Origin of the sequence: Paenibacillus cymbidii, assembly GCF_004764705.1 — a bacterium.
Lineage (GTDB): Bacteria > Bacillota > Bacilli > Paenibacillales > NBRC-103111 > Paenibacillus_AN > Paenibacillus_AN cymbidii.
Genome location: NZ_SHLX01000031.1, coordinates 57,672 through 109,843 on the forward strand (window position 1 = coordinate 57,672; position 52,172 = coordinate 109,843).

At 60.8% G+C, this 52,172-nt stretch carries 41 protein-coding genes and 1 tRNA gene (1 of these 42 only partly in view); 35 read left to right on the forward strand and 7 right to left on the reverse strand.

The features are described 5' to 3' along the window. From EXY20_RS30835 to EXY20_RS30870, 8 genes are all read left to right on the forward strand, one after another. Window positions 1–223, forward strand: partial view of an ROK family glucokinase gene (locus EXY20_RS30835; RefSeq protein WP_135556268.1) — the 3' end only. It extends 728 nt beyond the left edge of the window; only the last 223 of its 951 coding nucleotides appear in the window; its start codon lies beyond the left edge, outside the window; the stop codon is at window positions 221–223. A gap of 74 nt (window positions 224–297) precedes the next feature. Further along, window positions 298–1,185 (forward strand): RNase adapter RapZ, encoded by an 888-nt coding sequence (gene rapZ, locus EXY20_RS30840; RefSeq protein ID WP_135556269.1) that lies wholly within the window; start codon window positions 298–300, stop codon window positions 1,183–1,185. Window positions 1,186–1,207: 22 nt separating this feature from the next. Continuing rightward, on the forward strand, window positions 1,208–2,194 hold the full coding sequence (locus tag EXY20_RS30845; protein WP_135556270.1) for a gluconeogenesis factor YvcK family protein: 987 nt from the start codon (window positions 1,208–1,210) through the stop codon (window positions 2,192–2,194). A gap of 6 nt (window positions 2,195–2,200) precedes the next feature. Beyond that, window positions 2,201–3,136 (forward strand): DNA-binding protein WhiA, encoded by a 936-nt coding sequence (whiA, locus tag EXY20_RS30850; RefSeq protein ID WP_135556271.1) that lies wholly within the window; start codon window positions 2,201–2,203, stop codon window positions 3,134–3,136. Between the two features lie 164 nt (window positions 3,137–3,300). After that, window positions 3,301–3,570 (forward strand): HPr family phosphocarrier protein, encoded by a 270-nt coding sequence (locus EXY20_RS30855; RefSeq protein ID WP_135556272.1) that lies wholly within the window; start codon window positions 3,301–3,303, stop codon window positions 3,568–3,570. Between the two features lie 689 nt (window positions 3,571–4,259). Beyond that, a complete protein-coding gene (locus EXY20_RS30860; RefSeq protein ID WP_135556273.1) occupies window positions 4,260–6,062 on the forward strand; it encodes a copper amine oxidase N-terminal domain-containing protein in 1,803 nt (600 codons plus the stop codon). Window positions 6,063–6,241: 179 nt separating this feature from the next. After that, window positions 6,242–7,375: a response regulator gene (locus EXY20_RS30865; RefSeq protein ID WP_167859648.1), complete on the forward strand. Its 1,134-nt coding sequence runs from the start codon at window positions 6,242–6,244 to the stop codon at window positions 7,373–7,375. A 15-nt stretch (window positions 7,376–7,390) separates the two neighbouring features. Further along, window positions 7,391–10,534 (forward strand): hybrid sensor histidine kinase/response regulator, encoded by a 3,144-nt coding sequence (locus tag EXY20_RS30870; protein WP_135556275.1) that lies wholly within the window; start codon window positions 7,391–7,393, stop codon window positions 10,532–10,534. Between the two features lie 409 nt (window positions 10,535–10,943). Here EXY20_RS30870 and clpP read toward each other — a convergent pair whose 3' ends face one another. After that, window positions 10,944–11,525 carry an ATP-dependent Clp endopeptidase proteolytic subunit ClpP gene (clpP, locus tag EXY20_RS30875; protein ID WP_135556276.1) on the reverse strand — a complete coding sequence of 194 codons (582 nt, stop codon included), beginning with the start codon at window positions 11,523–11,525 and terminating at the stop codon, window positions 10,944–10,946. 585 nt (window positions 11,526–12,110) lie between these two features. Between clpP and EXY20_RS30885 the strand changes: the two genes are divergently transcribed. The 14 genes from EXY20_RS30885 (at window position 12,111) to EXY20_RS30950 (ending at window position 28,644) form a co-directional block, all read left to right on the forward strand. After that, window positions 12,111–12,953 carry a phytanoyl-CoA dioxygenase family protein gene (locus EXY20_RS30885; RefSeq protein WP_135556278.1) on the forward strand — a complete coding sequence of 281 codons (843 nt, stop codon included), beginning with the start codon at window positions 12,111–12,113 and terminating at the stop codon, window positions 12,951–12,953. Window positions 12,954–13,227: 274 nt separating this feature from the next. Beyond that, window positions 13,228–14,973: a type 2 periplasmic-binding domain-containing protein gene (locus tag EXY20_RS30890; RefSeq protein ID WP_135556279.1), complete on the forward strand. Its 1,746-nt coding sequence runs from the start codon at window positions 13,228–13,230 to the stop codon at window positions 14,971–14,973. Window positions 14,974–15,087: 114 nt separating this feature from the next. Next, window positions 15,088–16,026 (forward strand): ABC transporter permease, encoded by a 939-nt coding sequence (locus EXY20_RS30895; RefSeq protein ID WP_135556280.1) that lies wholly within the window; start codon window positions 15,088–15,090, stop codon window positions 16,024–16,026. 18 nt (window positions 16,027–16,044) lie between these two features. Continuing rightward, window positions 16,045–16,920, forward strand: a complete 876-nt coding sequence (locus EXY20_RS30900; protein ID WP_135556281.1) for a carbohydrate ABC transporter permease — start codon at window positions 16,045–16,047, stop codon at window positions 16,918–16,920. A 153-nt stretch (window positions 16,921–17,073) separates the two neighbouring features. Next, on the forward strand, window positions 17,074–18,270 hold the full coding sequence (locus tag EXY20_RS30905; RefSeq protein WP_135556282.1) for a Gfo/Idh/MocA family protein: 1,197 nt from the start codon (window positions 17,074–17,076) through the stop codon (window positions 18,268–18,270). After that, window positions 18,267–19,013 carry an SDR family NAD(P)-dependent oxidoreductase gene (locus EXY20_RS30910; protein WP_135556283.1) on the forward strand — a complete coding sequence of 249 codons (747 nt, stop codon included), beginning with the start codon at window positions 18,267–18,269 and terminating at the stop codon, window positions 19,011–19,013. The genes EXY20_RS30905 and EXY20_RS30910 overlap by 4 nt, the downstream gene beginning before the upstream one ends. 287 nt (window positions 19,014–19,300) lie before the next feature. Further along, window positions 19,301–19,966, forward strand: a complete 666-nt coding sequence (locus tag EXY20_RS30915; RefSeq protein ID WP_135556284.1) for an RraA family protein — start codon at window positions 19,301–19,303, stop codon at window positions 19,964–19,966. Window positions 19,967–19,997: 31 nt separating this feature from the next. Continuing rightward, the gene (locus EXY20_RS30920; protein ID WP_135556285.1) at window positions 19,998–21,329 is read left to right on the forward strand and encodes an MmgE/PrpD family protein; all 1,332 of its coding nucleotides are present in this window, start codon (window positions 19,998–20,000) and stop codon (window positions 21,327–21,329) included. Next, window positions 21,326–22,474: a galactonate dehydratase gene (dgoD, locus tag EXY20_RS30925; protein WP_135556286.1), complete on the forward strand. Its 1,149-nt coding sequence runs from the start codon at window positions 21,326–21,328 to the stop codon at window positions 22,472–22,474. Before EXY20_RS30920 ends, dgoD begins: the two co-directional genes overlap by 4 nt. A 6-nt stretch (window positions 22,475–22,480) precedes the next feature. After that, the gene (locus EXY20_RS30930) at window positions 22,481–23,974 is read left to right on the forward strand and encodes a neutral/alkaline non-lysosomal ceramidase N-terminal domain-containing protein (protein ID WP_135556287.1); all 1,494 of its coding nucleotides are present in this window, start codon (window positions 22,481–22,483) and stop codon (window positions 23,972–23,974) included. A gap of 19 nt (window positions 23,975–23,993) precedes the next feature. Further along, window positions 23,994–24,884: an alpha/beta hydrolase gene (locus EXY20_RS30935; protein ID WP_135556288.1), complete on the forward strand. Its 891-nt coding sequence runs from the start codon at window positions 23,994–23,996 to the stop codon at window positions 24,882–24,884. Between the two features lie 38 nt (window positions 24,885–24,922). Further along, complete coding sequence (locus tag EXY20_RS30940; protein WP_135556289.1) at window positions 24,923–25,798, forward strand: DUF6282 family protein; 876 nt, start codon at window positions 24,923–24,925, stop codon at window positions 25,796–25,798. A gap of 7 nt (window positions 25,799–25,805) precedes the next feature. After that, window positions 25,806–27,227, forward strand: a complete 1,422-nt coding sequence (locus tag EXY20_RS30945; RefSeq protein ID WP_135556290.1) for an FAD-binding oxidoreductase — start codon at window positions 25,806–25,808, stop codon at window positions 27,225–27,227. Further along, window positions 27,214–28,644, forward strand: coding sequence for a (Fe-S)-binding protein (locus EXY20_RS30950; RefSeq protein WP_135556291.1), 1,431 nt, complete (start codon window positions 27,214–27,216; stop codon window positions 28,642–28,644). The genes EXY20_RS30945 and EXY20_RS30950 overlap by 14 nt, the downstream gene beginning before the upstream one ends. Before the next feature lie 230 nt (window positions 28,645–28,874). Here EXY20_RS30950 and EXY20_RS30955 read toward each other — a convergent pair whose 3' ends face one another. Further along, the gene (locus tag EXY20_RS30955; protein ID WP_235886281.1) at window positions 28,875–29,780 is read right to left on the reverse strand and encodes a MurR/RpiR family transcriptional regulator; all 906 of its coding nucleotides are present in this window, start codon (window positions 29,778–29,780) and stop codon (window positions 28,875–28,877) included. 125 nt (window positions 29,781–29,905) lie between these two features. On the opposite strand from EXY20_RS30955, the gene EXY20_RS30960 reads away from it, so the two are divergent. Together EXY20_RS30960 and EXY20_RS30965 are read left to right on the forward strand one after the other, a co-directional pair. Continuing rightward, the gene (locus EXY20_RS30960) at window positions 29,906–31,996 is read left to right on the forward strand and encodes a prenyltransferase/squalene oxidase repeat-containing protein (protein WP_135556293.1); all 2,091 of its coding nucleotides are present in this window, start codon (window positions 29,906–29,908) and stop codon (window positions 31,994–31,996) included. Then, window positions 31,993–32,766 carry an SDR family NAD(P)-dependent oxidoreductase gene (locus EXY20_RS30965; RefSeq protein WP_135556294.1) on the forward strand — a complete coding sequence of 258 codons (774 nt, stop codon included), beginning with the start codon at window positions 31,993–31,995 and terminating at the stop codon, window positions 32,764–32,766. The genes EXY20_RS30960 and EXY20_RS30965 overlap by 4 nt, the downstream gene beginning before the upstream one ends. 842 nt (window positions 32,767–33,608) lie before the next feature. Here the strand turns inward: EXY20_RS30965 and EXY20_RS30970 are convergent. Next, a tRNA-Arg gene (locus EXY20_RS30970) sits at window positions 33,609–33,683 on the reverse strand. Between the two features lie 259 nt (window positions 33,684–33,942). Between EXY20_RS30970 and EXY20_RS30975 the strand changes: the two genes are divergently transcribed. From EXY20_RS30975 to EXY20_RS31010, 8 genes are all read left to right on the forward strand, one after another. Next, on the forward strand, window positions 33,943–34,974 hold the full coding sequence (locus tag EXY20_RS30975) for a sugar-binding transcriptional regulator (protein WP_135556295.1): 1,032 nt from the start codon (window positions 33,943–33,945) through the stop codon (window positions 34,972–34,974). Window positions 34,975–35,081: 107 nt separating this feature from the next. Then, window positions 35,082–36,086 (forward strand): type I glyceraldehyde-3-phosphate dehydrogenase, encoded by a 1,005-nt coding sequence (gene gap, locus EXY20_RS30980; RefSeq protein ID WP_135556296.1) that lies wholly within the window; start codon window positions 35,082–35,084, stop codon window positions 36,084–36,086. Between the two features lie 106 nt (window positions 36,087–36,192). Further along, on the forward strand, window positions 36,193–37,377 hold the full coding sequence (locus tag EXY20_RS30985; protein WP_135556297.1) for a phosphoglycerate kinase: 1,185 nt from the start codon (window positions 36,193–36,195) through the stop codon (window positions 37,375–37,377). A 442-nt stretch (window positions 37,378–37,819) separates the two neighbouring features. Then, window positions 37,820–38,563 (forward strand): triose-phosphate isomerase, encoded by a 744-nt coding sequence (gene tpiA, locus EXY20_RS30990; protein WP_135556298.1) that lies wholly within the window; start codon window positions 37,820–37,822, stop codon window positions 38,561–38,563. Window position 38,564: 1 nt separating this feature from the next. Beyond that, window positions 38,565–40,106 carry a 2,3-bisphosphoglycerate-independent phosphoglycerate mutase gene (gpmI, locus tag EXY20_RS30995; protein ID WP_135556299.1) on the forward strand — a complete coding sequence of 514 codons (1,542 nt, stop codon included), beginning with the start codon at window positions 38,565–38,567 and terminating at the stop codon, window positions 40,104–40,106. Between the two features lie 16 nt (window positions 40,107–40,122). Beyond that, complete coding sequence (gene eno / locus EXY20_RS31000; RefSeq protein WP_135556300.1) at window positions 40,123–41,415, forward strand: phosphopyruvate hydratase; 1,293 nt, start codon at window positions 40,123–40,125, stop codon at window positions 41,413–41,415. 106 nt (window positions 41,416–41,521) lie between these two features. Then, a complete protein-coding gene (locus EXY20_RS31005; protein ID WP_135556301.1) occupies window positions 41,522–42,223 on the forward strand; it encodes a M50 family metallopeptidase in 702 nt (233 codons plus the stop codon). 46 nt (window positions 42,224–42,269) lie between these two features. Next, window positions 42,270–43,031, forward strand: coding sequence for a sugar phosphate isomerase/epimerase family protein (locus tag EXY20_RS31010; protein ID WP_135556302.1), 762 nt, complete (start codon window positions 42,270–42,272; stop codon window positions 43,029–43,031). Between the two features lie 504 nt (window positions 43,032–43,535). Here EXY20_RS31010 and EXY20_RS31015 read toward each other — a convergent pair. Continuing rightward, complete coding sequence (locus EXY20_RS31015) at window positions 43,536–44,549, reverse strand: zinc-binding alcohol dehydrogenase family protein (protein WP_135556311.1); 1,014 nt, start codon at window positions 44,547–44,549, stop codon at window positions 43,536–43,538. Between the two features lie 143 nt (window positions 44,550–44,692). On the opposite strand from EXY20_RS31015, the gene EXY20_RS31020 reads away from it, so the two are divergent. Continuing rightward, window positions 44,693–45,568 (forward strand): helix-turn-helix transcriptional regulator, encoded by an 876-nt coding sequence (locus tag EXY20_RS31020; RefSeq protein WP_235886279.1) that lies wholly within the window; start codon window positions 44,693–44,695, stop codon window positions 45,566–45,568. Between the two features lie 3 nt (window positions 45,569–45,571). Here EXY20_RS31020 and EXY20_RS31025 read toward each other — a convergent pair whose 3' ends face one another. The 3 genes from EXY20_RS31025 to EXY20_RS31035 all read right to left on the reverse strand — a co-directional run bounded on the left by EXY20_RS31025 (window position 45,572) and on the right by EXY20_RS31035 (window position 48,877). After that, window positions 45,572–47,281, reverse strand: coding sequence for a sensor histidine kinase (locus EXY20_RS31025; RefSeq protein ID WP_235886280.1), 1,710 nt, complete (start codon window positions 47,279–47,281; stop codon window positions 45,572–45,574). Next, a complete protein-coding gene (locus tag EXY20_RS31030; RefSeq protein WP_135556303.1) occupies window positions 47,278–47,976 on the reverse strand; it encodes a response regulator transcription factor in 699 nt (232 codons plus the stop codon). The genes EXY20_RS31025 and EXY20_RS31030 overlap by 4 nt, the downstream gene beginning before the upstream one ends. 79 nt (window positions 47,977–48,055) lie before the next feature. Continuing rightward, entirely contained in the window at window positions 48,056–48,877 is an 822-nt protein-coding gene (locus tag EXY20_RS31035; RefSeq protein WP_135556304.1) for a hypothetical protein, read from the reverse strand. A gap of 210 nt (window positions 48,878–49,087) precedes the next feature. Between EXY20_RS31035 and EXY20_RS31040 the strand changes: the two genes are divergently transcribed. Together EXY20_RS31040 and EXY20_RS31045 are read left to right on the forward strand one after the other, a co-directional pair. Beyond that, window positions 49,088–50,896 carry a cache domain-containing sensor histidine kinase gene (locus EXY20_RS31040; RefSeq protein WP_135556305.1) on the forward strand — a complete coding sequence of 603 codons (1,809 nt, stop codon included), beginning with the start codon at window positions 49,088–49,090 and terminating at the stop codon, window positions 50,894–50,896. Beyond that, window positions 50,889–51,938, forward strand: coding sequence for a response regulator transcription factor (locus EXY20_RS31045; RefSeq protein WP_135556306.1), 1,050 nt, complete (start codon window positions 50,889–50,891; stop codon window positions 51,936–51,938). Before EXY20_RS31040 ends, EXY20_RS31045 begins: the two co-directional genes overlap by 8 nt. Window positions 51,939–52,172: the final 234 nt, after the last annotated feature.

The following is a 52,172-nucleotide window of genomic DNA, read 5'->3' on the forward strand; positions in this document are numbered from 1 at the left end:
TTACCTCGGCCGCTCGATGGCGATGCTGGCGGTAATCGTGAACCCGCAGCGGTTCATCCTCGGCGGCGGCGTGTCCAAGGCGGGCGAAATCCTGTTCCAGCCGATTCGCGAGAACTTCAAGAAATATGCGCCGGAAGCCGCGCAGGAAGGCGTCGAGATCGTTCCCGCGGTGCTGGGCAACGATGCCGGCGTCGTCGGTGCGGCCGGCTTGAATTTGCATTAGGGCGTGACCGTGACCGTGCGATACCCGGAATAAGCTTCGCAAGATGAGGCGTCACTTTGTGGGGTGAACGAAGAATGGAAGAGCGCCATACGATCGCGAAAGTGGTTATCATTACGGGAATGTCGGGAGCGGGGAAAACGATTGCCGTGCAGAGCCTGGAAGATTTGGGGTTCTTCTGCGTCGACAACCTCCCCCCTGTGCTCATCCCCAAGTTCGCCGAGCTGATCGCCCAGTCGAACGGCAAAATAGGCAAAGTTGCGCTCGTCATCGACTTGCGCGGTCGCGAGTTTTTCACCGCATTTTCGGAATCGCTGCGCTACATCCAGGACAACTACTCGCTTTCCTACGAAATCTTATTCCTCGATGCGACCGATTCCGTGCTGGTGCAGCGCTACAAGGAAAGCCGGCGGCGCCATCCGCTCGCTCCGGACGGCGCGCCGCTCGAAGGCATCCTGCAGGAACGCAAGCTGCTGGAGGAGCTGAAAGGACTGGCGACGCAGGAAATCGACACCAGCCACCTGAAGCCGGCCCAGCTGAAGGAGAAAATTATCGCACGGTTCCATCACTTGCAGGAAGGGACCTTGTCGCTTAATGTCATCTCCTTCGGCTTCAAATACGGCATTCCAATCGACGCCGATCTTATTTTCGACGTACGGTTTTTGCCGAATCCGCACTATGTCGACAGCTTGCGGCCGAACACTGGCCAAGATCCCGACGTATATGATTATGTGATGAAGTGGAGCGAAACGCAGGAGTTTCTGGCGAAGCTGCTCGATATGCTGCATTTTTTGATTCCGCAGTACATCAAGGAAGGCAAAAGCCAAGTCGTGCTGGGCATCGGCTGCACCGGGGGCAAACACCGCTCCGTGGCGATCGCCGAATATTTGGGGAGGGCGATGGGCGACAGCGAAACCGAATCGGTCCGCGTCACCCACCGCGACGCCGAACGCGACCGCAGATGACAAGCCGCGAAGACGGGAGAGGATGAGCTTGGAACTGCAGGAACGCGATTTGCCGCGCATTGTCGTCATCGGCGGCGGTACGGGTCTTTCGGTCATGCTCCGCGGGTTGAAGGAGAAGCCTGTCGATATTACCGCGATTGTGACCGTTGCCGACGACGGGGGCAGTTCCGGCATTTTGCGATCGGAGCTGCAGATTCCGCCGCCGGGCGACATCCGCAATGTGCTGATTGCGCTGGCCGACGTCGAACCGATGCTGTCGCGCATGCTGCAGCACCGGTTTCAGACGGGCAACGGTTTGGCCGGCCACAGTCTGGGTAACCTGATTCTGGCGGCGATGAAGGAGATTACCGGCGACTTTGTGCTCGGAATCCGCGAGCTGAGCCGGGTGTTGGCCGTGCGCGGCAGCGTATTGCCGGCGACGAACCATTCCATCGTCCTCAAGGCGCTGATGGAAGACGGCACGATGGTGGAAGGCGAGTCGAAAATTCCGCAGGCCGGAGGCAAAATCAAGCGGGTGTTCATCGAACCCGCCCATGCCGAGCCGCTGCCGGAAGCGATTGAAGCGATTCGCCAGGCGGATGCGATCCTGGTCGGTCCGGGCAGCCTGTACACGAGCATCATTCCGAACCTGCTCGTCGGCGGCGTGGCCGAGGCGGTGACCGAATCGGATGCGGTGAAAATTTTTATTTGCAACGTGATGACCCAGCCGGGCGAAACCGACAACTATTCGGTCAGCGACCATCTGCAGGCGGTGTACGACCATGTCGGCAGCCATCTGTTCGACTACGTCATCGTCAACGACGGCGAAATTCCGCCGCAGGTGCAGCTGAAATATGCGGAGAAAGGCGCCAAAGCGGTGCACCTCGATCTGGAGGAAGTGACCCGCCGCGGCTATCGCGTCATTGCCGACAAGCTGGTGCTGTTCCGCACCTATCTCCGGCACGATGCGGCCAAGCTCAGCGAACATATTTACCGGTTGGTGGAAAGCTGGATGTCGAAGAAGAGGTGATTCGCCATGTCCTTTGCGGCGCAGACCAAAAAGGAATTGACGCAGGTGGAGGCGGAGAGCTGCTGCGAAAAAGCGGAATTGTCCGCCATGATCCGGATGAACGGCGCGGTTCAGGTGTCGAGCCAACGCGTTGTGCTGGATATTTCCACGGAGAATGCGGCGATCGCCAGACGCATCTACACGCTCGTCAAGAAGATGTTCCGCGTGCACGCCGAGCTGCTCGTCCGCAAAAAAATGCGGCTCAAAAAAAACAACGTCTACATCGTTCGCGTCCCGAACCAGGTGCAGGCGATCCTGGCCGAACTGAAGATTGTGTCCGAAGGCTTCATGTTTACGCCCGGCATCGATCGCAGCATCGTCAAAAGTCCCTGCTGCAAACGCGCTTATTTGCGCGGCGCCTTTATGGCCGGCGGGTCGGTCAACAATCCGGAAGGCTCGTCCTATCATCTGGAGATCGCCTCGATGTACGAGGAGCACTGCCATGCGCTGGTGCAGCTGGTCAACAAGTTCGAGCTTAACGCACGCTGCATCGAGCGGAAGAAAGGCTTTATCCTGTACATGAAGGAAGGCGAGAAGATTATCGAGTTCCTCAGCATCATCGGCGCGCATCAGGCGCTGCTGCGCTTCGAGGACGTGCGCATCATGAAGGATATGCGCAACTCGGTGAACCGCATCGTCAATTGCGAGACGGCGAATTTGAACAAGACGATCGGCGCCGCGGTGCGGCAGATCGACAACATCCGGCTGCTGCAAAAGGAGCTGGGGCTGGATCAGCTGCCCGACAAGCTGCGCGAGGTAGCGGAAATTCGGCTCAAGCATCCGGACATGAACCTGAAGGAAGTCGGCGACATGCTGAAAGGCAGCGTCAGCAAGTCCGGCGTCAACCACCGGCTGCGCAAAATCGACGAAATGGCCGAGAAACTGCGAAATTCCTCGTTTTGATGCGGACAACCATCATTTCTGCACTTCTTACTAGTGCAGCGCGCGTAAAAATGTTATAATAAACGGAAAATGGATTATCGCCCGGCAGCTTTTCTCGGGAAGGCGTGTCGCGGCTGATTGTAACGGAGCTTATTTGGAATTCAGTATTAGGGGGTATTGTGTTCATGTCGAAACGACCCGTAGTCGTCAAGTTGAGAACAGGTTTGCACGCGCGGCCGGCTGCGTTATTCGTTCAGGAAGCCAACAAATTCTCATCCGAGATCTTCGTCGAGAAAGAAGAGAAGAAAGTGAACGCCAAGAGCATCATGGGCATTATGAGCCTGGCGATCAGCTCGGGAACGGAAGTATACATCAGCGCAGAGGGTGCTGACGCCGAGCAGGCTGTAAACGCTTTAGTCGTGCTCGTCAGCAAGGAAGAGCTGGAGAACCAATAAGAGCGACCAGGGGCTTCCGGCAGCGGAAGCTTTTTTCACATAAAGAAACGTTCGGAGGCAGCCCGCCGCCGGCGCACTTTCGTAAGGAAAGTGGCCGGTCGGCGGGTTGTTTGGCGTTCCGGGGCCTTCTGTAAAGTACCTGAGTAACTTTAAGTGCATTATTACACTTAAATTCGCCCCAACGGCTGATGGGGACAACTTAACTGCAAAAATACATTTTATCTTCTCTGGTTTTCCAACATTAGGTCCACTCAGCCGAATTTAAGCGCGCTTTTACATTTAAATGAATCAAACGAGTCGAAAAGGCAGCATTTAAATGTATTTATGCATTTAAACGCGACCAGCCCGCCAAGGCGTCCGTTTTCGTATCGAAAGCAGCTCCCGACACATTCCGCGCTCAAAAGTACTTTTTATAGATATTTTTCCTAAAAATATAAATTTCTAATTGAGGGAGCCAGGGTGAGGTTGTTATATCTGGCGGAGCCGGGTTCGTAGCGTTATGCATATATGCATAACGCTACGAAAATGCGCCGCGGCGAAAGAAGCGCTGCCGGGTCTGAGCGGGAAGAATGGTCGTAGCTGCGAGAGCGGCGTGTCGAAACCTTTTCCCCGCCGCCCGCGTCTAATGGACATGGACGCAAAAGGAAAAGAGTCCACCACTAGCGGAGAGAAGGAGCAGAGAACCGAACATGAAGACGCACAAAAGAGGATTGGCCTTGCTGCTGGCGGCGCTGATCGCCATCGTCTGGGCCGTTCCTTACGCGGGAGCCGTATCGACGACAACGCTGCAAATTTCGATGTTGACCAATCCAGCCGTTCCGACGGTGAACGACACGGTGTACAAGCCCGAAGCTACCGTCAACGGCACGGTTTATACGCTGGAAGCGGGGGCGTTGCTCGTTGGCGACAAGCCTTACGTGCCGCTTAAGTTTCTGGGCGATACAATGGGCGTGAAAGTACAATGGAACGAAAAAACGAAGCTTGTCGAGATGGTCGCCGGCAAAGCGAAAATCGAATTCGACATCGCGCAGAAGCAGGTGCTCATTAACGGCGTCAGCCGGTCTTCCGATACGATCGCCTACATGTCGGGCGATAAACTGCTCGTGCGTCTCGACTGGTTCGCCGATTATACGGGCGCGAAGCAATATTACGATGCCGCCGCGCGCAAGATCGATATCGTCTACGTGAAACGGCCGGACGAAATCAGCGACTCGTCGGAGGTGTCGCAGCCGGTGGCGAAGTTCACGTTCGCCAAGTCGACGTACAAGGTCGGCGAGCCGATCGAATATGTCGATCTGAGCTACGACCCCGATGCGGAAGGGTTGCCCAAGTATGAGTGGAGCGGCAAACAGGACGCGTTCTTCACTTCCGGCACTTACAGCATCACGCTCAAAGTAACGGACGGCTCGGGGCACGTCAGCAAGCCGTATACGCGTACGATCAAGATCAGCCCGGACGTGTACATTCCGAACGAGCTGGAATACAAGATGCACTTTTTGCCGGTCGGTTCCTTCATCAAGACGGATTGGAGCATGATTTGGGCCAACTTCTGGGATTTGCCGATCCTGCCGACGAAAGTCGTCGAGGACCGCTCGCGCACGCTGATCGTCAGCGACAGCCCCGAGACGATTATGCAGAAAGGCATCCTGTACCAGGAGCGGGTGAACGGCAAAGCGCGGCTGTACGCGGACCATGTCAACGGCACCGAGGATAAAGTGCAGTTCGTCATCATGGCGCGCAATACATCGAACAAGCCGGTTACGATCCGAACGACGAACAAGGGCGAAGTGTACCCGTCGATCTACGCCAACCTGATCGGCCACGAAGCGTCCGTCGACTTCATGCTGCACGACCCGCAGAACATTGCGCCGCTCGTCGTGCCGCCGGGTCAAGGCTACGTGTACGTGCAGATGCCGGACTTCTATCCGGGCCAAGGCGTGAACGTGTTCTACGATGTGGAGACGGACGGCGAAATCGAGTTTTCGTTCGTGGCGATGGACAACTCGATCTCCACGCCGACATCGGCGTCGCTCGGCTTCTACAAGCCGCTCGACTTCAACGGCCATGTGCGCGGCACGTTCCCGGTGGCGGACAAGACGTGGAACGTCGACATGAGCAGCTTCACGAGGCCGCAGCGGCTGACGATCGGCGACGGCAAGGACGATCCGTTCGTGGCCGGCTACGACCAGCAGCGCCGCATGGAAGTGAAGAACGACGGCAACTACGGCATGCTTTATCATATTCATGCGGACAAGCCGCGCAAGATGGCGGTGCTGCTGATGGCCAAGGGCGGCGTCTTTAAAGGGCCGTTCAAAATCAACAACAGCTTCGTCATGGCGCCGGGTTCCGGCGTGCTGCCGGCGTTCGAGAAGGTGCAGGTGCTTGCGCGCACGACGGGCAAAGAAGATTCGTTCGATATCGAGTTCACGCCGCCGGCAGGCTCGGCGTTCCCGATCGACATCATCTTCTGGCCGCTGGACGAACTGGAATAAGCTTCGCCGCCCGGTCAAGGGCAGCGATTAAAGAAGCGACGGACCTTGCGCCCCTATAGGGAGGCGGGGTCCGTTTTTTGCGGCGTTGAGGCTATTTTTTCGCAGATCGGTCGTCATTGTCCAGAGAAATGCCAGAATCGCGTGGTAAAATGATAGGAAAACGAAGAAGGCAGATAGCGATGAGAGCGATGATTGTGGATGACGAGCAGCCGGCGATCGACATGCTGAAGGTGCTGCTCGACGCCGACGGAAGGATAGACGTGACGGGAACGTACCGCAAGCCGCTGGACGCGCTGGCGGCGGTAACGGCGGCGAAGCCGGATGTCGTGTTTCTCGATATTCAGATGCCGCTGATGAACGGGCTGGAGCTGGCCGAGCTGCTGCTTGCGGCTCACGAGGAACTGGAAATCGTGTTCGTCACGGCATACGATCGTTATGCGCTCGACGCCTTCAAGGCAAGCGCGATCGACTACTTGCTGAAGCCGATCGACGAAACCGGGCTGGAGCGGTCCTTGTCGCGGCTGTTCCGGCGCAAGCAAGGAGCGGTGCGGGCCGAGCCGCAACAGCCGCAGGCCGTCAACCTGATCTGTTTCGGCGGATTTGCCATCGCCTGCGATCTGCCGGACAGCCCGTTTGTGAAATGGCGAACGACGAAAGCCCAGGAACTGATGGCCTACCTGTGCATGAAACGAGGGCAGGAGGTCAGCAAGTGGCAGATCATGGACGACCTCTGGCCGAATTCCCTCCAGGAGCAGAGCCACTCCCACCTGCATACGACGATCTACCAGATTCGCAAAACGTTGACCGCGCACCGCGTTCCGGCCCGCCTGCTGTTTCGCAACTCGCATTATAGCCTCGAAGCGGGCGGCTTGGTCAGCGACATGGAGCAGTTTGCCAAAATGTACGAGGCGTGCGCCGATATCGGCGACGCCAACATCGCCGATTGCGAGCGTTGTCTCGATCTGTATGCGGGCGATCTGTTCGGAACGTGGGACTACGTGTGGAGCCTGCAGGCAAGGGAGATGTACCAGCAGCAATTCGCAACGCTTACGAAGCGGGTCAGCCGATACTATTTGCAAACGGAGCGCGCCCAGCCCGCCTTGCAGCGGTTGCTGAGGCTGATCGACCGACAGCCGCTCGACGAAGCGGCTTACGACATTTTACTTCGGATCGATATCGCGATGAACAACAGGGCCGCTTTTATCGGCCATTACCAGAAGCTTGAACAGGCGCTGCGCGCGGAGCTCGGCGTGGAGCCGAACGACGGCATCAGGCAGCTCTGGGAGCAATGGGAAACTACTAACCGGCCGTAATGGGAGGCTCTCGCCATGGCGAAAGAAGGAATGCAACCGGGCAAGGGAGAGCGGAAGCAGCCGCAGCGGTTGCAAACGTTTCTGCTGTGGCTGTCGACGCTTGTCATCGCAATTACGATTGCCGTGCCGGTTTACAAGGAGTTTGCGGAGCCGGGCCCGAAGGCGGTGGCAGGCGTGCTGGATTTGACGTCCTGGGATGCGGACGGTTCGGACATCGTCAAGCTGAACGGCGAGTGGGCGTTCTACTGGAGCAAGCTGCTGGAGCCGGCCGACTTCGCAGGGCCGGACGGCGGCGGGCTCCAGCAGCCGGTATGGACGAACGTGCCGTCCAGTTGGGATAGCGTCGCAATCGACGGCAAGCGGCTGCCCGCCGTCGGTTACGCGACCTATCGGCTGCGCGTGCTGATGCCGGTCGAGCACGGCATCTTCGGGGTCAAGACGAGCAATATTCGCGCGGCGAACCGCATCTTCGTCAATGGCGAGCTCATCGGCCAAAGCGGCAATCCCGCTGCGTCGCCGGACGCGATCGTGCATCGCAACACGCCTTATGCGGGTTATTTTGAGATTAATGCGCCGACGGTCGACATTATCGTCCAGGTCGCCAGCTTCAAGAGCTTCAACAGCGGCATCGTTCAGGCGATTTCCTTCGGCAACCAGCATGCCGTTTCCAGCTTCAACAACTACAACAACGCGCTCGACGGCGGGCTCGCCTGGGGATTTTTGACCATGGCCGTTTATTTTATTGGCATCTATTTCCAGCGGCGGCCGCATCGCGAGCTGCTGTTCTTCGGTCTGTGCTGCCTGGCGACGATGTTGTTCCTCATGACCCATTCCGAGCGGCTGCTGACCCAGCTGTTTCCGCAGCTGTCGATCGAAGTCCAGTTGTACATCGAGGATATCGCCGCCATTCTGATGGCGTACTTCTTCTCCCGTTATGTGTACCATTCGTTCCCCGGCCTGTATCCGAAACGGCTGCTCCGGGGACTCGAAGTAGCCGCCGGCTCCGGCATCGTGCTGGTGCTGTTCACCACGGCCAGCTACAACGGCCCGTTCGTGCTTGCACTATCCCTGTCGATACTGGTCGTCATGCTGACCAACAGCTACTACATGGCCAAAGCGGCCAAACAGGCGGAGGACGGTTCGGCCTATTTGTACATCGGCATTTTGGGGACGCTCGATTTTGTCGTCGTCAACTTTTTGAACAACATCTGGAAGCTGGAGGAGCATTATATATTTCCGGCCGCCTTGCCGATTGTCGTCTTGTCGCAGGCGTTGTACATGTCGAAGCAGTACACGCGGTCGTTCCAAACGATCCAGGACTTGTCCGACCGTTTGTCGGCGCTCGACAAATTGAAGGACGAGTTTCTGGCCAAAACGTCGCACGAACTGAAAACGCCGCTGAACGGCATCATCAACATCTCGCAATCTCTGCTTGCCGGTGCGGGCGGCGGCCTGAACGCCGTCCAGTCGAGCGACCTCAAGCTGGTGGTCGACACCGGCAAACGGCTGTCCACGCTGGTCAACGACATTCTCGACTATTCGAAAATGAAAAACCGCGATTTGCAGCTGCGGTTCACCCATTTCGACTGCTGCATGGTCGTCGACGTGGCGATCGAAATGCTCGGCCATTCGATCCGGAACAAGCCGCTGGCGCTGGTGAACCGGCTGCCCCGCCGCGAATTCGTCGTGTATGCCGACGAGAACCGGTTCATGCAGATCGTGTACAATCTGCTGGACAATGCGATCAAATATACGCCGGCAGGCGAAATCGCCATATCGGCCAAACGGGAGGACGGCTTCGTTCAGGTGACCGTATCCGATACCGGGATCGGGATTCCGGCCGATCAATTCGCCGCCGTCTTCACTTCGTTCGAGCAGCTCGAGCCCAGCTTGACCCGTTCGCACGGCGGCGTCGGCCTCGGGCTGGCGATCACGCAGCAGCTAGTCGAGCTTCATGGCGGCACGATTCGGGTCCGCTCGGAGGTGGGCGTCGGCACGCAGATGACGTTTTCCGTGCCGGCCGGGCGCAGCGACCGGACGAATGGCCGCGAGGCGGACGGCTTGCCGGCGGTCGCCGTCTTCGGCCCCGGGTCGGCCGCGGCGCAAACGGCCGTCGCCGCGCCCGCGTCGCCGGAGCGCGAGCGCCAGGGGGCGTACGCCATTCTCGCCGTGGACGACGACTACAGCAGCCTGAAGGCGATGGCGAACCTGCTGGCCGTGGAAGGGTATGCCGTCACGACGGCGGCCAACGGGGAAGAGGCGCTGCGGGCATTGTCGAGCGGCCGCACGTTCGACTTGTGCATCCTCGATATCATGATGCCGGGGATGTCCGGCTACGAAGTGTGCCGCATCGTGCGCGAGCGGTATTCGCTGCTGGAGCAGCCGATTCTGCTCGTGACGGCCAAGAGCCAGTACAACGATCTTGCCGCCGGCCTGGCCGCGGGGGCCAACGACTTCCTGGAGAAGCCGTACGATCATGCGGAGCTGAAAAGCCGCGTCGGCACGCTCGTCCAGCTCAAGCAATCGGCCGACGAACTGGTGCGCAAGGAGCTGAGTTTCTTGCAGGCGCAGATCAAGCCGCATTTTATTTACAATACGCTGAACGCGATTCTCGCCTACAGTTATTCCGATCATCCGCGCTCGCGCAAGCTGCTGCACAATTTCAGCACTTACTTGCGCAATTGCTTCGATTTCAAGGAGACGACCGCGTTCGTTCCGCTGGAGCAGGAGCTGGCGCTGCTGCAAGCATATGTGGAGATCGAAAAAGCGCGGTTTCTCGACATGCTGGAAGTCAGCATCCAAGTCGATCCGGAGATGATCGGCGCGTTCGTGCCGCCGCTGGTGATCCAGCCGCTGGCGGAAAACGCGATCTATCACGGCATCATGAAAAAAGAAAACGGCGGGCGCCTGACCGTCTCCGTCGGTCGCGAGCACGATATGCTGCGCATCGAAGTGGCGGATGACGGCGTCGGCATGGCGAGCGAAGCGGAGGAGGGCAGGGCGGGGGCGGCCGCCGCGAAGCGCAAAGGGGTGGCGCTGGACAACATCCGCAAGCGGCTGTACCGGTTGTACGGCAGCGAGTTGGTCATTCGCAGCGAAGCGGGGAAAGGCACGGTCGTGTCCATGACGATTCCGCTCGGCGGCGCGGGGGAGTCGTGATGGAAATCGGCCATGTTTTGGGGCGGTCGATTTCTTGCGAGCAACGTCAGATTGACTGCTCGGCAACCCGAATAGCCCATGAAAAATGGCCTATTTGCCCTATATCGCCCGGCCCGCCTGCAATAGCCAGTGATTTCCCTGGTTATTTGCCTCAGATCGCCTACAAATCGGCACTTCAAGCGAAATAGCCAGTGATTTCGCTGGTTATTTTGAAGAGGCTGCCCGATTTTGGCGAAATAGGCAAGAAAATAGGGCCTATTTTGCAGAGGGTTAGTTGTCGGAAGGGGGAAAGGCGCGCATGAAGCAAAGTGTCTGCTCCATGCAACATCGCTCCACGCCAAAAAAAGGCATCTCCGGGCGGCCGTATAGCCGCTTGGGGATGCCTTTTTGCCTTGCAGGTCAGGTGCGTTTACACGCGTTCGATAACCTTGTCGACGAGACCGTACACGCGCGCTTCCTCGGCGCTCATGAAGTAGTCGCGGTCGGTGTCCTTCTCGATGCGGGCCAGATCCTGACCGGTGCGTTCCGCGAGGATCAGGTTCAGCTTGTCGCGCATCTTGATGATTCGCTTCGCGCGAATCTCGATGTCGCTTGCCTGGCCTTCCGCGCCGCCCAGCGGCTGGTGAATCATCACTTCGCTGTTCGGCAAGGCGTAACGCTTGCCCTTGGCGCCCGCGGCGAGCAGGAACGCGCCCATCGACGCGGCCATGCCGACGCAGATCGTGGAGACGTCCGGCTTGATGAACTGCATCGTATCGAAAATCGCCATGCCCGACGTGATCGAGCCGCCCGGACTGTTGATGTAGATGCTGATGTCCTTCTCGGCATCCTGCGCGGCGAGGAACAGCAGCTGCGCGATAATCACATTGGCGACAACATCGTTGACCGGCGTACCGAGAAAAATGATGCGGTCCTTCAGCAGCCGCGAATAAATATCGTAACCGCGCTCGCCGCGTCCGTCCTGTTCGACGACCATTGGGATGAAGCTCATAGGGAATCCTCCTTGGGTAAGTGATGAACTTTCTCCTAACTATAGCGAAAAAAAAGCAAAAGGTCAAGAAAGGTCAAATGGCACGCAGGCCCATTGGCGGATGGGGCCGGACAGCGCGCGGCAACGACCGGCGACAAAACCAGCATTACGGGAAAACCTCCCGTTTTTTTTTCGTTTTTGACTGGAAAAGGGGAAATAGATGGAAAACCTCCTGCTATTTCAGCGCCAAATCGCGAATTCCGGGCAAATGGTGAAAAATAACGGGAGGTTTTCCGGTTATTATGGCAAATGGACGGTTTAAGCGCGAATTAACGGGGGGTTTTCCTGTTATTTGCTTGCAGCGAGCGGTGCTGCACGTTTGGGCGGAACACGCGGCGTTGCTTTACCCTGCCAAACTTGCCCCCGGCACCCCGGGCACGGAAAAAAGGAACGTTTGTCGAATAAAAAGGAATAAATATTTTCAAATTGAAACAAAAAAACATTTAAATTTTCCTTTTCATATGGTACATTGAGGGTGGGCCCGCAAGTTGACTTCGATTGATTGAATTTTATCCGCATGCAACAGACAGGAGGGGGAGATCGCCCATGTCGGTATCGCCTTATCAACGGTTCAAGCAAGAGGGCTACCTCGTTTATCCGCAGCTTTACGAAGGCGGCCAGTTGGCGCTGATCCGGGAGGCGTGCCTGCACGTGCTGGAGCGATATACGGCGGAGCACGACAGCCAGCGTCCGGAGGAAGATTTCCACGTCATCAGACATTTGAACGATCCCAAATGGTTTGCGGGAAGGGAAGATTTATTCCGCGCGCTGCTCGATACCGTCGCCGATCCGCGTTGTCTCGGACCGGTGGAGCACATTTTTCGCGGACCGTCGCTCTTTCGCTGCACGAGCCTGTTCGTCGCCCCCCGCAAAATAAGCAAGGACGGCGACTGGCACCGCGATTCGCAGTTTGCCCACGCCGAGGAAGAAGAGAAACGGATTCTTCGCGACATCCGCGATTCGGATCTCGTCGACGGGCTGCAGATGCAAATTCCGCTCTACGACAACGCCGATATCGAATACGTTCCCTATTCGGCGAACCGGTACGATTCGCCCGAGGAATATTACATCCGCCTGGCGGACGGATGGAGCCACAACCGCGAGGAAGGCATGCCGAACGCGATCCGCATGCACCTGCAAGCCGGCGACGGCTTGATCTTCAACCCGTACGGCTTGCATCGCGGCCGCTACCACACGGATAAGCCGCGGCTGACGCTGATGCTGACGTACACGCCCGAGTCGTGCACGTTCCGCGACACGTTCAGCAACCAGCCGTGGTGTCTGAACGAAGGCTACCTGGACGGCGTTTCCGCGCGGGCCAGGGCGTATTTTCAGGAATTTATCCGCACGTACCGCGACTTCTGGACGGAGTCGCCGGCAACCCCGTAACAGACACCAAATAAGTAAGCGTTTTCATTTATAGAACTTTCGCTCACAGAGTGCTTGAAACAGGACCACTATAAGATCGTGTTCAAAAAGCCAGCTTTTCAGCACCGAGAAGGTTGCGAGAACCCGAAGAAGGAGTAGCGGAGTTTAGTCAAAACCTAAATGAGCAACGGACTTCGAGGGTGAACGCAAGATTCGATGCCGAAAACGCTTCCTGAAAAACTTCGTGATCAAAAGCTGGCTTTTAGAACGACCACTAAAAGGGAGGTACGCGCAAATGGGCAAACGCTTCTCCTTCTTCAAGCTGTCGCTTGTCGCCGTCATGGCGGCAACGACGCTGTACGGCTGCACCAAAAGCAAGGACGAAGGGCAGAACGCTTCGCCGTCGGCCAGTCCGTCCGGCACGGCTGCGGCGTCGGTTTCGGCGTCCGGCTCGCCGGCCCCGGCGAAGAAAGAGCTGTACACGATCAAAGTGCTGCAGGACCAGAAGATGAACGTCAAGACGAGCGACGAAACGGAGGTGGGCAAATACATCAAGGATAAATTCGGCATCGTCTTCGAATTCATTCCGTTCAGCGGCGACTACGTGGCCCAGACGAGCACGATGCTGGCCGGCAACGACTATCCGGAGCTGCTGCGCCTGCAGCGGAACGTGACGTTCCAGAACTATTTGAACGCCGGCGCCTTGCTCCCGCTCGACCCGTATCTGAAGTCGGTGAGCGAGTTCAACACCGCCTACAAGGATTTGATTCCGTACTGGCGCATGCTCTCCCCCGACAACAAGCTGTACAAGTGGGAATACCGCGTGCCGACCGAGCTCGGCGACACCTGGGACATTCTCGTGCGCACCGACGCGCTGGAGAAACAAGGCTGGCCGAAAATCGTCAGCGAAGACGATTACGTCAACTTCCTGAAGAAGGCGCTCGCCGACCAGCCGCAAACGAACGGCAAAAAGACGCTCGGCCTCGTCGCCCCGTTCGGCGAGTCGTGGGGCAGCGCGCTGGCCGCGCTCATGTACGACAAGGGCGGCGACTACGTCTGGGCGGCGACCAACACGGCGCTGTTCAACACGAAGACGGAGCAATACGAAAGCTACATCAAAAACACGTACGTCAAACAATCGTACCAGTTCTTCAACCGCCTTTACCGCGAAGGCCTGCTCGACAAGGACAGCTTCACCGACAAGATGGACAACGTGACGGAAAAGGTGAAAAGCGGCCAGGCGCTGGCGGCCTGGTACGTCGGCTGGCTGGCCGGCGAAGTGAACGCGGCGTTCGAGAAGAGCGGCAACATCAACCAGGAATACGTACACCTGAGCATCCGGCTCAACTCGCAGGTGAAGAACAACGAGAAGCGGCTGATCAAGGTGGAAACGACGCGCGACTTCGACACGATGGTCATTACCAAAAAGGCCAAATACCCCGAACGCATCATGGAGCTGGTCAATTGGGCGGCTTCCGGCGAAGGGCAGACGATTTTGCAATCGGGCATGGAGGGCAAGCATTACACGATTTCCGGCGGGAAACGCGTGCCAACCGACGAGCTGAAAAAAATATGGGCCGACCCGGACAACAAGTCGGGCATCGGCAGCGCCTTCGCTTTCCTCGGCCAGAACCGGTCGCGCGACAAGAACGGCCAGTATTACGACTTGCGCAACGACCCGGACGTCAAGGACTCGATGGTGCTGACGCAGCGGATGCGCGACGCCTTCCAGAAGATGGGCTACAAAAACTCGAGCGGACCGTGGGAGCTCGGCTCGACAAACGTGGTTTACCCGCTCGGCCTGACGAACAGCACGGCGATCGACCCGCAGAGCGACCTCGGGCCGCTGCAGGAGAAGATGGTCGAGCTGCTGACGCGCAGCTCCTCGAAGCTGATTCTGGCCAAGGACGACGCCGATTTCGAGAACGTGTACAAATCGGTTGTCGCCGAATACGACAAGCTGCAGTCCGATAAAGTAGTCGACGAATTCAACCGGCTGTACAAGGAGTCAAAGGCCAAGCTGGATGCGGCCAAAAAGTAGCGGGCGGGAGATCGGGTTTCGGACCGGAGGCGGGGCGCGTCGCGCTGTCGCTTCCGGTCGGCTTGCGCCGGCGGGGGCACAAGCCATCTGCAAGGAATCGAGGGGGGATGCAGGGTGAACGACACGGCAGCAGCAAAAGGCAGACGGTCGCCGCGACGCTGGTATCGGTACCGTTATTTGTACGCCATGGCGCTCCCGGCGGTAGTGCTGGTGTTTCTATTCAACTATGTGGTGCTGGCCGGCTGGATCATCGCGTTCAAAAACTACCGCGCCGGCATGACCCTCTGGTCGGCCAAGTGGGTCGGGCTGAAAAATTTCAACGATTTTTTTCTGCGCAGCGACGATTACATTTTTCTGCTTCGCAACACGCTGGTGATGAACCTGGGGGCGCTGTTCGTCGGGCTGTTTTCCGCTTTCGTGTTCGCCATTCTGCTGAACGAAATCCGCCATCGTTTTTTTGCCAAGCTGGTGCAGACGACGACGTTTTTTCCGTTTTTTATCTCCTGGGTCATCATTTACGCGTTCATGAATTCGCTGTTCGCGCCGTCGACCGGCGCCGTCAACGAGCTGCTCGCCGGCTGGGGCTGGATTTCCGATCCGATCAACCTGCTCGGGGACAAGAAGTTCTCGTGGACGCTGATGATCGGGCTCGAAACCTGGAAGGGACTCGGGTACAACAGCGTCATTTTTCTAGCGGCGATTGCCGGCATTCCGGCGGAGCAGTACGAAGCGGCGGAGGTTGACGGCGCCGGGCGGTTCTGGAAGATCGTTCACGTCACCGTGCCGAACATGATGCCGACGCTGGTGGTGCTGCTCATCCTGAACAGCGGCTGGATCCTGAACTCGAACTTCGACCAGTACTTCCTGTTCACGAACGCAACCAACTGGGAATCGATGCAGGTGCTGGAGATGTACATTTACCGCTACGGCCTGCAGCTGCTCAATTATCCGTTCGCCACGGCGGTCGGCATTATGAAGTCGGTCGTCAGCATCCTGCTCGTCATCGGCGTCAACGCGCTGTCCAAACGGGTCAACGGCCAGTCCATTCTGTAGCGGGGAGGGTTTCGGTTCATGAAAAAACGCAGCTTCGGCGGTTTGTTGTTCGACGGGCTCAACACCCTCTTCATGGTGCTGGTCGTGTTCGTCATGGCGTTTCCGTTCCTGTACGTGCTGAACTATTCGATCAGCGATCCGGCCAAGGTCGGCACCGGGCTGATGCTGGTTCCGGCCGGGATCAATTTCGAAGCGTACCGGATTGTGCTCTCCGATCCGGACATCGTGCGCGGCTTTTTCATTTCGGTCTGCCGCACGATCGTCGGCCCGCTGGCGATGCTGCTGCTGACGTCGATGGCCGCGTACGTGCTGACGCGCAGCGATATGCCGGGCATCAAGGCGCTGCGCCGCTATTTTGTGTTTACGCTCTATTTTTCCGCGGGCATCATTCCGACGTACCTGCTGATCCAGCAACTGCAGCTGATCGGGACGCTGCTGGTGTACATCGTGCCGGGCATGGTTGGCGTGTTCAACATGGTGCTGATCAAGACCTATATGGAAAGCATTCCGAAAAGCCTCGAGGAGGCGGCGCTGATCGACGGGGCGAACGATTTTGTCGTGTATGCCCGCGTCATGCTTCCGGTCAGCATGCCGGTGCTGGCGGCGGTGACGCTGTTCTCCAGCGTCGGCCACTGGAACGCCTACATCGACACGCAGCTCTACAACACGATGTACCCGGAAAATTACACGCTGCAATATTACTTGTACAACCTGCTGGCCAAGTTCAACAATATCGAAAGCTTGAAGGACGCCGCCAACCACGCCCAAACGATTACGCCAAAAAGCTTGCAGATGGCCATGACGATCGTCACCGTCGTGCCGATCATGCTCGTGTATCCGATTTTGCAGCGGTATTTTGTCAAGGGGCTGCTGATCGGCTCGATCAAGGGCTGAGGCCTTGAGGGGGCTTGATCAGGGCATGGAGCAGCGGCAAAAGGGAGCGATAAAGGCGACGGGAGCGACAGGGCGACGGAACAACGGCATACGGGAATCGTCAGGTCGACGGCACAATGGAATACAGGAGCGGCAAGGAAGGAGGCAAAGGAAATGGAGAGGCGCGTCAAGCTGGCGGTGCTCGGCGGCAATCGGGGGCAGGCGTTTAACGCCGCGCTGGGGCTGCTGCGGGAGGAAGTGGAGCTGACCTGCATTTGCGACTTGTCGGGGGAAACGATTGCGTCGTGGCAGGCGCGGTTTCCCGGCATTCGCGGCTATGCCGATTACGCCGACATGCTGGAGACGGGCGATTGCGACGCCGTGTTCATCGCCACGCCGATCGCACAACACGCCGGCCAGGCGATCGCGGCGCTGCGCGCCGGCAAACACGTGCTGTGCGAAGTGTACGCGGCGGACACGATCGACGAAGCCTGGGCGCTGGTGGAGGCGGTCGAACAGTCCGGCCTCGTCTACATGCTGGCGGAAAATTACTGTTACTTGCGCGCCAACATGGCGGTGTTGAACATGGTGCAATCGGGGGTGTTCGGCGACATCACGTTCGCCGAAGGCGCCTACGTGCACGATTGCCGCCGGCTTCGGCTGGATGAGCGCGGGGCGCTTACCTGGAGGGGAGAGCAGCTGCGGCGGTTTCGCGGCAACTCGTACCCGACGCATTCGCTCGGCCCGATTGCGCGGTGGCTTGGCGTCAACCGCACGGACCGGCTCGTTCGTTCCGCCACGTTCGTGTCGCGAACGGGCAGCCTGCTCCATTACATCGCGGACCGCTACGGCGCCGATCACCCGGCGCTGCAGCCGGGCTTCTGGGCGCACGGCGACACCGTGACGACTGTCGTCGAGACGGCGTCCGGCGCGCTGGCGACGCTGCGCTTCGACGGCGATTCGGCGCGGCCGCACAATATGGCCGGTTATTCGCTTCAGGGCACGAAGGGCGCTTACTTGTCCGGCCGGTACGAAGGCGAGGACGGTCTGGTCTGGCTGGAGGGCATCGGCCAAACGGACGAATACGGGCAAGCGGCGGAATGGGACCGGCTGTCCGCGCTGTACGACCGGTTCGAGCATCCCGCCTGGCGACGGTACAAGGAACAGGCGCAACGGACGGGGCATGGGGGCGGCGATTTTTTCGTGCTGCGCGATTTTGTCGCTGCGATCCGCGAAGGTACGCCGCCGCCGATCGACGTGTACGACGCGGCCGCCTGGAGCGCGGTCGTGCCGGTGTCGGCCGAATCGGTGCGGCGAGGCGGCGCGCCGGTGGAGATCCCCGATTTTACGCGAGGGAGATGGCGGGGATGAGACTGAAGGGCAAGGTGGCCGTCATTACCGGCGGCGCGTCGGGCATCGGCAGAAGCGGCGCGCTGGTGTTCGCCCGGGAAGGGGCGAAGGTGGTCGTCGCCGACATCGCCGAGAGCGGCAGGGAAGTGGCCGAAGCGATCGTCGCGCAAGGGGGCGACGCGATGTTCGTGCCGACGGACGTGTCGTCGGCCGAACAGGCGGAGCGGATGGCGGCGGCGGCGCTGGAACGGTACGGCCGGATCGACGTGCTGTTCAACAACGCGATGTGGTACCGGGTAAGGCCGCTGCTCGAGGTGACGCTCGAGGAGTGGCGGCGGACGCTCGACGTGACGCTGACCGGGACGTTCCTGTGCTGCAAGGCGGTACTTCCGGCGATGATCGCCGGCGGTGGCGGGTCGATCATCAATACGTCCTCCACGGGAGGCACGGTCGGCTTCGAGGCGCACTCCGCCTACAGCGCGGCCAAGGCGGGAGTCAACCTGCTCACGCGCAGCATCGCGATCGATTACGGCAAGATGAACATTCGCGCCAACACGATCAGCCCCGGCATCGTCGCGACGCCGAACACGCAGAAGGATGTCGACGATCCGGAGATTCATCCGTACTACATGTTCAAATGTTTGACCGGACGCGTCGGCCGGCCGGAGGACATCGCCTACGCGGCTGTCTATTTGGCCTCCGACGAGGCGGCGTTCGTCACCGGCACGAATCTGTTCGTCGATAACGGCTGGACGGCGCGTTGAGACGGGCGGTGTGACGGGCGAGGCGGCGAAATAGCTCATAAAAAACGGCTTATTCACCGGTTTTGGCCCGCCGCGTCGAAAATAGCCAGTGATAACATGGCCTATTGTGCCTGCACAGCCGCAAATCGAGCATTTCCGCGAAATAGCCAGCGAAATCACTGGTTATTTCACAGAACGCGGGCGAATTTGACGAAATAGGCCATAAAAAATGGCTTATTGCAGAACGCGTCGAGCCTGAACGGGCCCGATTGCGGCGTCACATACTTCTTGACGATGGAGGACAAACGATGGTGCCGACTGAGGATGCGGAGCTGTTCGCCCTGATGGAGCGGAAGCTGTATGCCGCGGTAATATGCGACACGCTGGATGAGCTGGGCTATCGCAACCAGGCGATGAACGAGCGGCTGCGGCCGCTCGACCTTGAGCGCGTTACGATCGGTCGGGCCAAGCCGATGCTGACGACCGACGTGTACCATATCGCCGACAACTGCTACGAGAAAGAGATCGAAGCGATCGACAGCATCCGCCCGCTCGAGGTAGTCGTCGCCGGGACGAACCGCTCCACCCGCAACGGGTTGTGGGGCGAGCTGCTGTCCACGGCCGCGAAGATGCGCGGCGCCCGCGGCGCGATTATCGACGGGCTGATCCGCGACACGGGCAAAATTGCCGCGCTCGGCTTTCCCGTCTATTGCACCGGCTTCAAGCCGGTCGATTCCAAAGGGCGCGGGCTGCTGATCGATTACGACAATCCGGTGGAAGTCGGCGATGTGCTGGTGCGCAAAGGCGACGTCGTCTTCGGCGATCGCGACGGCGTGGTCGTCATTCCGCGGGAGGCTCTGCGGGAAACGGTCGAAGGCGCGCTGCGCAAGGTCGAGAGCGAAAACGACACCCGGCGCGAGCTGCTCGAAGGCAAGCTGCTGCGCGAGGTGTACGACAAATACGGCGTGCTCTGAGCGAGCGGGCGGCTGGAAGGAGCGACCAGGAATGAAGCGAATGCTGGCCTTTATTCGGGAAGGAACGGCACGCGATATCGACGCGGCGACGGCGCAGGCGCTGCGCGAGGCGATCGCCGATGTGGCGGCGTGCACGATCGCCGGGGCGGAGGCGCCGGTATCCGGCATCGTCCGCCGGTACGCCGCGCTGCAGCACGGCGCCGGTCCATGCTCCGTTGCGGCGAGCGGCGAGCGGCTGTCGCCTGCGGGAGCGGCGCTTGTCAACGCCACGATGGCCAATGCGCTCGACAACGATGACGGCCACCGGCTGACGAAAGGCCATCCGGGCGCCGTCGTGTTCCCCGCGGCGCTGGCCGCCGCCGAACATGTCGGCGCAAGCGGGGCGGCGTTTCTCGACGCGATGCTCGTCGCTTACGAAACGGCGATTCGGGCCGGCATCGCCGCACATGCGCAGCGTCCCGACTACCATTGCACCGGCTCCTGGGGAGCGGTCGGGGCGGCGGCGGGGGCGGGCCGGCTGCTGGGCCTGACGGAGGGGCAGCTTGGCCACGCGCTGGGCATCGCCGAATACCAGGCGACCTACTCGCCGATGATGCGCTGCATCGACGCGCCGTCGATGCTGAAGGACGGCATCGGCTGGGGCAGCATGGCCGGCATCGGCGCAGCGTATTTGGCCCGGGAAGGCTTCACCGGCATCCCGTCCCTGTTCGCTTTCGCGGACGCGGAGCCGCTGCTGGCCGAGCTCGGCGAACGGTACCGCGTAAACGAGCTGTACTACAAGCCGTACCCGTGCTGCCGCTGGGCGCAGCCGGCGATCGAGGCGATGCTCGCGCTCGAGCGGACGTACGGTTCGCTGCGGGGCACAATCGCCTCGATTGTGATCCACACGTTCGCCGAATCGTCGCGACTGATCAAGACGTACCCGCGCGATACGGAGGAAGCGCAGTACAACCTGTTCTACCCGCTGGCGGCTTATCTCGCCTTCGGCGAGCTCGGGCCGCGGCAGGCGCTGCACACGCTGGAGCATCCGGCGCCGCGCGCCTATATGGACCGGATGGAGGTGCGCGTCGATCCCGCGCTGGATGCGCAGTTCCCGGCCAAGGCGCTCAGCCGGCTGGAGCTGCGGCTGACGAGCGGCGAAGTTCTCGTCTCCGGCGCGATGCAGGCGCGCGGCGACTACGATTACCCGCTCTCCTTCGCGGAGAAACGCGAGAAGTTTCGCCGGCTTACGGCGCCTGTGCTGGGAGCCGAGCGAAGCGACGAACTCTACGGCACGATCATGGAGCTCGACCGGTTGGACAATATGGGCGGTCTCATCGCCCTGATGCAAGGCAGCGCGGCGAATGGAGGCGGGGCGGCATGAACATTCGTTCGTTCCGGCTGTACAAGGTGCCGCCGCGCTGGCTCTTTCTGAAAATCGAGACCGATTCCGGCATCGACGGCTGGGGAGAGCCGATCGTCGAAGGCCGCGCCGATACGGTCGCCGCATGCGTGAAGGAGCTGATGGCCTACCTGATCGGCAAAAATCCGTTCGCCATCGAGGACCATTGGCAGGTCATGTACCGGGGCGGCTTCTATCGCGGCGGTCCGGTGCTCTGCAGCGCGATGTCGGGCATCGAGCAGGCGCTCTGGGACATCAAGGGCAAGCATTACGGGATGCCCGTTTACGAAATGCTCGGCGGCGCGGCGCGCGAGCGCGTCCGCGTCTACAGCTGGATCGGCGGCGACCGTCCGAGCGACGTGGCCGCCGCGGCGAAGCGCAAGCAGGCGGAAGGCTTCACCGCAATCAAGATGAACGGCGCCGAAGAAATGCACTATATCGACACGACGTCGCGGCTCGACGCGGCGATCGAGCGGGTGGCGCTCGTCCGCGCCGCGGTCGGCAAGGACATGGAGATCGGCGTCGACTTTCACGGCCGCGTGCACCGGGCGATGGCCAAGGTGCTGGCGAGGGAGTTGGAGCCGTTCCGGCCGATGTTCATCGAGGAGCCGGTGCTGCCGGAGCATGGCGAGGCGCTGCGCGAGCTCGCCCGCCATACGTCGATCCCGATCGCCACGGGCGAACGGCTGTATACGCGCTGGGGCTTCAAGCAGCTGCTGGCCGACGGGTACGCTGACATCATCCAGCCCGATCTGTCGCACGCCGGCGGCATTCTCGAATGCCGCAAAATCGCCGCTATGGCCGAAGCGTACGACGTCGCCGTTGCGCCGCATTGCCCGCTCGGTCCGATTGCGCTCGCTTCGTGTCTGCATCTGGACGCCTGCTCGCCGAACGTGCTCATCCAGGAGCAGAGCCTCGGCATGCATTACAACGAAGGCTGCGACTTGCTCGATTATTTGCGCAATCCGGCTATTTTTGCCTACAAGGACGGGTATGTCGGGCTTATCGACCGGCCCGGGCTCGGCGTCGACATCGACGAGGCCAAGGTAAAGCAAATGGCCGCGGTCGGCCACGATTGGCGTTCGCCGGTGTGGCGGCATGCGGACGGGACGATCGCGGAATGGTAACGACGCATGAACCGGCAGACGGCTTATGAAGAAGCGCAACGGAAGGAAGGAGAGAAGCCGATGAGCCTGCAAGCGGGAGTCGCCCGGGCGGTCATCACGCCGCCGCTCACATTGCCCCACGCCGGCTGGGGGGCGCAAACCCATATTGTGCCGCGCGGCGTGGAGGCCGATCTGTGGTCCACCGTGCTCGTCCTGACGAATGACGGCAGCGTCTGCGTCATCGTCGATCTGGACGTCTGCTCGCTGTCGCCCGCACAGTCCGACGAACTGCGCCGGCGAATCGCCGCCGCCCTGGCGATCGGACGCGAGGAGGTGCGCGTGTCCGTCACGCATACGCATGCCGGTCCGTATCTGTGGACCGATTACTACGAAGACAAGAAGCATGTCCGGCTTTCTTATTTGGAGCATTTGATGGAGACGACCGTCGGCGCGGCGCTGCAGGCGAGGCGGGAGGCGGTTCCGGCCACCGTCGGGGCCGGTTACGGCGAAAGCGACCTGGCGGTCAACCGGCGCCAGCGTTTGGCCGACGGCCGCATCGTGTGCGGGGTGCAGGAGGACGGCTATACCGATCCTACCGTCGCCGTCGTGCGCTTCGACGATACGGAAGGCAATCCGCTGGCCAGCATCGTGCATTACGCCATGCATCCGACGATACTCGGCCCGCCGAACCAACTGGTCAGTCCGGACTATCCCGGCGCGCTGAAGCGGACGGTCGAGGCGAATGTCGGCGGCATGTGCCTGTTTCTCCAGGGAGCGGCCGGCGACGTCGGCCCGGGGGCGGTCGGCTATACCGACGATCCGCTGCGGATGCGGCGGGTCGGACACATGCTCGGCTGCGCCGCCGCGCTGGCGCTTCATCGCGTGTCGACCTGGCGCACGGTGAAGCGCTTCGACCGGATCGTCGAATCGGGCTGCAGCCTCGGCTACTGGTCCGAAACGAAGACGGCGCCAAACGACGGAACGCTCCGTTCGCTCAGCGCGACGATCCGGCTCGACGTCAAGCCGGCGCCGGAGCCGGCCGGGGCGAGGCAAGCGGCCGAAGCCGCAAAGGAGCGGCTGCGCGAGCTGCAGGCGGCAGGCGGAGAGCCGGAAGCGCTGAAGGAGGCGACGTACCGGCTGAAGCGGCTGATGATGGCCGCCGATTACGCCGAGCTCTATTACGGCGTCGACAGCAAGGAGATCGAGGCGCACCTGATTGCCGTCGGCGACATCGCCCTGGTCGGCCTTCCGCTCGAACCGTTCTCGCGCATCGGCGCGGCCGTACGCGAGCGTTCCCCGTTCGGCTGCACGTTGTTCAGCGGCTATACGAACGGCTGGGAAGGGTACTTGCCGACGACCGACGCCTATCCTGACGGAGGTTATGAGGTCGACACGACGCCGTTCGCTCCGGGAACGGAGGAGCGGCTGATCGAACAGGTCGTCGGCCTGCTGGGGCAATTGAAACGGGCTGTTGCAGCCCCGGACCTTCCGCCGCAGGGCGGCTTTGAAAGCACATGCTGACGATAAAGGTGGCAGAGCAATGAACGAACAACCGATCAGCTTTTACAGCGAAGGGCTCAAACTGAAGGGCACGCTTTATTATCCCGAAGATTACGAGGAAGGCAAACGGTATCCGGCGGTGATCCCCAATTCGGGCTATAACGGGTTCAACGGGTTTTATCCGAAGCTGTTTGCCCGCAATTTTACCCGATACGGCTACATCTGCCTCGGCTTCGACTATCGCGGCTTCGCCGAAAGCGAAGGGGAGCGGGGGCGGGTCATCCTCGACGAGCAGGTGGCCGACATTCGCAACGCCGTCACCTTCATGGCCCACCACCCGGCGGTCGATCCGCGCAAAATCGGCATCCTCGGCTGGGGCATGGGCGCCTCCAACGTCATTCGCGCGGCCGCGATCGATCAGCGGATTGCCGCCGTCGCCGGCTTGAACGGCTTTTATCGGGGCGACCGCTGGCTGAAGAGCATTCATACGTATACCAACTGGCATCATATTCTCAAAGAAGTCGAGGAGGATCGCATCCGTCGCGTGACGACGGGGCATTCGCTTAGGGTCGATCCGTTTCTGTACTACCCGCTCGACCCTTCGACGGACGGCCACGTCAATGTGGAGTTGGCGCATATTGAAGGGTTCGGCGAACAGGCGAGCATGCAGTTCACCGAATCGATTATCGAGCTGAACGCCGAGAAGTCGGCGGCCGACATTTCGCCGAGGCCGCTGTTCGTCGCCCATGGCAAACGCAACCTGCTGCACCCGGTCGAAGAGTCGCAGGCGCTGTTCGAGGCGGCACGGCAGCCCAAATACTATTACGAAATCGACGGCGAGCACAACGATTTTATGTACCACGATCATCCCCAGTTCCAGGCGCTGATTCGCGAATTGGTGCATTTTTTCGCCGCCGGGCTGGCGGTTTGACCGATTGGCCCGGGACACGGGAAGGAGGCGACGCGGCCATGCCGTTTCATCCGCTGCTCGAAGGGGCGATCGACCTGCATATGCACAGCGGCCCAAGCATTTTCCCGCGCCGGCAGACGGACTGGGAGCTGGTGGAGGACGCGAAGCGCGCCGGCATGGGCGGTCTGGTCATCAAATCGCATGAAGCGCCCACGGCCGACCGCACGACGCTGATTCGGTTGAAGGAGCCGCAGATGCATGTTTACGGCGGCATCGTGTGTAACACGTTCGTCGGCGGCTTCTGCCCGCAGGCGGTCGACGTCGCCATCCGCTCCGGCGGCAAAATCGTCTGGATGCCAACCATTTCGGCGCGCGAGCATCAGGCCCATTTCGCCCGGCGCAACACGCGGTTTTTTCAAGCGGGCAAGCCGCTTGTCCATGCGGGGGAGGGGCTGACGATTTTCGATCGCGACGGGGCGATCCTGCCGGAAGTGCGAGAAATCGTGGCGCTCGTGGCGGAAGCGGACGTCGTGCTGGCGACCGGCCATCTGGCTCCGGACGAGGTGCTGGCGCTGGCGAGCGAAGCGCGGAACCAGGGCGTGCGCAAGCTGCTGATCCAGCATACCGATCTCGGCATCGCGCGCATCCGTTTCGAGCTGGAACGCGAGCTTGCGGGCAAAGGGGCGGTGCTGGAGAAATGCTACCTGGCGTGCAGCCGCGATTTTGCCGACATTACGGTGGAAGAGATGGCCGATTCGATCCGGCGGCTCGGCGCACGGTCGTGCGTGCTGGTAACCGACTACGGACAGCTGCACAACATGCCGGCGGCGGAGGCGTTCTCCGAGTTCGTCGGCAGGTTGTCCGCCTGCGGCGTCAACGATGACGACATCCGCACGATGATCGTCGATATGCCGCGCGAACTGCTGGGGGTGTAACGAAACGATGATTGCGGAAGCCGCATTTGCGGAACTGGTTCGGCTGCTGCCGCCCGGCCGGCTGCTGAACGACCTGGCCGATCGCGATGCATACAGCTTCGACGCGTCGTTCGGCGACTACTTGCCCGAAGCCGTCGCGCAGCCGACGGACAAGGAGCAGATCGCCGCCATCGTGCAATGGGCGAACCGGCACCTTGTGCCGCTTTATCCGCGGGGGGCGGCTACTTCGCTCAGCGGCGGGCCGCTGCCGGTGCAAGGCGGTGTCGTGATCGACATGTCGGCCTATCCGAAGCGCCTGGCGATCGATGCCGAAAATATGCTGGCGACCGTATCGCCGAGCGTCATTACGGCTGAGGTGCACCGGGCGGCGGAAGCGGCGGGGCTGTTCTATCCGCCCGACCCGAGCAGCTCGGCCGTGTCGACCATCGGCGGCAATTTGCTGGAAAATTCCAGCGGGCCGAAAGGGCTGAAGTACGGCACGACCAAAGAGTACGTCATCGGCCTGGAGCTGGTGACGCCGACGGGAGCGATCGTCCGCACCGGCGGGCGTACGGTCAAGAACGTGACCGGCTACGACCTGACGCGGCTGATCGTCGGCTCGGAAGGCACGCTCGGCATCGTCACGGAGGCGATCGTGCGGCTCATTCCGAAGCCGAAGGCAAGCGGCACGCTGCTGGCGACGTTTCCGCGCTTTGCCGATTCCGGCGTTGCGCTGACCCGCGTTCTGGCGGCCGGCATTTTGCCTGCGGCCATGGAGGTCATGGACGAATTCTGCATCCGGGCGGTCGAAAAATACGAGCCGAGCGGCTTGCCGACGGATGTCGAGGCGATTCTCATTATCGAGATCGACGGCCATCCCGCCGCCATCGAGGAAGAGATCGCATTGTGCCGGGAGCTGTGCCTGGCCAATGGCGCCGCCTCCGTGCGCGTGGCCGCCGACAGCAGCGAGCAGGCGGACATTTGGCGGGCGCGCAAGCTGGTGTCGCCGGCGATCGCCCGGCTCGGTTCGGCCAAGATTTCCGAGGACGCCACCGTGCCGCGCAGCCAAATTCCGGCGATGATGCAGCGGCTCAAGGAAATCCGCGAGAAATACCGGCTCAATCTCGTCGTGTTCGGCCACGCGGGCGACGGCAATTTGCACCCGAACATTCTCGCCGACAAGCGGGACAAGGACGAGATGAAGCGGGCGGAGGCTGCGGTGGCGGACATTTTCGCGGCGGCGGTGGCGCTGGGCGGCACGTTGTCCGGCGAGCACGGCATCGGGCTGATGAAGGCGCCGTTCATGGAGATGGAGCTTGGCCCGGAAGGGCTGGCGCTGATGAAGGCGATCAAGACGGCGTGGGACCCGAACGGGATTATGAACCCGGGCAAAATATTTCCGGCCCCCGGCATGACGAAGGCGGTGTTGACGTACGATGGGCAAGGATGAGCGAGGGGGCGAACCGGCGGGCAAACAAGGACGGGAGCCCGCGCCGGTGCAAGAACCGGCCCGGTCGCTGTTCGACAAGGCGTTTCGCGAGGCCGATTCGTGCATTCAGTGCGGCTACTGCTTGCCGGCTTGTCCGACGTACGCGTCGATGGGCAAGGAGTCCGCTTCGCCGCGCGGCCGCATCCACCTGGTGAAGCTTGCCGCCGAAGGCCGCATCGACCCGCTGCGCGATCTGGCCGAGCCGATCGACCTTTGCCTCGGCTGCCGCGCCTGCGAAACGGCTTGTCCGGTCGGCGTGCCGTACGGGCACATACTCGAGGCGGCCAAGGAAGAGATTGCGCACGCGCAGGAGAAGTCCGCCGCACAGAAGGCTTTCGCCGGAGGCGCGGCGGTTCGGGTTCGCCGCGGCGGGAGCGCGGCGCTCACGCGGTTTGCGCTGCGTTGCCTGTTCCCGCATCCGCGGCGGATGCGCTTGCTTGGCGGGGCGCTGCGCCTGCTGCAGCGCAGCGGCATGCTGCCGGCGCTGCGGGCCGGCGGGCTGATCCGCGCCGTTTCGCCGAAGCTGGCGCTGTTCGAGCGCGCGTTGCCGCGGCTGCCGGCCCGGCGGCGCGACCGGCTGCCATACGGCGGCGTTGCGCCGGCCTTGGGAGCAACGCCGCGTGCGCGCGTCGCGCTGTTCACCGGCTGCATCATGGATGCCGTGCTGTACCGCATTCACGAACTGACGGCCCTGCTGCTGACGCGGCTCGGCCTCGAGGTCGTCGTGGTCGCCGAACAGACGTGCTGCGGCGCGCTGCACGCGCATCAGGGGCTGGCCGGAGACGCCCGCGCGCTGGCCCGGCGCAACATCGCGGCCTTCGAGCGGGCGCAGGCCGATTGGGTCGTCCACAACGCCGGCGGCTGCGGCGCGGCGCTGGCGGAGTACGGGCATTGGCTGAAGGACGATGCCGAATGGGAGGGGAGGGCGGAACGGTTCGCCGCGAAGTCGCGGGACATCAGCCAGTTGCTCGTATGGTACGGCCCGCTGCCGTATGCGGCCCGTTCGGCCGGTGCGGAACGCGCGATCGGCGTCGTGACCTACCAGGATTCCTGCCACTTGCGCAACGTGCAGAAGGTGACGGACGAGCCGCGGCGTTTGCTGCGCGCCATACCGGGTGCGGTATATGCCGAGATGACGGGCAGCGATCGCTGCTGCGGATCGGGCGGCATTTACAACTTGCTTCATTATGAAGAGTCGATGGCGATTCTGGACGAAAAGATGGGGCATGTGGCGCGGACGGGGGCGGTGACGGTCGTCAGCGGGAACCCCGGCTGCATGCTGCAGCTGCAGGCCGGGATCGAGCGCAGCGGCCTTGCCGGGCGCATGCGTTCGGTGCATCTGGTGGAGCTGCTGGCGGAGGCGTGCGGCATCGGGTAGGCCGGCCGGGGACGAATAGGCCATAAAAAGGGGCTTATTTGTCTCCTTTCGCCCGGTTCGCCCGAAATAGCCAGTGAAAACACTGGTTATTTGCGCCAAATGGCTGCGATCGGGTTGAATTGACGCGAATAGCCAGTGAAATCAATGGCTATTTCACGGCGACTGCCGACTTTGGGCGGAATAGGCAACAAAAGATGGCTTATTTTGCAACTCGTCGTGCGTCGCCGTTGTCAGTTCTGCTCCAGGTAGTTGATCTTGTTCTTCTTGAGCACGGCTCCCAGCTCTTTGAGCGAATTGATCGAAGTTTCCGACGTGCGGCGGCCGAGCTCGATGACAAGCGCCTCCAGCACGGAGACGGCGGGCACGATCGAATATTGCTGCTTGCTTGGTTCCGTCTTCAGGACGACGGAGGCGTAGCGCGCGATCGGACACGAAAGATGGTCGGTGAGCAGCACGATCTTGTTGCCGCGCTCGTGGCAAAACTGCGCCGCTTCGATCGTTTTGTTCACGTACGGGTAGAAGGTGATGACGAACAAAATTTCGTCCGCCTTGAACCGCAGAATGCGGTCGAACAGCATTTCGCTGTCGAAGCTGAGCTGGTTCGTTTTCGGATAAAATTCCTCCAGCACGTAATGGAAATAGTCGGCGATGGAACGCGACGCCCGCAAGCCGAGGATATTGACGACGCTCGCTTCGAGCAGCAGGTCGACCGCCTTGTTGAAATTGTCCTGCAAGGTCGTGCTGAACGATTTGCCCAGGACGTCGGTAATTTCCTGCCATACTTGCGGCAGCGTTTCGTTCATGTCGACGCCGCGGCGGTTGAACGACTTCTCCATCGTCCACCACGTATAGGGGGCGGACTGCAGGGTAACGTCGTGAATCGCCTTGCGCATGCTGACGTAGCTGCTGAACCCGAGCATCTGCACAAGCCGCATGACCGTCGTCGTGCCTACTCCCGCCGCGTCGGCCAGTTCCTTGACCGTCAGGAAGCCGATCGACTGGTATTGTTCGACGATATAGTTGCACAGCATCTTCTGCTTCTTCGGAAATGAATCCTTCCGCGCGATGATCGTGCTCATAATGTTGTCGTCTGGCTTGACCGGCGGCGCTTCCTTCTTCATGATCGAATTCCTCATTTTCACGTAATGGATTGTCTTCCTCATTATAGCATTATTCGAGCGGCGGCTACTATTGCTTTGCTCGCGCCAGGGCGCTCTGGATGTGCGTCGGCGCGGGAATGACGGGAAGGGGGGGATGCGAGATGAAACCGGACTGGTTCGCAGGCTGCTGGTCGCTTCGCTGGTTTGCCGGCAGCGCGTGGCGCGAATGCGAGGCGGCGGCGGGCGATGCGCCGGCCGCAATCGCCTCTGCCTCCGCGGCAACTGCGGGGCTGCGTTATGCCCCGGACGGAGGCGCCGAAGTTGCCGCCGTCTGCGTCAAGCTGCCGCCGGGCGAACACGATTGCGACGGCCTGTACGCCGTCGACGTTTCCGTTGTCTCCGGCGGCGACGGCACGATCGCCGGCGCGCTGCTGCGCATGCCGCTCGCGCCCGGCCTGCAATGCGTGTGGAAGCCGCATCTGTGCCCGGAGCCGGACATGGCGATCGCCGACCGGGTGTTTCGTTCGCCGGCCATCGTGCTGGAGGACGAACGGCGGCTGGTGGCGCTGATTCCCGATCTGGACGCGCTGCAGCCTTCCGGTCCGCTCCCGCATGCGATGGACTACGCGCTGCCCGGGCACGAGCTTGTGTACGGATTGTGCGCCTGCGAGGAGCGCGGGCATGTGTACTACGGGCTGCGCCCCGAACCGGTCGCGGCGGAACGCGCGTCGTTCCGCTTCTATCTGGCCGAGTGGAACAAGCCGGCCGGCGCGGCCAGGCGCGACTTGCGGCCGGTGGAGCGGTTTCTGTGGCGGCAATTTGCCCGCCGCGAGATGGCGGAACGGCGCACGCCGCCCGTTCCTGCGGCGCTGGAGCCGTATATGGAGCATACGTACGGCTGGGCGTTCGAGCGCTGGCGCGACGTGGCCTGGCAATCGTTCCGGCTTGGCGGGGAAGAGGCGGGCGGCGTCGTGTTCATCGTCACGGCGCGGCAGAAACCGGGCGGCGGCGAGGAAGACCGCTGGCGCGAGCCGCGCAGCCTGTGGAACCAGGCGTGGTTTTCCAGCTTGCGCAGCGCCTACGGCTATCGGCTGTGGGGCGTGGCGAAAGGGCGGGCGGACTGGATCGCGCGCTCCGAGCTTGCGCTGACGTTTGCGCTCAGCGCGCCGCAGACGAACGGGCTGTTCCCCGGTTATTACGTCGCCGGCCGCGAAGGATGGAGCGACGGCCGCTGGGTCGAGTCGCCTCCCCGCCGTCCCGCCGGGCACGAAGCGTTTGTGCATTTGCTCGATTCGTCGTGGACGTGTTATTGGCTGCTCAAGTGGTATCGCGATCTGAAGCGCGATTCCCGCATTTTGCCCTATGTGCGCCGTTATGTCGATACGCTTCTGACGCTGCAGCGGGACGATGGCGGGTTCCCGGCCTGGGTGCGCCCCGATTCGCTGGAGGCGTCCCCGGCCTTGCCGGAAAGTCCGGAAACGGCCGCTCACGCGATGCTGCTCTGCCTGCTGCACGAACTGGAGCCGGACGACCGCTATTTGCCGGCTTGCACGGCGGCGGGCGCTTTTTTGCAGGAGCGCATCGTCGCGGAGGGACGCTGGGAAGACTTCGAAACGTACTGGTCGTGCGCCAAAGAGTGGCAGGGTCGGCAGTGCGGCGTACGCGATTCCCGCAGCGGGTTGTACCACCAGAACACGTTCGGCATGTATTGGTGCGCCGAGGCGTTTCTTGCGCTGTACGGGGCGACCGGCGATCCGGGTTATCTGGATGCGGGGGAGCGGGTGCTGGCGGAGCTTTCGCTGTACCAGCAAATTTGGGAGCCCGACTTCATGGCGGTGCCGACATTGGGCGGCTTCGGCGTGATGAACGCGGACGACGAATGGAACGACGCGCGGCAAAGCCTGTTCGCGCTGACCTACCGGCGCTACCACCTGGCGACCGGCGACGAATCGTACCGGCTGCGCGGCTTATGGGCGATGAAGGCTTCTTTCTACATGATGTACTGTCCGGAAAATCCGGTCGTCCGCGCGCTGTACGAGCGGGTGCATTCGCATTTTGACGAGCGGGATTACGGGTTTCATATGGAAAATTTCAACCATCACGACGGTACGGCCCGGCTCGGGCTCGGCGAGTTCACGATCTTCGATTGGGGCAACGGGGCCGCTTGCGCTTCACTTGGCGAATGGCTGCATGGCGGCGATGGGGCACCGCCGGATGGACGGAATCGGGAGCAAAGGGGCGACGCGAGATGAGGCTCGACAACAAGGTGGCGGTCATTACCGGCGCCGGTTCGGGAATCGGGCGCAGCAGCGCGCTGCTGTTCGCCCGCGAAGGCGCGCGTGTGGTCGTGGCCGACCGGCAGGCGGACAGCGGCATGGAAACGGTGGCGGCGATCCATGGCGAGGGGCGGGAAGCGCTGTTCGTGCAGACGGACGTTACGCGGGAAGCGGAAACGGAGCGTCTGGCGGCGGAGGCGATTGCGGCCTTCGGGCGCGTCGACGTGCTGTTCAACAACGCCGGCATCGCCGGCGTCGGCGCTATGCACGAAATCGACGAATCGTTGTGGGATCGGGTGACCGACGTCAATATCAAGGGCGTGTTCCTGCCTTGCAAGGCGTTCCTGCCGCATATGATGGAGCGGCGGGCGGGTTGCATCGTCAACATGTCGTCGGCTGCTGCCGAAATCGGCATTGCCAAGCGCGCTCTCTATGCCGCAACGAAAGGCGCGGTGCTGGCGCTGACCAAGTCGATGCAGGTCGACTACGCGCCGTACGGCATTCGGGTCAACGCGCTGCTGCCGGGCACGATCATGACGCCGTTCGTCGAAGGTTACCTGCGGACGTCGTACGCCGACCCGGAGGCGGCGCTGCAGGCGATTCGCCGTCGGCAGCTGAGCGGCGAGCTGGGCCGCCCGGAGGATGTGGCGCTGGCGGCGTTGTATTTGGCCTCCGACGAGTCGGCGTTCATGATGGGGTCGCCGCTTTATATCGACGGCGGCGTCACGTTTGGCAAAAACGCGTGAAGGTGAGCTTGAGGCGATATGTTGAAAGATAAGCCATCAAAAAAGAGGCAGTCGATTTCTTGTGAGCAACGTCAGTCCGCCCAAAATGAAGCTGCAATGGCCCTTGGACGAATGGCTTCGGCGCCAAACGGTTCGTACAGGACTTATTCGGTCGAAATCGGCCCGTTTGTAAATCTAACGGTTTTCACAGTCGCTATTTGACGGAAAACCGGCCAAATCCGGAGAAAAATCAGCTAATAAGCTCACCACGATCCGTTAGCGCCAAAAAATCGTCCGAAATGACCGAATAAGCTCACTATAAACCGTTAGAACGTCGAATCAGGAAGGAAGAAGCTTCTTGCTGCCTCCCGATGGCGAACGGGCGCCATGCAGGAAAATCATCGCAGCGGACTCGCAGCAAGCCGGCTCCTTGGGACAACAACTGTCCACCGTTAATCGAAAACAAAGGCGAACGCCGGCGTTTCTCCAGAGCAGCCCTTCCGCTGCGCTGCTTCGTGAACGAGCGTACTCGCGCGCTGCTGCAGGAAGCAAATCCTGGCGATCCGCCCTTGAGTGGCCGGATTTCTTGCTCGGCAAGCCAAATAGCCCATGAAAAATGACCTATTTGACCCAAATCGTCCGGTTCGTCGAAAATAGCCCTTGAAAACACTGGTTATTTGCCCTGGATCGCCTTCAAATAGGCGCTTCAAGCGAAATAGCCAGTGATTTCGCTGGTTATTTTGAAGCGACGGCCCGTTTTTGGCGAAATAGGCAAGAAAACATGCCTATTCGCGCACAAAAAAGAGGAATGCGAGAGTCGCATTCCTCTTGTCATTGGCTATCGACAAGTTCGAGAGAAAGTATGGCGCGCCCGCGAGGAATCGAACCTCGATCTCAGGCTCCGGAGGCCTACGTCATATCCGTTGGACCACGGGCGCAAAAAGCAAGCAAAAGTTATTATAGGCCATGTAGCGGCAAAAAGCAAGCATTTCCTGCGCCGAATGTTGCGCCGATCTTGGCGCTGAACCGGGACCGGATATTGCCGCCAAAACCAGCCGAAAAACCTGTGTACAAAATGTGGCGGAACGGTTGCATTTTGAAGGAGGATTGGGGTAAAATAATGGTGTAGTGGGACTTAAAATGTTTGACCGGGACATAATACGTCCCGATGCTGTGATAAGAAGCGGGTGGTACGGCATGAGATCGATCCTCGACATTCAGAAGAAGCTCTTGCCGGATTTGACGGAGACGCTCAAGACGAGATACACCATTCTGCACCATGTGCTGGTGTCGCGCGTCGTCGGCAGAAGAACGCTTGCTTCCTCGCTCGATATGACCGAACGCGTGCTGCGCGGCGAGGTCGAGTTTCTGAAGGAGCAGGGCTTGCTGGAGAGCGACAGCGCCGGGATGCGCATCACGGACGCCGGCAGCGAGCTGATCGAGCGCATGGCGCCGATCGTGCACGAGCTGTTCGGGTTATCCGAGCTGGAGGCGCGCATTCGCGAGCGATTCGGCGTTCCGCAGGTCATCGTCGTGCCCGGCGATTCCGACAGCTCCCCGTATACGAAGCGCGAGCTCGGACGGGCGGCGGCGGGCGTGCTGCGCGGCGTAGCGTCCAAGGACGACGTCATCGCCGTCACCGGCGGGTCGACGCTGGCGGCGGTAGCCGATCATTTGACGCCTTCGGCGCAGCTGAAGGGCAATTGGTTCGTGCCGGCGCGAGGCGGGCTCGGCGAGAGCGTCGAACTGCAGGCGAATACGATCGCTTCGACGATGGCGAAGAAGACCGGCGGTCATTATCGGCTGCTGCACGTGCCGGACCATCTTGGCGAAGAGGCGTTCCAGTCGCTGATTCAGGATCCGAACATCCGCGAGATCGTCGACGTCATCCGCAGCGCCAGAATCGTCCTTCATGGAATCGGAGAGGCTATGGTGATGGCTCGAAGGCGCAAATCCGATCCGGCGATGCTAGATAGCTTGCGCAAGGATGGTGCGCTGGCGGAAGCATTCGGGTATTACTTTGATAAGACCGGCGTAGTCGTGCACAAGATGTCGACGCTTGGGCTGCGGCTTGAGGACATCCAGCGCATCGAGACGGTGATCGCCGTAGCCGGCGGGCGCAGCAAAGGCGAAAGCATCGGCGCGGTGCTGCGGTTCGGCGAAGAAGACGTGCTTGTCACCGACGAGGCGGCAGCGGGCGAAATGCTGCGACAACACGAGTCGCCCTGACATTCGCACAGTCGCTCGGCAACCTTTTCACGGGATCCGGACAGCCCTACCCGGGCTTGTCTTGAACATATTAAGCTTTGACCAATTCGTTTAGGAGGAATTCAATCATGGTAAAAGTAGGGATCAACGGTTTTGGACGCATCGGCCGCAACGTATTTCGCGCAGCGCTGAACAATCCGGACGTGCAGATCGTCGCAATCAACGATTTGACGGACGTAGGCACGCTGGCGCATTTGCTCAAGTATGACACGACGCACGGCCGTCTGAACGCGAAAGTGGAAGTAGGCGAAGGCGCGCTGATCGTCAACGGCCGCAGCATCAAAGTGTTCGCGGAGCGCGACCCCGGCAACCTGCCTTGGGCATCCGTAGGCGCGGAAATCGTCGTCGAATCGACAGGCATTTTCACCGCAAAAGAGAAAGCCGAGCTGCACCTGAAAGGCGGCGCGAAGAAAGTTATCATTTCCGCACCGGCTACCAACGAAGATATCACGATCGTTATGGGCGTTAACGAAGACAAGTACGATCCGAAGGCGCACACGATCCTCTCCAACGCGTCGTGTACGACGAACTGCCTGGCTCCTTTCGCCAAAGTATTGAACGACCAGTTCGGCATCGTCAAAGGCATGATGACGACCGTTCACTCCTACACGAACGACCAGCAAGTGCTCGACCTGCCGCACAAAGACCTGCGCCGCGCGCGCGCAGCCGCGGAGAACATCATTCCTTCGACGACCGGCGCGGCCAAAGCGGTTTCGCTCGTGCTGCCTGAGCTGAAAGGCAAGCTGAACGGCAATTCGATGCGCGTGCCGACGAAGAACGTTTCCGTTGTCGATCTCGTTGTCGAACTGAAAACAAACGTGACCGTAGACGACATCAACAACTCGCTGAAAGCGGCAGCCGACGGCCCGCTGAAAGGCATCCTCAACTACTCCGACGAGCCGCTCGTTTCGAGCGACTACAACGGCGACCCGGCTTCCTCGACGATCGACGCGCTGTCGACGATGGTCGTGGGCGACAACATGGTGAAAGTCGTTTCCTGGTACGACAACGAGTGGGGTTATTCGAACCGCGTCGTCGACCTGGCGGCATTCGTCGCAAGCAAAGGCCTGTAATACCAAGCGAACAACGTCCTGCGGGAAGAGGAGAAGCAATTCTCCTCTTTCCCTGTGACTTGGCAAGGAATGCCGCAGGCGATAATCTTATGAGGGGGACCATCCGATGAACAAAAAAAGCATCCGCGACGTAGCCGACCTCGCCGGCAAACGCGTATTCGTCCGCGTTGATTTCAACGTGCCGCTGGAGAACGGCGCGATCACCGACGACACGCGCATCCGCGAAACCGTGCCGACGATTCAATACTTGATCGAGCGCGGCGCCCGCATCATTCTGGCTTCCCATCTCGGCCGTCCGAAGGGGACCGTTGTCGAAGACATGCGGCTGACGCCGGCTGCGGTACGGTTGTCCGAGCTGCTCGGCAAGCCGGTGGCCAAAGCCGACGAAGCCGTAGGCGAAGCGGTGCAGGCGCAAGTGGCGAAGCTGCAAAATGGCGACGTCCTGCTGCTCGAAAACGTGCGCTTCTACCCGGGCGAAGAGAAAAACGATCCCGAGTTGGCGCAACAGTTCGCCGCGCTGGCCGATCTGTTCGTCAATGACGCGTTTGGCGCGGCGCATCGCGCCCATGCTTCCACGGAAGGCATCGCCCACTACTTGCCGGCCGTGTCCGGCTTGCTGATGGAGAAGGAGCTGGACGTACTCGGCAAGGCGCTGAACAACCCGGAGCGTCCGTTTACGGCGATCGTCGGCGGCGCGAAAGTGAAGGACAAGATCGACGTCATCAACAACCTGCTGAACCTGGCCGACAACATCATCATCGGCGGCGGGCTGTCGTATACGTTCCTGAAGGCGCAAGGCTACCAAATCGGCAAATCGCTGGTCGACAACGAAAAGCTCGATCTTGCGCTTAGCTTCCTGGCGAAGGCCAAAGAGAAAGGCGTCAACTTCCTGCTTCCGGTCGATATCGTCGTCACCGACGAGTTCAGTCCGAAAGCGAATACGCAAGTTGTCGGCATCGACGGCATTCCGGCCGATTGGGAAGGCATCGACATCGGACCGAAGACGCGCGAGCTGTATGCGGAGACGATCAAGAACTCCAAGCTGGTCGTCTGGAACGGACCGATGGGCGTGTTCGAAATCGAGCCGTTCTCGCACGGCACCCGCGCTGTTGGCGAAGCTTGCGCGGCTACTGCCGCGTACACCGTTATCGGCGGCGGCGATTCCGCGGCGGCGGTCGAGAAATTCCATCTTGCCGACAAGATGGACCATATCTCGACTGGCGGAGGGGCGTCGCTCGAGTTCATGGAGGGCAAAGCGCTGCCGGGCGTTGTGGCTTTGAACGACAAATGAGTAAGTGGTGAGACAGGGCCGCTGCGCGGGAGTATTGTTCCTCCGATCACTCTTGTTGCCGGATTGCTCCGATTAGAATGGGGTTTGATGTAGCAATCCGTCAACAAAGGCGACCGCAAGCTTATGCTTCCGAAGTCGCTTCCTTGCAGGAAGCGTTCAGCTTCTCCGGAACAATACTCCCGCTCCGCTTTTTATAGCCGCATGCATTTGTTCGCACGGCCCGGGGCTGCTGCCGATATGTATTTTGCCGAAGGCGATGGAGGAGGGAGGGGCAGGGGTGTGCCGAAGAGTTTACGTGCCGCCTTTAAAATCGTGAATGAACCATGGGGTAATTCCAATTGAACATTCACGATTTTAAGAGCGGCCGCAGGCATACCCCTGCCCCTCCCGACGACCTGCCCTTCGAGTTGTATGAAACGCCATAGCAAAGGAGCTACCGCCCATGAGAAAACCGATTATCGCAGGCAACTGGAAAATGTTCAAAACCGCCGGCGAAGCCCAAGCGTTCGTCGCCGAAGTGAAAACCGTCGCCGGCGTCGAAAGCGTCGTCTGCGCGCCGTTCACCGCCCTGCCGGCACTGGTGGAAGCCGTCACGGGAACCGAAATCAAAGTCGGCGCCCAGAACCTGCACTGGGAAGACAGCGGAGCCTTCACCGGCGAAATCAGCGGCGTCATGCTGAAAGACCTCGGCGTCGACTACGTCATCATCGGCCACTCCGAGCGCCGCGCCTACTTTGCCGAGACGGATGAAACCGTCAACAAGAAGGCGCACGCCGCCTTCAAACACGGCCTGACGCCGATCATCTGCGTCGGCGAAAAACTGGAAGAGCGCGAAGCCGGCCGCACCAAAGACGTCTGCAAAGTGCAGACCGAAGCCGCGCTGGCCGGGCTCAGCCAGGAGCAAGTGGCGGCCGCCGTCATCGCCTACGAACCGATCTGGGCGATCGGCACCGGCAAAAGCTCCACCTCCGCCGACGCCAATGAAGTCATCAGCTACATCCGCGAGCTGGTTGGCGGCCAATTCGGCGCCGAAGCGGCAGCCGCGATCCGCATCCAGTACGGCGGCAGCGTAAAGCCGAACAACATCGCCGAATACATGGGCATGTCCGACATCGACGGCGCGCTCGTAGGCGGCGCGAGCCTGGAGGCGGCATCGTACAACCAGTTGGTCGAGGGGGCCAAGTAACATGGCCAATCGACCGAAACCGGTGGCGCTCGTCATCCTCGACGGCTTCGGCCTGCGCGGCGACACGCAGGGCAACGCGGTGGCGCAAGCGAAGAAACCGAACTACGACCGCTACTGGTCGCAGTTCCCGCACACGACGTTGACCGCCTGCGGCGAAGCCGTCGGCTTGCCGGAAGGGCAGATGGGCAACTCCGAAGTCGGCCATCTGAACATCGGCGCGGGGCGCATCGTTTACCAGGATTTGACGCGCATCACCAAATCGATTCGCGACGGCGACTTTTTCGATAACGAAACCTTGCTCGGCGCCGTGCGTCATGCCAAGAAGAACAGCAAAAAGCTGCACCTGTACGGCCTGCTTTCCGACGGCGGCGTGCACAGCCACATCTATCACCTGTTTGCGCTGCTGGAGCTTTGCAAAAAAGAAGACCTGCAAGACGTTTACATCCATGCGTTCCTCGACGGCCGCGATGTAGCGCCGGACAGCGCCAAAAGCTACATGGAGCGGCTCGTCGCCAAAATCGCCGAAACCGGCGTCGGCCGCATCGCCACTGTACAAGGGCGCTACTACGCGATGGACCGCGACAAGCGCTGGGACCGCGTGGAGAAATCGTACCGCGCCATGGTGTACGGCGAAGGGCCGAAAGAAACCGATCCGGTCAAAGCGGTCGTCGATTCGTACGCCCAGTCCGTTTACGATGAATTCGTCGTTCCGACGGTCATTACCCGGGCGGACGGTTCGCCGGTCGGTTTGGTCGAGTCCGAGGATGCGGTCATCTTTTTCAACTTCCGTCCGGATCGGGCGATTCAGCTGTCGTTGGCATTCACGAACGAAGACTTCCAGGGCTTCGACCGCGGCGACAAACGCCCGCAGAACCTGTACTACGTCTGCCTGACGCTGTTCAGCGAAACCGTCGGCGGCTACGTCGCGTATAAGCCGAAGAACCTGGACAACACGTTCGGCGAAGTAGTGGCGCAGAACGGCCTGAAGCAGCTGCGCACCGCCGAGACGGAGAAATATCCGCATGTGACGTTCTTTTTCAGCGGCGGCCGCGACAAGGAGCTTCCCGGCGAAACGCGCATCCTGGTCAACTCGCCGAAAGTCGCCACCTACGACCTGCAGCCCGAGATGAGCGCCTACGAGCTGGCGGCGTCGACCGCCTTGCAGGTGAACGCCGATAACTTCGACGCAATCATCCTCAACTTCGCCAACCCGGACATGGTCGGCCACTCGGGTTTGCTCGAGCCGACGATCAAGGCGATCGAAGCGACCGACGAGTGCCTCGGCCAAGTCGTCGAAGCGATTCTCGCCAAGGGCGGCGTCGTTTGCATCACCGCCGACCACGGCAACGCCGACGTCGTCACGAACCCGGACGGCACGCGCAACACCGCGCATACGACGAACCCGGTGCCGTTCATCGTCACAGACGCGAACGTCAAGCTGCGCGAAGGCGGCATTCTCGCCGACATTGCGCCGACCCTGCTCGATCTACTACAATTGAAGCAGCCGGCCGAAATGACGGGCCATACGATTATCCAACCATAAGGAGTGTACGAATCCGATGACGATTATTTCCAACGTTTATGCCCGCGAAGTGCTTGACTCCCGCGGCAACCCGACCGTAGAAGTGGAAGTGTATCTGGAATCCGGCGCCAAAGGCCGCGCCATCGTTCCTTCCGGCGCATCGACAGGCGCGCACGAAGCCGTTGAGCTGCGCGACGGCGACAAGTCCCGCTACCTCGGCAAAGGCGTGCTGAAAGCCGTCGAAAACGTGAACGACATCATCGCGCCGGAAATCATCGGCGAGAATGCTACCGACCAGGTCGGCATCGACCAGAAGCTGATCGCTCTGGACGGCACGCCGAACAAAGGCAAGCTTGGCGCCAACGCCATCCTCGCCGTTTCGATGGCGGTTGCCCGCGCCGCGGCGGACGCGCTCGACATGCCGCTGTACGTTTACCTCGGCGGATTCAACGCCAAAACGCTGCCGGTTCCGATGATGAACATCGTCAACGGCGGCGCGCATGCCGACAACAACGTCGACGTGCAGGAATTCATGGTGCTGCCGGTCGGCGCGGCGAGCTTTGCCGAAGCGCTGCGCACGGGCGCGGAAATTTTCCACAACCTGAAAGCCGTTCTGAAGGAAAAAGGACTGAACACCGCGGTAGGCGACGAAGGCGGTTTTGCGCCGAACCTGGCGTCCAACGAAGAAGCGATCACGACGATCATTTCGGCGATTGAGCGTGCGGGCTACAAGCCGGGCGTCGACGTGTTCCTCGGCATGGACGTTGCATCGACCGAGTTTTTCAAAGACGGCAAGTACCACCTCGAAGGCGAAGGCCGTTCGTTTACGCCGGCCGAGTTCGTTGACCTGCTGGCAGGCTGGGCGGACAAGTACCCGATCATCACGATCGAGGACGGCTGCTCGGAAGACGATTGGGAAGGCTGGAAGCTGCTGACCGAACGCCTCGGCGGCAAAGTGCAGCTCGTCGGCGACGACCTGTTCGTCACGAACACGAGCCGCTTGTCCAAAGGCATTGAAGACGGCATCGGCAACTCGATCCTGATCAAAGTGAACCAAATCGGCACGCTGACCGAAACGTTCGACGCGATCGAAATGGCTAAGCGCGCCGGCTACACGGCTGTCGTTTCGCACCGCTCGGGCGAAAGCGAAGACAGCACGATCGCCGACATCGCGGTGGCTACGAACGCCGGCCAGATCAAGACGGGCGCACCGTCCCGCACGGACCGCGTCGCCAAGTACAACCAATTGCTTCGCATCGAAGACGAACTGTCGAGCGTGGCGCAATACGCCGGCAAGTCGGCTTTCTACAACCTGAAGCATGTGAAATAGTTCGCCCGCATACAGTGGGAAAGAAGAACAGCGCGTCCGGTCTGGGTCAGGCCGGACGCGTGCGGCTAGATGGGGCGGGAAACGGATAAGCGAAGGAGGAATCCAGATGGGCAAATGGGCAAAAACGGTGCTGTACATCCTCGGTTCCGCGCTGCTGACGCACTGGATTCCGTTTTCGTCGTTTTTTCGCAACGTGGATACGATGATTCACGAGTTCAGCCATGCGCTTGTCGCGATGCTGCTGTCGGGCAAAGTGATGGCGATCGAGCTGTACCGCGACCACAGCGGCGTGACGCAGGCGATTCCGACGAGCTACTGGTCGACGATTCCGATCGCGATGGCGGGCTACATGTTCGCTTCGCTGTTTGCGTGGGCGTTGTTCGCCCTGTACGCCGCCAACCGCCAGCGCGCCGGGCTTAACGTCATTACCGCCGTCGCGGCGCTGTCGCTCGTCTTTTTCGTGCGCAATCCGTTCGGCGTGACATGGCTGTGCGGCTTTATCATATTGAACGTGCTGATGTATTTGTTGCCAAGCGATCGCGTGCGCAACTTTTACTTTTTGCTGATTGCGTTCCTGTCGCTGGAGGAATCGGTGTTCGGCCCGCTGTGGCTGCTGTATCTCGCCGCCACCTCGCCCGGGCAGGCGGGCGACGCCGCCTTGCTTGCTTCTCATTCGCCGTTGCCCGCCGTTTTCTGGGCGGCGCTGTTCTCGCTGTTTGCGCTGTGGTGCGCCAAACAGGCGATCGTCGCCTTTTCCGGCAGAAAGTCGCGCGAACGCCGGACAACCGGCGCTTACCGGGCATCCTAATCGTGCGGAATGGTTTGCTCAATTTGCCTAAGGAGATGTTCCCATCATGGCTAAAATACCGGTCGGTCTGCAGCTCTACACGCTGCGCGAACAAACGAAAAACGATTTTGTCGGCACCTTGAAACAAGTGGCGGCGCTTGGCTACCAAGCGGTCGAATTTGCCGGCTATGGCGGCATTTCGGCCAAAGAGATGAAGAGCACGCTCGACGGGCTCGGCTTGAAAGCCGTCTCCAGCCATGTCGGCATCCAGCTGCTGGAGAGCGAGCTGGAGCAGCAAATCGCCTACAGCCTGGAAATCGGCGCGTCCTATATCGCTTGCCCGTGGCTGCCGGAGGCGGAGCTGTTGGACGAAGCGAAATTCCAGGAAATCATGGCCAAATTTCGCACGTTCGGCGAAGCTTGCAACAAGGCCGGCCTGACGTTCCTGTACCACAACCATGCGTTCGAGTTCAAGAAGGCGAACGACGGCGCCTACATCCTCGACAAGATGTACGCCAGCGTCGACGCGTCGCTGATGCAAGCCGAGCTTGACCTGTATTGGGTCAAGAAAGGCGGCCTCGATCCGAAGGCGTACCTGCTCGGCTACAAAGGCCGCGCGCCGCTCGTTCACGTCAAGGACATGGCCGGCGACGAAGAAGGCTTCTTCGCCGAAGTGGGACAAGGCATCATCGACTATCCGTCGATTTTCTCCGTCGCCGAGGAAGTTGGCGTACAGTGCTACATCGTCGAGCAGGACCAGTGCAAACGCCCGCCGCTCGAAAGCGTCAAAATGAGCATCGACTACTTGAAATCGATCGGCATCGCGTAAGCGGCGCTTTCGCGACAAGCAAAAACCGGCTCCGCTTCGGCGGGTCCGGTTTTTGCTTTGGGGAGAGCCGCCCGACCTGGAGGGCCGGGCGCCAGTCAGCAGCTTCGCAAGCATGAGTAGTGTCGGTATCCAGCCGCACCAGTCCAGCCATATCAGCACCAGTCGCATCAGCCTGCAACCTCGCCATCGCCCCCGCCGCATCAGCACACACCTTCATCGGAGCACGCAATTACGTCAAACTAGCTAATCTTCATCCCCTCGCGCCATTGTGGTGCGAAATAAGCCATGTTTTATTGTCTATTTCAGCGAAAATAGGCGGCAACGAGGAAATAGCCAGTGAAATCGCTGGCTATTCCCAAGAAAAGTTCGATTCTGAGGCTGTTCATCAAAAATAACCAGTGTTTTCACTGGCTATTTTCAGTGAAGCATCGAGAAAAAGGCAAATAAGCAATTTTTTATGGCTTATTTTTGGGATGGCTCAAAAAAACACCCTATCGTCTCGCCTTACAACTCCACCATCGCCTTGATGACGCCGGACTCCGGCTTCAGCCATTCGCCGAAGGCGGCGATCATGCCGTCGAACGGCGCGCGGTGCGTGATATACCGCGACGCGTCGACCCCGCCCGCGCGCAAGGCGCGCATCACCAGCTCAAAATCCTCGCGCGTCGCATTGCGGCTCGCCATCAGCGTCGTTTCCCGCTTGTGAAACTCCGGATCGTGAAACTGCACGTCGCCCTTGAACAGGCCGACGAAAACAAGCGTGCCGCCATTCGCGACGTAGCGGAACGAACCGTTCATCGAAGCCGCGCTGCCCGTCGCGTCAAACACGAACGACGGCAGCTCGCCGTTCGTCAGCGCCGCCAACTGCTCCTCCGGCCGCTCCCCGGCATGGACCGTATGCGCCGCGCCGGCCCAACTGCGGCTGAACGCCAGCCGGCCCTCGTTGACGTCCATCGCGATGACGGTTGCGCCGATGTAGCCGGCCAGCGCCATCACGCCAAGCCCGATCGGCCCGCCGCCGATGACGAGCGCGGTGTCGCCGCGCCGCAGCCCCGAGCGCCGCAGCGCATGCGCCCCGATCGCCAGCGGCTCCAGCACGGCGGCCTGGTCGAGCGTCAGGCCGTCCGCTTTCAGCAGCAGCCGGGGCGGGATCGACAAACGCTCGCGCATGCCGCCGTCGATATGCACGCCGAGCACGGACAAGCTCGTGCAGCAGTTCGGCTTGCCGTTCCGGCAGGCGATGCAGGCGCCGCAGTTCAGATACGGCACGACGCTGACGATATCGCCTTCGCGCAGCCCTTCCTCGTTGTCCCCAATCCGTTCGATCACGCCGGCCAGCTCGTGCCCGAGCATCCGCGGATACGTAAAGAACGGCTGCCGTCCTTTAAAAGCGTGGTAGTCCGTGCCGCAAATGCCGATCCGCTTGATCGCGACGATCGCTTCTCCCGCCGCAAACGTCGGTTCCGGCAGCTCCACGGGCGCAAACCGTTCGATTTCTGCGCAGACGATCCCTTTCATAAGCCGTTCCACTCCTTCGCTTCCTGTTGCATCCGACAGGTTATACAGGAATTGTAGCAGCTATCTTTTGCATAGGAAATAACGAAATCTTGCAGAAAATTATCCGTTATTGATATGCTGATGGAAAGAAGACAAACCCGCCGATGGAGGAAACGATGAACCCGCTGCGCAAACCGGTTGCCGAAGACGCCCTGTTTCCGTTCGAGCTCGTGTATCGGGACAGAAAAAGCCCGCAGCGCGAGCTGCCGGACCATTTTCACGACCGGTACGAGTTGGTGTACGTGTATCAGGGACGAGGGACGTTTTTTATTCATCGCACCTTCTATGAAATGAAGGCCGGCGACCTGTTTCTCATCCCCGGCAATACGATTCACCGCGCCATGCCGGACGGCGACGATCCGGTGTTGTCGACGGCGGCGTTCTTTTCGCCTGCGCTGGTGCAGCCCGAACCGCTGGGAGAAACGTACAACGGGCTTTATGGCTTCGAACTGGCCCGGAGGCGCATGCACTACAAGGCGGAGCTTGACGGGCAGCATCGGGCGCTGGCGGAGGAAACGCTGGAAACGATGCAGCGCGAGCTGAACGAGCGCAAGAGCGGGTACCGCCAGGCAGTCCGGCTGCAGCTGCTCGGGCTCCTGCTGGCGCTGAACCGGCTTGCGCTGTCGGAACAGCCCGGGGCTGCCGGCGGCAAACCGGCCGACACGCCCTGGATGAAGGAGGTGCTGCTGCACATCGACCGCGATTGCGCCGAACCCGGCCTCGGGCTGGCGCAGCTGGCCGAGCTCGCGGCCGTCACGCCGTCGCACTTGTCCCGCGTGTTCAAGCGGCTGACCGGGATGAACGTGACCGATTACATTCATGCGAAACGGGTGATCCGGGCCAAGGAGCTATTGCTCGGCACCGACCGCAGCGTGGAACAAATTGCCGTTCTGTGCGGGTTCCCCAGCCCGCCGTATTTCTATCGCGTCTTTAAGGCGATCGTCGGCGTTACGCCGCGGACGTACCGGCTGCAGCGCTGACCGCTATCCCTCCGGCTCGATGAAGAAAGCGACGCCGCCGGCTTCGTTCACGGCGCGAACGATCATGCCGTGATGCGCGGCGATCTGCTTGACGATCGCAAGGCCGAGCCCGAACTGCCCGTCGCTGCCGGTGCGGAACGGCTCGAACAAGCTCTCCGTCGCCGCTTCGTCCAGCGGCGGCCCGTCGTTGCGCACGCACACGCGCGGCAGCGGCTGCTCCGCCTGAGCCTCGCCGGGCGCAACCGTGACGCCAATCGCCGAACGGGCGTAGCGCAGCTGGTTGTCGAGCACGTTCTCGAGCGCCACGGCCCACTGCTCGCGGTCGCCGGTCAGCATCGCGCCGGGTGCCAGCTCGAGCGTCCACGCCACTTCGGGCCGCCGGTAGCGCAGCCGTTCCACGACGTCTTCGGCGACCTCGCTCAGATCGAAGGTTTGCCGCGACTTCCCGCGCGATGCGAAAAATCGCAGCTTGTTCAGCAGCAGCAGCTCGCGAATCCGTTTTTCCAGCCGTTCGCCTTCCTTCATAATGACATTCAGGCTGTCGTTCAACGAGCCGCGCGGGAAGATGCCATCCTGGATCGACTGGGCGTAACTGCGAATGACCATCACCGGCGTCTTCAGTTCGTGCGAAATATTTTGCAGAAAAAACTGTTGCGATTCGTCCTGATGCACCAGCCGCTGGCGCATCGATTCGATGGCGCCGGCCAGGCGGCCGATTTCGTCCTTGCGCCCCGTGACGAGCGGCTCGTGCCAGTCCCGTTCGGCGACGCGGCCGACATGCCGTTCGATCTGCACCAGCGGGCGGGTGAGGTAACGCGCCAGCAGCAGGCAGAGCGGCAGGCTGACGACGATCAGCGCCAACATCAGCCACAGCAGCCGCGAGAACATCGACATGACCAGGTCGTTGCGGTAATTGCCCGATACGTACGAAACGACGTACTGCGGCTGCGTCGCCCCTTTGATCATATCGCGGCGAATGACGTAGAAGATGCTGTCGCTGTCGACGCTGAGCGAATACTTCGCGAGCGGTACGACCTGGGCGAAGGCATTGTGTTCAATCGTCTGCAGGAACGCCGCGGGCAGCGCGCCGCCGCCCTCTTGTCCCTGGACCGCCGGCTGGGCCGAAGTTCCGCTGATCGTAAAGTGATTGATCGACGAGCCGGGGAAAAGCCCTACGGACGGACGCGCCTCGCTAAGCGGGGCAATCGGGATTCCGACAGGAAGCGACTGTGTCGACAGCGTATACACCGGCTCGACAACGGCGCTCGATTGCAACGATCCCGCCCATTGCAGCGTCGTCGACGGTTCGGTCAGGAGCGGGACGTTCGGCTGCCATTCGCCGGCGACTGCGCCGTTCGCGTTTGGCCTTGTTGCACCTGCGCCCGTTGTTGCGAACGAACCGGCCGCACCCGGTCCAACGGCAATGGTCCCCGACCCCGTCGCGCCGCTCGCGACGGCAGCGGGCGGAACGTCGGTGTTTGTGAGCGGCTTCGCCGATAGCGACAACGTCGAAGCCATCTCGACGGAAATGCTGTTCTGGGTGTTAAGCAGGATATCGTACAACTGCTCGGTGAAGAACCCTTTGAGCGTCCAGGGCAGCAGCACCGCCAGCAGCGCAAAAATAAGCAGCGTCAACGCCACGAACGCCCCCCACAGCTTGACGGCCAGCTTGCGGGAGCCCATTCGGATGAACTTGCCGATGCGCGCCGTCATGCCCGCGCCATCCTGTAGCCGCTGCCGTACACGGTTTCCAGCCGCAGCTCGGGCAGCTTGCGCCGGATGCGGCGCACGAGGTCGTCGACCACGCGGTCCGAACCGAAATAATCTGCGCCCCATACCGCGTTCAGCACCTGCTCGCGTTCGAGCAGCCTGCCGGCATGTCTCGCCAGGTACAGCAGCAGCTCGAACTCTCTCGAGGTGAGTTCGAGCGTGCCGCCGTCCGGACCGATGACCACCCGGGCCAGCTCGTCGATGCGATAGGGCGGAACGGGGAGATGGGGGCGCCGGTCGCCGGCGGGATCGAGCCCGCTCTCCGAAGGCCGCGCGCCGTACACGCGCTCCAGCAGCTTGCGTGTGCGGACGACCAGCTCGCGCGGCAGGAACGGTTTGGCCAAGTAGTCGTCGCTTCCCAGCTCCAGCCCGACGATCCGGTCGATATCGGCATCGCGGGCGGAGATGAAGATGATCGGCAGCATCGGATCGGCGGCTTTGATTTCGCGCAGCAGTTGATACCCGTCCACGCCGGGGAGCATGATGTCCAGAATCCACAAGTCCGGCCGGTCTTGGATGGCGCCGCGCGCCGCCAGTCCGTCGGCGAACGTGCGCACCGACCAGCCTTCCTTGGTCAAATAAGCATCCAGCAGCCCGCCGAGATGCTCCTCATCCTCCACTACGTATATACGGTACATGGTATCCTCCTCATGCGCGCGAAAGGGCGGACGCCGGCCGCATCTGCGCCGGCATCCGCGTTTTTCCGCCGTTCCGTCGTTATTCCGCGCTTTCCGGTTGTTGTTCTTCCGATGGTTCGTCCGCCGGAGCGGGGGCCGGCAAATTTTTCACCGACTCTTGCAGGTTTTTCGTATCTTCGCGATATTGGTCAAGCAATTGCGGCAGCAGCTCGCGGATTTTGGCCGCGTCGTCGGCTTCAACGGCCGCCGTCAGCTCGTTCTGCAGCTTGATCGAAGCCGGAAGCTCGGCCTCTTCCCATTTTATCGCATCCGTCCCCTTGACGTCATAGGAGAAAAATAGGTTGCTTGCCACGGTCGCCGTTTCGCCGGCAGGGAGCGGCTTCGCCTGCAAGGTGAGGGTCGGCAGCGTTCCGAGCGGTCCGGACGCGCTCAGCTTGCCTTCCTTCACTTCGGGCAGCGGCGGCAACACAGGCGACGCTTCGAGGCGAACGCCTTCGGACGACGCTTCGAGCTTCACCGGCTTCGGCGCCAGCTTGGCCATTGCGTCGGCCATGTCCGCCTCGGCCTGCTTGCGCTCCGCCAGCGCTTCGCGCCATTTCGCCGCATCGTCCGGCGTATACGACTCCGCCAGCAGCCGCAAATAGTTGCGCTCGTGCGCCGGTGTCATCAGCAGCCCGCCGCCGATGCTGCCCGCCTGCACCGACAGCATCGGGGCGGTCATCGCGAACGTGCCCGGCAGCGCCGAGACCGAACTCACCGTCAACGTTGCCGGCGCTGTCGTTTTGCCTGCCTCGTCCGTTCCCGAATCGGCGGCGCTGGCTCCCGTTCCTCCAACTGCAACTGCTGCCAGCAGCGAAAACAAACCGACTTGCGTAGCGCGACGTTTCCATTCCTTTTTCATATCTCTCGATCTCCTCTCGAATGTTTGTCGGGGCCGCGGTCGTCTCTATGTAGGCTCTTCTCCCGACACCCCTTACTTTAGCAGGCGATTGCGGACATCCTGTCGCAACATTGTGTGAGATTGTGGGAAGCTGCTTACTTCGAGGAGGTACTTACACACAGCCCCGATATTTTCTATAATGGGTTTACATAAAAGGCGGGGGGCTTGCGGATGATGAGGAACGCATGGCGGACGATATCGCTCAAGTCGAAGCTGGGTTTGCTTATTCTCGGTTTTTTCGGCATTCCGTTTCTCGTGTTTGGTGTCCTCTGGAACAAATATTCCATTGAAACGATCGAGCAGAACGCGATCGATTCCAACGACAAGCTGATCGACCAGGTCAGCGGCCGGTTGAACGGCTATTTCGCCGACTTGATCCGGACGACGAGCCCGCTCATCACCCACCCGCTTGTCACTGCCTTCCTGAACGGCGACCCGCTGAATCGTTACGATCAGTTTCACAACTCCGAGCGGATTCAGGCCGAATTGTTCCCCAGCGTTACATTCAACCGCCCGGAAGTATACCGGTTCTCGCTGCTGAATGCGGATGGCCAATCGATATCGACGCTGGGCGGTTTTAACGTCAATGAAACGTTCGCGTCGATCGTCGGGCAGATGAAAGAGGACGAGCTTACGAAAGTGCTCGGCGTGTCCATGGACGAACCGGTGCCGCTGCTTGGCTTCGTCCGCAAAATTTTCGATCCGTCCTCCAAATCGTTAAAAGGGCTGTTGTATCTCGAACTCAATGTGCACCAAGTGCTGGCCTACGTGGAAAATTTCAAGCTTGGCGAAAGCGGGTTGCTGTGGATTGCGGACAACATGGAGCGGATCGTGTCGCATCCCGACCGGGAGCGAATCGGCCAGCCGGTGCCGGCCCAGCTGGCGGCGCCGCTGCAAGCCAGCGGCGAAGGACATTTTACGCAAACGGTCGGCGGCACGAACAAGCTGTTTATTTTCAAGTCCACCTCCGAGACCGGATGGAAGCTGGTTGCGGAAGTGCCGAAGCGCGAGCTGACCGAACGAATGAGCGATTTGCGAACGGTGACGGTCGTCGTTGTGGCGCTGCTCGTTGTCATTGCGATCGTCGTCCTGGGCTCGTTCTCTTTTTCCTTGACCAAATCGCTTGTCCAGCTGCAGAAGCTGATGAAACGCGCCGAAAACGGCGACCTCGGCGTCGTTTCGACAGTGAACCTTTATCATCACGAAGTGGCCAGCCTGAACCTCAGCTTCAACAACATGGTGAGCGAGCTGAAGCGGCTCGTCGACGTCCAGCACCAGGCCGAGCTGCGGGAAAAAGATTACGAAATCCGCAAGCGCGATTCGATGGTCAAGGTGCTGCAGGCGCAAATCAATCCGCATTTTCTGTATAACACGCTGGAAGTCATCAACGCGCACGCGGTCATCGCCGGCGCGAAGCCGATCACCCGGATGACCAACGCGCTGGCGCGAATGTTCCACTACAATGCCAACCATGCCAAACGGGTAGTGACGCTGTACGAAGAAATCGAAAACGTCAAAACGTACTTCTGGATATACAAGGAGCGAAGCCCCGATTTTCGCTGGGAGCTGGTCTGCGGCGAAGAGGAGGCGATACGGGTGCAGGCGGTGCCGATCATGCTGCAGCCGCTCGTCGAAAACGCGATGAAGCACGGCTACATGGAACACAAGCTGAAGCCGACTTACATCGCGATAACGGGTATGGCGGACGACGGGATATACCGGCTGCGGATCGCGGACAGAGGAAAAGGCATGGCGCCGGATGTGATGGACAAATACAATGCCGCCTTCGCTGCCGACGCGGACGACGAAAGGTCGCCGGAAGGCGCCATCGGGCTGTGGAACGTGCATCAGCGGCTGGTGTATACGTTCGGTCGACCGTTCGGGCTGCATATCGTCTCGTCGGACGAATCGGGCACCGTGGTGGAAATCAGGCTGCCGTTTCGACCATCGCAGGACGGAGAGGGGGAAGCGCATGTATAACGTGATGATTGTCGATGACGAATACCCGGTCAAAGTCAATTTGCGCAGCATGATCGACGGCGCCGGCTTGCCGTTCCGGGTGGCGGACGAAGCGGAGAACGGGGAAGAAGCGTATCGGCTGGCGCTGCGGACGAAACCGCAGCTGATCGTGACCGACATCATGATGCCGGTCATGGACGGGCTGGAACTGATTGGCAAGCTGCGCTCCTCGGGATTGGAAACGGAAATTGTCATCGTGTCGGGCTACAACGATTTTGCCTATGCCCAGCAGGCGATCCGGTTCGGCGTGAAGCGGTATTTGCTGAAGCCGATCGACGATGGCCAGTTGCTCGCCTGCCTGCGCGAGCTGGAGCAGGAGCTGCGCCACGAAGAGCGGCAGCGCACGGAGCAGAGCGAGTGGGTGTGGTTCTGCAAAACGCGCGGCGAACGGCTGGCGGAGCAGCTGTGGACGCTGAACGAGGAAGAGGCGGAGCTGACATTGGCCGAAATTCGCCGCATGTTCGCCGACCGGCAGCTGACGCTTGCTGTCGTTCACCAGTGTTATCGCAATTTGCTGCAATTCGTGTTCGGCGAGCTCGCCACGCGTTCGGACAAACCGTTCGCGGCGGCGCGCGAAACGCTTCTTCCGGCCGGCGAAGCGGCGCCGGATGATGCGGTTTCCGCCATCGTCGCCCGGCTGTTCGCCGAGCTACGCCAGATCCGTCAGCACGGCCATCGCAAAAAAGTGCAGGATGCGCTGCAGCTGATCCGGCAGACTTATTCGGACGAGGGGCTGTCGCTGCCGACGCTTGCCGCTTCGGTCGACTTGTCGCCATCGCGCCTGAGCGGCCTGCTGCGGGAAGAAACCGGGCGCAGCTTCACGCAGCTGTTGACGGAGGTGCGGATGGAGCAGGCGATGCTGCTGCTCGGCAACGCCTCGGCCAAAACGTACGAAATTGCGCTCGAAGTCGGCTATTCCGACTATTCCTATTTCACCAAAGCGTTCAAAAAGTATTGTGGGCTGACGCCGATGGATTACCGCAAACGAATGGGCGTTTTTTGACCTAACGAAAATAGCCCATAAAAAATGGCTTATTGGCCCGATTTGGCCGGCCCTGTCGAAAATAGCCAGTGAAAACATGGCTTATTCGCTCTGTCAGGCCCTAAATCGGGTGCCGTCAAGTAGTTTGTGTAGTAGGTTCTTCCATCGGGACGATGGAGGTCATTTGTTTGGTGTAAAAGGTTGTGGGCGGCCGTAGCCCAAGCGAAGGCGCGGGAGGTTATTTTTTTGCTCCGT

Excerpts from the sequence above, each read along its gene's own strand:
- EXY20_RS30905 (WP_135556282.1), top strand. The coding sequence starts at position 17,074 with ATGGAGAGGCGCGTCAAGCTGGCGGTGCTCGGCGGCAATCGGGGGCAG.
- EXY20_RS30960 (WP_135556293.1), top strand. The coding sequence starts at position 29,906 with ATGAAACCGGACTGGTTCGCAGGCTGCTGGTCGCTTCGCTGGTTTGCC.
- EXY20_RS30975 (WP_135556295.1), top strand. The coding sequence starts at position 33,943 with ATGAGATCGATCCTCGACATTCAGAAGAAGCTCTTGCCGGATTTGACG.
- EXY20_RS30920 (WP_135556285.1), top strand. The coding sequence starts at position 19,998 with ATGAAGCGAATGCTGGCCTTTATTCGGGAAGGAACGGCACGCGATATC.
- EXY20_RS30955 (WP_235886281.1), bottom strand. The coding sequence starts at position 29,780 with ATGAGGAATTCGATCATGAAGAAGGAAGCGCCGCCGGTCAAGCCAGAC.
- rapZ (WP_135556269.1), top strand. The coding sequence starts at position 298 with ATGGAAGAGCGCCATACGATCGCGAAAGTGGTTATCATTACGGGAATG.
- EXY20_RS30945 (WP_135556290.1), top strand. The coding sequence starts at position 25,806 with ATGATTGCGGAAGCCGCATTTGCGGAACTGGTTCGGCTGCTGCCGCCC.
- EXY20_RS31010 (WP_135556302.1), top strand. The coding sequence starts at position 42,270 with ATGGCTAAAATACCGGTCGGTCTGCAGCTCTACACGCTGCGCGAACAA.
- EXY20_RS31035 (WP_135556304.1), bottom strand. The coding sequence starts at position 48,877 with ATGAAAAAGGAATGGAAACGTCGCGCTACGCAAGTCGGTTTGTTTTCG.
- gap (WP_135556296.1), top strand. The coding sequence starts at position 35,082 with ATGGTAAAAGTAGGGATCAACGGTTTTGGACGCATCGGCCGCAACGTA.
- eno (WP_135556300.1), top strand. The coding sequence starts at position 40,123 with ATGACGATTATTTCCAACGTTTATGCCCGCGAAGTGCTTGACTCCCGC.
- EXY20_RS30845 (WP_135556270.1), top strand. The coding sequence starts at position 1,208 with ATGAGCTTGGAACTGCAGGAACGCGATTTGCCGCGCATTGTCGTCATC.
- EXY20_RS31045 (WP_135556306.1), top strand. The coding sequence starts at position 50,889 with ATGTATAACGTGATGATTGTCGATGACGAATACCCGGTCAAAGTCAAT.
- EXY20_RS31005 (WP_135556301.1), top strand. The coding sequence starts at position 41,522 with ATGGGCAAATGGGCAAAAACGGTGCTGTACATCCTCGGTTCCGCGCTG.
- EXY20_RS30865 (WP_167859648.1), top strand. The coding sequence starts at position 6,242 with ATGAGAGCGATGATTGTGGATGACGAGCAGCCGGCGATCGACATGCTG.
- dgoD (WP_135556286.1), top strand. The coding sequence starts at position 21,326 with ATGAACATTCGTTCGTTCCGGCTGTACAAGGTGCCGCCGCGCTGGCTC.
- EXY20_RS31030 (WP_135556303.1), bottom strand. The coding sequence starts at position 47,976 with ATGTACCGTATATACGTAGTGGAGGATGAGGAGCATCTCGGCGGGCTG.
- EXY20_RS31040 (WP_135556305.1), top strand. The coding sequence starts at position 49,088 with ATGATGAGGAACGCATGGCGGACGATATCGCTCAAGTCGAAGCTGGGT.
- EXY20_RS30950 (WP_135556291.1), top strand. The coding sequence starts at position 27,214 with ATGGGCAAGGATGAGCGAGGGGGCGAACCGGCGGGCAAACAAGGACGG.
- clpP (WP_135556276.1), bottom strand. The coding sequence starts at position 11,525 with ATGAGCTTCATCCCAATGGTCGTCGAACAGGACGGACGCGGCGAGCGC.
- EXY20_RS30860 (WP_135556273.1), top strand. The coding sequence starts at position 4,260 with ATGAAGACGCACAAAAGAGGATTGGCCTTGCTGCTGGCGGCGCTGATC.
- EXY20_RS31025 (WP_235886280.1), bottom strand. The coding sequence starts at position 47,281 with ATGACGGCGCGCATCGGCAAGTTCATCCGAATGGGCTCCCGCAAGCTG.
- EXY20_RS30870 (WP_135556275.1), top strand. The coding sequence starts at position 7,391 with ATGGCGAAAGAAGGAATGCAACCGGGCAAGGGAGAGCGGAAGCAGCCG.
- EXY20_RS30915 (WP_135556284.1), top strand. The coding sequence starts at position 19,301 with ATGGTGCCGACTGAGGATGCGGAGCTGTTCGCCCTGATGGAGCGGAAG.
- EXY20_RS30935 (WP_135556288.1), top strand. The coding sequence starts at position 23,994 with ATGAACGAACAACCGATCAGCTTTTACAGCGAAGGGCTCAAACTGAAG.
- EXY20_RS31020 (WP_235886279.1), top strand. The coding sequence starts at position 44,693 with ATGGAGGAAACGATGAACCCGCTGCGCAAACCGGTTGCCGAAGACGCC.
- EXY20_RS30910 (WP_135556283.1), top strand. The coding sequence starts at position 18,267 with ATGAGACTGAAGGGCAAGGTGGCCGTCATTACCGGCGGCGCGTCGGGC.
- EXY20_RS31015 (WP_135556311.1), bottom strand. The coding sequence starts at position 44,549 with ATGAAAGGGATCGTCTGCGCAGAAATCGAACGGTTTGCGCCCGTGGAG.
- EXY20_RS30885 (WP_135556278.1), top strand. The coding sequence starts at position 12,111 with ATGTCGGTATCGCCTTATCAACGGTTCAAGCAAGAGGGCTACCTCGTT.
- EXY20_RS30985 (WP_135556297.1), top strand. The coding sequence starts at position 36,193 with ATGAACAAAAAAAGCATCCGCGACGTAGCCGACCTCGCCGGCAAACGC.
- whiA (WP_135556271.1), top strand. The coding sequence starts at position 2,201 with ATGTCCTTTGCGGCGCAGACCAAAAAGGAATTGACGCAGGTGGAGGCG.
- EXY20_RS30900 (WP_135556281.1), top strand. The coding sequence starts at position 16,045 with ATGAAAAAACGCAGCTTCGGCGGTTTGTTGTTCGACGGGCTCAACACC.
- EXY20_RS30965 (WP_135556294.1), top strand. The coding sequence starts at position 31,993 with ATGAGGCTCGACAACAAGGTGGCGGTCATTACCGGCGCCGGTTCGGGA.
- tpiA (WP_135556298.1), top strand. The coding sequence starts at position 37,820 with ATGAGAAAACCGATTATCGCAGGCAACTGGAAAATGTTCAAAACCGCC.
- gpmI (WP_135556299.1), top strand. The coding sequence starts at position 38,565 with ATGGCCAATCGACCGAAACCGGTGGCGCTCGTCATCCTCGACGGCTTC.
- EXY20_RS30940 (WP_135556289.1), top strand. The coding sequence starts at position 24,923 with ATGCCGTTTCATCCGCTGCTCGAAGGGGCGATCGACCTGCATATGCAC.
- EXY20_RS30930 (WP_135556287.1), top strand. The coding sequence starts at position 22,481 with ATGAACCGGCAGACGGCTTATGAAGAAGCGCAACGGAAGGAAGGAGAG.
- EXY20_RS30855 (WP_135556272.1), top strand. The coding sequence starts at position 3,301 with ATGTCGAAACGACCCGTAGTCGTCAAGTTGAGAACAGGTTTGCACGCG.
- EXY20_RS30890 (WP_135556279.1), top strand. The coding sequence starts at position 13,228 with ATGGGCAAACGCTTCTCCTTCTTCAAGCTGTCGCTTGTCGCCGTCATG.